Source organism: Pseudomonas sp. RA_15y_Pfl2_54 (assembly GCF_963971015.1).
GTDB classification, from domain to species: domain Bacteria; phylum Pseudomonadota; class Gammaproteobacteria; order Pseudomonadales; family Pseudomonadaceae; genus Aquipseudomonas; species Aquipseudomonas baetica_A.
In genome coordinates, this window is the sequence record NZ_CAXAPN010000008.1 from 55961 (window position 1) to 113631 (window position 57671).

The window sequence follows — 57671 nt, forward strand, 5'->3', positions numbered from 1 at the left end:
CCAGAATGGAATACTCATCAAGCAGCTTCCTTGTTCGCCTCGGGGATGGGCGCCTGTGTAGGGGTATACACCATTACATCGAGGACGTCGGAATGAAATTCGCGGCGGTATAACACCACCACGACCCCGGCGCTCATCATCATGAACAGCCAGGGGCTGACGAACCACGCCAGCATGCTCATGCCGAAGTAATAGGAGCGCAGGCCAAAGTTGAACTGGTTGGCCGCCATCGAAATCACCCGCGCCGCCCGCAAAGCGAAGGCCTTGCGCTCCTGCTCCGAGACTTGTCGCTCACCGATCATGGGCGCCGAGCCCACCAGAATCGCCGCAAAGTTGTACTGACGCATGCACCAACTGAACGTGAAGAACGCATAGACGAACACCAGGGCCAGACACAGCAACTTGATCTCTGACATGCCTTGCGACGCCTGCTGCACCATCGGAATATCCGCCAGCAACGACACCGCACGCTCGGAAGCACCAAGCACGGTGAGAATACCGGCGAGAATAATCAGGGTACTGGAGGCGAAGAACGAGGCGTTGCGCTCCAGATTGCCGATCACGCTAGCGTCCGCGATGCGGTTGTCGCGCAGCAACATGCGGCGCATCCAGTCTTCACGATACAGGTGCAGCACGCTGGCCAGGCAAGCGGTGTCGCGAGCCTTCCAACTGGCGTATCGGGTGTAACCGCCCCAGCAGATGACAAACCAGAGTGCAGCGAGCAAATGGATCAGGTTAGCTTGGATGAACGACATGCAATTCCTTGTCAAATATGAGCACTTTATCGGGGGGAGCGGGTTTGCTCGCTCCCACCAGAATCGATGTAATCGTTCGACGTTAGCTCAGGAAAAAAGACACTGCCTGATGTTCATAAAAAATGCCCCGTATCGATTGATACGGGGCATTTCTGTTTAATCGCCCAAGACCCGCTTGTGGCGGGTCAGGAAACGTCAGGCAATGGCTTCACTACGCTTGCCCAGCACGCGATCGCAGATCACTGCAACCACCAGGGTCATCACACACGGCACCAGCCACGCCAGGCCCTGTTCACTCAGTGGCAGATGCGACAGTTGCGATGGCAGCCAGTCGGCCAGACCGGCGCCTTTCAGAGCGTCGATGCAGCCAAACACGAAGGACACCAGCATCACTGGGCCGATGATACGGCCGTGCTCATGCCAGAAATCTTTGCAGAAGCTCAGCGCTACCAAAACGATGCATGGCGGGTAGATCGCGGTCAGCACCGGAATGGAGAAGGCGATCAATTTGGTCAGGCCCAGGTTGGACACCAGCAGCGAGAACGCCGCCAGAATGATCACCAGCGTCTTGTAGGACAGTGGCAGCACTCGGCTGAAGTATTCGGCACACGCGCAGGTCAGGCCCACGGCCGTCACCAGACACGCCAACGAGATCAGCACCGCAAGGAAACCGCTGCCCAGGGAGCCAAAGGTGTGTTGCACATAAGCGTGCAGTACCGCAGCGCCATTGGTGGCACCAACGGCTACTTCGTGGCTGCCGGAACCAAGACGGAACAGGCTGATATACACCAGCGCCAGACCGACACCGGCAATGAGTCCGGCGATGATCGCATAACGGGTGATCAGCGCAGGCGACTCGACACCACGGGAGCGGATCGCGTTAACGATGACGATGCCGAACACCAGCGCACCGAGGGTATCCATGGTCAGGTAACCATTGATGAAACCCTGGGAGAACGGTGCAGCCACATATTCCGGAGTACCGCTACCGATATCTCCCGCGGGCAAGGCGAATGCAGCGATGCCCAGTACCGCCAGTGCAATGATCTTCAACGGCGCGAGGAAGCGACCTACGGTGTCGAGCAGACGGCCCGGATACAGCGAGATGAAGAACACCAGCAGGAAGTACACGGAACTGTAGAGGAACAGCGCCAGCGGGCTCTCGCCAGTCAGTGGCGCCAGACCCACTTCGAACGACACGGTCGCGGTCCGCGGTGTGGCGAACAATGGACCGACCGCCAGGTAGCAAGCGGCCGCCAGCACACCGCCGGCAATCTTGCCGATCGGGCTGCTCAACGTGTCCATTGCGCCGCCGACCTTGGCCAGCGCAATGACGGTGACCACCGGCAAACCGACCGCCGTGATCAGGAAGCCCAGTGCCGCCATCCAGACGTGAGGTCCGGCCTGCAAGCCGACGATCGGCGGAAAAATGATATTGCCAGCCCCAACGAACAGGGCAAATGTCATAAAACCAAGTGCCAGGATGTCCTGACCTTTCAAAACTTTCATTAAGGAAATACCACACTACTGAATCGGAATTTAGAGGGGGATTGCCCTGTGGGATTAGGGAAATGCTGTCGATCCGTATGGGACTGACCCGTATAGCGCGTTGCATGCCTTGTGGGCGGCAGACGCAAAAATGGCGGCTAGCCTAACGAATTTGGCTTACAAACGCACTGTTTGAGGGCGAACTATCCGATACGCGACGTTTCCGCGTCGCGTTTTTGCATGTAATTGGGTGGATGCCTATAAATAGCCACCATCGACTCAAATGCCAGAAACGACAAAGGCCACCCGGAGGCGGCCTTTGTTTGGTGAAGCGTCAGCTAAGCGCGAGGCTTACTTGACAGCCCAACCAGTCAGCTCGGCCAGGGCCTTGCCGATGTCTGCCAGCGAACGCACGGTTTTAACGCCTGCGTCTTGCAGAGCAGCGAATTTCTCGTCTGCAGTGCCTTTGCCGCCAGAGATGATTGCGCCAGCATGGCCCATGCGCTTGCCCGGAGGAGCAGTCACACCAGCGATGTAGGAAACAACCGGCTTGGTCACGTGTGCCTTGATGTAGGCAGCCGCTTCTTCTTCAGCCGAACCGCCGATCTCACCGATCATCACGATCGCTTCGGTCTTCGGGTCTTCCTGGAACAGCTTCAGGATGTCGATGAAGTTCGAACCCGGGATCGGGTCACCACCGATGCCGACGCAAGTCGACTGACCGAAACCGGCGTCAGTGGTCTGCTTCACAGCTTCGTAGGTCAGGGTGCCGGAACGGGAAACGATACCGACCTTGCCTGGCAAGTGAATGTGACCTGGCATGATGCCGATCTTGCATTCGCCTGGGGTGATCACGCCTGGGCAGTTAGGGCCGATCAGGACTACGCCCAGTTCGTCGCACTTAACTTTAGCGTCCAGCATGTCCAGGGTAGGAATGCCTTCGGTGATGCAGACGATCAGCTTGATACCGCCGAAAGCAGCTTCCAGGATCGAATCTTTGCAGAAAGGAGCCGGAACGTAGATCACGCTGGCGGTAGCGCCAGTGGCAGCTACGGCGTCTTTAACGGTGTTGAACACTGGCAGACCCAGGTGCTCGGTGCCGCCTTTGCCCGGAGTTACGCCACCAACCATCTTGGTGCCGTATTCGATGGCTTGCTGGGTGTGGAAACTACCTTGCGAACCGGTAATACCCTGGCAGATAACTTTGGTGTCTTTATTGATCAGGACGCTCATTATTTGCCCTCCGCAGCTTTGACAACTTGTTGAGCAGCGTCGGTCAGGCTGGTAGCAGCGATGATGTTCAAACCGCTTTCTGCCAGTACTTTAGCGCCCAGCTCAGCGTTGTTGCCTTCAAGGCGAACAACAACCGGGATTTTCACGCCGACTTCTTTCACAGCGCCGATGATGCCTTCGGCAATCATGTCGCAGCGAACGATGCCGCCGAAGATGTTGACCAGCACTGCAGCGACGTTAGTGTCGGACAGGATGATCTTGAACGCTTCGGTCACGCGTTCTTTGGTAGCGCCACCACCTACGTCGAGGAAGTTGGCTGGCTTGCCGCCATGCAGGTTGACGATGTCCATGGTACCCATGGCCAGACCGGCACCGTTGACCATGCAGCCGATGTTGCCTTCCAGTGCTACGTAGTTCAGTTCGAACTTGGCAGCGTGCGCTTCGCGCGGATCGTCTTGCGACGGATCGTGGAAAGTCTTCAGCTTAGGCTGACGGTACATGGCGTTGGCGTCGATGTTGATCTTGGCGTCCAGGCAGTGCAGATCGCCGTCAGCCTTGATCACCAGCGGGTTCACTTCCAGCAGAGCCAGGTCGTGATCCTTGAACAGTTTGGCCAGACCTACGAAGATCTTGGCGAACTGAGCAACCTGCTTGCCTTCCAGACCCAACTGGAATGCCAGCTCGCGCCCCTGGAATGGCTGAGCGCCAACCAGTGGATCGATAGTGGCTTTCAGAATTTTTTCTGGAGTGTCGTGAGCGATTTTCTCGATGTCCACGCCACCTTCGGTGGAAGCCATGAACACGATGCGACGGCTCGAACGGTCAACGACAGCGCCCAGGTACAGCTCTTTAGCGATATCAGTGCACGATTCAACCAGGATCTTGGTGACTGGCTGGCCATTGGCGTCAGTCTGGTAAGTCACCAGACGCTTGCCCAGCCACTGCTGTGCGAAGGCTTTGGCGTCTTCTTTGCTGCGAACCAGCTTAACGCCGCCCGCTTTACCGCGACCACCGGCGTGAACCTGGGCTTTGACAACCCACTCGTTGCCGCCGATTTTGTCGCAAGCTTCTGCTGCTGCTTCCGGGGTGTCTACTGCGTAACCAGTGGAAACTGGCAGGCCGTATTCAGCGAACAGCTGCTTACCCTGATACTCGTGAAGATTCATGCTTTTTACCGTCTTCGTTAGGTACTGCGCATTCGGCGCTGCGCTCTTGATGAGTGCCGCGCCACCTGTGACTGCTGCTTGCGTAGCTGAGCTACGCAAGACTGCGTCCAGCGGACATTCCGCGGTGAGACTTGCTCGCAAGGCTCACGACGGGCCGTTACCGCCGTGGTTTCTTATTGTCTGTTAACGCTTCTTGCGGTTGGCAATGTGGATGGCGCCGCCATTCACAGCCAGAGCAGCTTCGTGCAAGGCTTCAGACAGGGTCGGATGGGAGAAAACCATCATGCCCAGGTCTTCAGCACTGGTGCCGAACTCCATACCGATCGCGCCCTGCTGAACCAGCTCTGCAGCGCTCGGGCCAATCACGTGCACGCCCAATACGCGGTCAGTCTTGGCATCGGCGATGACCTTGACGAAACCACCGGTATCGTTGGCGGCCATGGCACGGCCGGAAGCGGCGAACGGGAAGGTGCCAACGTTAACTTCAACGCCTTCAGCTTTCAATGCCTGCTCGGTTTTGCCAACCCACGCGATTTCCGGGTGAGTATAAATAACCGAAGGGATCAGGTCATAGTTGATCTGAGCCTTGTGACCTTTGATGCGCTCGACAACCATGATGCCCTCTTCCGAGGCTTTGTGAGCCAGCATCATGCCGCGAACCACGTCGCCGATGGCGAAAACGCCCGGTACGGTGGTCGCGCATTGATCATCAACGTGCACGAAACCGCGCTCGTCCAGGGTCACGCCGCTGTCGGCAGCCAGCAGATCAGTGGTCACCGGACGGCGACCAACGGCTACGATCAGCTTGTCGAAAGTGATGGTCTGTTCGCCGTTGGCATCGGTGTAGTTAACAACGACTTCGTCGCCGTTCACTTTCGAACCGGTCACGCGAGCACCCAGTTTGATGTCCAGACCCTGCTTGGTCAGGGTTTTCAGCGCTTCCTTGGAAACCGCGGTGTCCGCTGCCATCAGGAAGGTGTCCAGGGCTTCCAGGACAGTCACTTCTGCACCCAGACGCGACCATACCGAACCCAGTTCCAGACCGATCACGCCAGCGCCGATCACGCCCAGACGCTTAGGCACGGATTGGAATTCCAGCGCACCTGTCGAATCGACGATGACGTTCTGATCAACCGGAGCCGGTGGAATGTCGATCGGACGCGAACCTGGCGCCAGAATGACGTTTTCAGCTTCGATGACTTCAACCGAACCGTCCGGCTTGGTGACTTCGACTTTCTTGCCAGCCAACAGCTTGCCGTGGCCCTGGATCGAAGTAACGCCATTGGCCTTGAACAGAGTGGCAACGCCGCCGGTCAGGTTCTTGACGATGCCAGCCTTGCGGCCAACCATCGCAGCGACGTCCATTTTGACTTCGCCGGTCGAGATACCGTGAACGTTGAAGCTTTCTTTCGCTTCCTTGTATTTCCAGGAGCTGTCCAGCAGCGCCTTGGAAGGAATGCAGCCGACGTTCAGGCAGGTACCGCCCAGGGCTTGCTTGCCTTCGGCGTCGGTGTACTTCTCGATGCAGGCAGTGCTCAGACCCAGTTGTGCGGCCTTGATGGCAGCCACATAGCCACCAGGGCCAGCACCAATCACTACTACGTCAAATTTCTGCGACATTCAAAAAATCCTCTTTAGCGAAAAGCTTCAAGCCACAAGCTTCAAGCCAAGCCGCCCTTTCTTGCGGCTTGCTGCTCGAAGCTTGCAGCTGCTTCTATCAGATATCCAGCAACAGACGAGCCGGATCTTCCAGCAGGTTCTTGATGGTCACCAGGAAGGTCACAGCTTCTTTGCCATCGATCAGACGGTGATCGTAGGACAATGCCAGGTACATCATCGGACGGATAACGACCTGACCATTGATGGCCATAGGACGCTGGATGATGTTGTGCATGCCCAGAATAGCTGCCTGCGGCGGGTTGACGATCGGGGTCGACATCATCGAACCGAAGGTACCACCGTTGGTGATGGTGAAGGTACCACCGGTCATCTCGTCCATCGACAGTTTGCCGTCACGGGCCTTCTTGCCGAAAGTGGCGATACCACCTTCGATTTCAGCCAGGCTCATCAGCTCGGCGTTACGCAGGACCGGTACAACCAGGCCGCGGTCGCTGGAAACGGCAACGCCGATGTCAGCGTAGCCGTGATAAACGATGTCGCCGCCGTCGATCGACGCGTTCACAGCCGGGAAGCGCTTCAGTGCTTCGGTGGCCGCCTTCACGAAGAAAGACATGAAGCCCAGGCGTACGCCGTTGTGGGACTTCTCGAACAGATCCTTGTACTTGGAACGCAGCGCCATGACTTCGGTCATGTCGACTTCGTTGAAAGTGGTCAGCATTGCCATGTTCGATTGAGCTTCAACCAGACGCTTGGCCACAGTGGCGCGAACGCGGGTCATCGGTACGCGCTTCTCGATGCGGTCGCCAGCGGCGAACACAGGAGCGGCGGCCGAAGGAGCAGCAGCCTTGGCAGGCGCGGCAGCCGGAGCGGCTTTCTTGGCAGCAACAGCAGCAACCACGTCTTCCTTGGTCACACGACCGCCCTTGCCGGTGCCGGCAACGGAAGCGATGTTGATGCCGTTTTCTTCAGCCAGCTTGCGAGCAGCCGGAGCAGCAACAGGATCGTCTTCGCCTTCGGCGGCAGCCGGGGCAACGGCAGCAGCGGCCGGAGCAGCAGCGGCGGCTGGAGCAGCGGCCGCAGCGCCGCCCGCTTCGATGGAGCCCAGGACTTCGTCGGACAGAACGGTGTCGCCTTCGTTCTTGACGATTGCGCCCAGCACGCCATCAGCAGTAGCCAGCACTTCCAGTACGACTTTGTCGGTTTCGATGTCAACGATCAGGTCGTCGCGCTTGACAGCGTCGCCCGGTTGTTTGTGCCAGGTGGCAACGGTGCCATCGGCAACCGATTCCGGGAAAGTGGGGGCTTTGATCTCGATAGCCATTATCTGTAGTTCCTTAAATTCGGTTTCAGGTGCGCGAAGGCGTTAAACGGTAAACGCGTCTTGCAGCAGTTTTTCCTGCTGCTCGGCGTGCATCGATGCATAACCACAAGCAGGTGCAGCAGAAGCATCACGGCCCGCGTACTCAAGTACGAGAGACTTGTTGTGATTGCTAACGATGCGGCGCATGTGGTGCTGGCTGCAGTACCAGGCACCCTGGTTCATCGGCTCTTCCTGACACCAAACGATATGTTTGAGGTTGGTGTACGGAGCCAGAACTTCGTTCAAGTCGTCCTCAGGGAATGGGTACAGCTGCTCGATACGCACGACGGCGATATCGTCACGGCCTTCGGCACGGCGTTTTTCCAGCAGGTCGTAGTAGACCTTGCCGCTACACAGAACAATGCGCTCGACCTTTTTCGGATCTTGAGCATCGATTTCCGGGATCACGGTCTGGAACGAACCTTCGGCCAGGTCTTCCAGCGTCGAGATGGCCAGCTTGTGGCGCAGCAGCGACTTCGGAGTCAAAACTACCAGTGGTTTGCGCAGCGGGCGGATCACCTGACGACGCAGCAAGTGGTAGATCTGCGCCGGAGTGGTCGGTACGCACACCTGAATGTTGTGCTCGGCGCATAGCTGCAGGTAACGCTCAAGACGTGCCGAACTGTGCTCAGGGCCCTGACCTTCATAACCGTGTGGCAGCAACATGGTCAGACCGCAGAGACGGCCCCACTTGTGCTCGCCGCTGGTGATGAACTGGTCGATAACAACCTGCGCACCGTTGGCGAAGTCGCCGAACTGGGCTTCCCAGATCACCAGCGCGTTTGGCGTGGTGGTCGAGTAACCGTATTCGAAGGCCAGCACCGCTTCTTCCGACAGGAAAGAGTCGTACAGGTCAAAGCGTGGCTGACCGTCGTACAGGTTCTGCAGCGGAATGTAGGTGCCCGCGTCTTTCTGATTGTGCAGAACAGCGTGACGGTGCGAGAACGTACCGCGGCCGATGTCCTGACCGGTCATGCGAATCGGGTGACCTTCAAACGCCAGGGTCGCGTACGCCATGGTTTCGGCGTAACCCCAGTTGATTGGCAGGCCGCCGGCTTGCATCTTCTGACGGTCTTCGTAGATCTTCGCAACCTGACGCTGAACCACGAAGCCTTCCGGAATTTCCAGCAGCTTGGCGGACAGTTCCTGCAGGGTTTTCAGATCGAAACGGGTGTCGTGACGTGCAGTCCAGGCGTGGCCCAGATACGGACGCCAGTCCACGAACAACTCTTTGTTCGGCTCTTTGACCAGCGATTTCACTACGTGCAGACCGTTGTCCAGCGCGTTGCGGTATTCGTCGACCTTCGCCTGAACACGCTCTGCATCAAGAGTACCGTCCTGAGTCAGACGATCGGCGTACAGCTCACGAGTGGTACGCTGTTTGGTGATCTGCTGATACATCAGAGGCTGGGTGCCGCTTGGCTCGTCGGCCTCGTTGTGGCCGCGACGACGGTAGCAGACCAGATCGATCACTACGTCACGCTTGAACTGCATGCGGTAGTCGATGGCCAACTGGGTCACGAACAACACGGCTTCCGGATCATCACCATTCACATGGAGAATCGGCGCCTGAATCATTTTCGCAACGTCGGTGGCGTACTCGGTGGAACGCGAGTCCAGCGGGTTGCTGATGGTGAAACCCACCTGGTTGTTGATCACGATGTGAACAGTACCGCCGGTTTTGAAACCGCGGGTCTGCGACATCTGGAAGGTTTCCATGACCACACCTTGACCTGCGAATGCAGCGTCACCGTGGATGGAGATCGGCAGAACCTTCTCGCCGGTCGAATCGTTACGACGATCCTGACGGGCACGAACCGAACCTTCTACCACCGGGGAAACGATTTCCAGGTGGGACGGGTTGAACGCCATGGCCAGGTGAACTTCACCACCGGTGGTCATTACGTTGGACGAGAAGCCCTGGTGATATTTAACGTCACCGGAACCCAACTCGACCTTCTTCTTGCCTTCGAACTCGTCGAACAGCTCGCGCGGGTTCTTGCCGAAGGTGTTGACCAGTACGTTCAGACGACCACGGTGAGCCATGCCGATGACGACTTCCTTGGTGCCGTAGGAACCGGAACGCTGGATCAGTTCGTCGAGCATCGGAATCAGGCTTTCGCCGCCTTCCAGACCGAAACGCTTGGTGCCCGGGTATTTGGTGCCCAGGTATTTTTCCAGGCCTTCACCGGCTGTCACGCGCTCAAGCAGGTGGCTCTTGATGTCGGCGGAGTATGTCGGACGACCACGCACGCTTTCCAGACGCTGCTGGAACCACTGGCGCTGCTCGGAATCGGTGATATGCGTAAATTCAGCGCCGATGGTGCGGCAATATGTCTGCTGCAACGCTTCGTGAATTTCGCGTAGGCTCGCTTCCTCTTTGCCGATGAACAGGTCGCCGGCACGGAAGGTCGTATCAAGATCGGCATTGGTCAAGCCGTAATGATTGATCGACAGGTCTGCAGGTGCAGGACGCTGCCACAGTCCCAGCGGGTCAAGCTGGGCTGCCTGGTGGCCACGCATACGGTAGGCCTGGATCAATCGCAGCACTTCAACTTGCTTCTTCTCGTGCTCACTGCTCACGCTGCCGGCGGAAACCGGTTGGGCGCGGCGCTGGTTCTTTGCCAGCAGCACGAAATGATCGCGAATTGTGGAGTGCGAAACATCAGTGGCAGAGTTGCCGTCGGCAGGCAACTTCTGAAAGTAGGTGCGCCACTCTTCTGGCACAGCGTTAGGGTCGTGCAGGTAGAGCTCATAAAGCTCTTCCACATAGGCAGCGTTTCCACCTGAAAGGTAGGCGCTGTTCCACATGCGCTGCATCACGCTTTCTTGCATGCTTGGTCACCCTCGGTTAGGGGAACACCATCGGCGCCAATACCGAGCAAACTTGCAGAAGTCCGAATGCAGCGACCAAAACAAGCCACTTAGGATCACGCTGATAGTCCGGGTACCAGCCCGGATGCCCCTGCTTGTCTCATTTCTTCAAAATAAGAGCCGCAGCTTATGGCTGCTGCTCTGGTTATAGCCATGACGCGGGTTGAAGCCCGCGCCACAGCCTCTACGGTGCAGCGGTTACAGCAGCTGAATCACACGCCGCTCGAAAGCAGCATGTTACGGATGTGACCGATGGCCTTAGTCGGGTTCAGGCCTTTGGGACATACGTTGACGCAGTTCATGATGCCCCGGCAGCGGAATACGCTGAACGGGTCATCGAGCGAAGCCAGACGTTCGCTGGTCTTGGTGTCACGGCTGTCTGCCAGGAAGCGGTAGGCTTGCAGCAGAGCAGCAGGACCCAGGAACTTGTCCGGATTCCACCAGAAGGACGGGCAAGAGGTCGAGCAGCAAGCACACAGGATGCACTCGTACAGACCGTCGAGCTTTTCACGCTCTTCTGGCGACTGCAGACGCTCGATGGCCGGAGCCGGCGTGTCGTTCTGCAGGTAAGGCTTCACCTTCTCGTATTGCTTGTAGAAGATGCTCATATCGACGACCAAGTCACGGATAACCGGCAAACCTGGCAACGGACGAACAATCAACTTATTACCTTTCACAACGGCAGACAGCGGCGTGATGCACGCCAGACCGTTTTTGCCGTTGATGTTCATGCCATCGGAGCCACAGACGCCTTCACGGCAGGAGCGACGATAGGAGAAACCCTCGTCCTGCTCTTTGATCAGGGCCAGCACGTCCAGCACCATCAGGTCTTTACCACCGGTATCGACCTGGAATTCCTGCATGAACGGCGCGGCGTCCTGATCAGGGTTGTAGCGATAAACACTGACTTGCAACATGGCGGCCACCCTTAATAAGTCCGGACTTTAGGTTCGAAAGTCGGAACAGTCTTCGGCGAGAAGTTAACAGCACGCTTGGTGACGCGCTTGTCACCCGGGAAGTACAGGGTGTGGCACAGCCAGTTTTCGTCGTCACGATCTTCGAAGTCTTCACGGGCGTGCGCGCCGCGTGACTCTTTACGAACTTCGGCAGCGATGGCAGTCGCCTCAGCCACTTCCAGCAGGTTTTGCAGTTCCAGCGCTTCGATACGCGCAGTGTTGAACGCCTGCGACTTATCGTTGATCTTCACGTTAGCGATACGCTTACGCAGGTCGGCCAGTTGTGCGATGCCTTTCTGCATGTATTCGCCAGTACGGAACACACCGAAGTAGTTCTGCATGCAGCTTTGCAGCTCGCGACGCAGGGTTGCCACGTCTTCGCCATCAGTACGGTTGTTCAGTGAATTCAGGCGCGACAGGGCCGCTTCGATATCGGCTTCGGTAGCGTCGTCGTATTCGATGCCATCGGTCAGTGCCTTCTCGAGGTGCAGGCCGGCAGCGCGACCGAATACCACCAGATCGAGCAACGAGTTGCCGCCCAGACGGTTGGCACCATGAACCGATACGCAAGCCACTTCACCGACCGCGAACAGACCAGGAATGACCTGATCCACGCCTTCGTCGTTCTGGGTGATCGCCTGGCCATGAATGTTGGTGGGAACGCCGCCCATCATATAGTGGCAAGTTGGTACAACCGGAACGGGAGCAACAACCGGATCAACGTGCGCAAAAGTCTTCGACAACTCGCAAATGCCTGGCAGACGGCTGTGCAGCACTTCCTCGCCCAAGTGGTCGAGTTTGAGCATTACGTGGTCGCCATTCGGACCGCAACCGTTGCCGGCGATGATTTCTTTAACCATCGAGCGAGCAACCACGTCACGACCGGCAAGGTCTTTGGCGTTCGGAGCATAACGCTCCATGAAACGCTCGCCGTGCTTGTTGATCAGGTAACCACCTTCACCACGGCAACCTTCTGTAACCAGTACACCGGCACCGGCGATACCGGTCGGGTGGAACTGCCACATTTCGATATCTTGCACGGGTACACCAGCACGCAGAGCCATGCCGACGCCGTCACCGGTGTTGATCAGGGCGTTGGTGGTGGAAGCGTAGATACGGCCTGCACCGCCGGTCGCCAACACGGTGGCTTTGGCGCGAATGTAGGAGGTTTCGCCAGTTTCGATGCAGATTGCGATCACACCGACGAAATCGCCTTCCTGGTTTTTCACCAGATCGACAGCGTAGTACTCGTTCAGGAACGTGGTACCGGCTTTCAGGTTGCCCTGATAAAGGGTGTGCAGCAGCGCGTGGCCAGTACGGTCGGAGGCTGCGCAAGTCCGTGCAGCCTGTCCGCCCTTGCCGTAGTCCTTGGACTGACCGCCGAACGGACGCTGATAGATACGGCCTTGTTCGGTACGCGAGAACGGCAGACCCATGTGGTCCAGTTCGAAAACCGCGGCCGGGCCTTCCTGACACATGTATTCGATAGCGTCCTGGTCACCGATGTAGTCGGAGCCCTTGACGGTGTCGTACATGTGCCAGCGCCAGTCATCGTTCGGGTCGGCGGACGCGATCGCGCAGGTGATGCCGCCTTGGGCGGATACAGTGTGCGAACGGGTCGGGAACACCTTGGTGATCACGGCAGTCTTGTGACCACCTTGCGCCAGTTGCAGCGCTGCGCGCATGCCGGCACCGCCACCACCAATAATGATGGCGTCGAAAGAAATCGTTGGAATGTTAGCCATGAATCAGATACCCCAGAGAATCTGCACACCCCAGACGAAGTAGGCGAACATTGCAACGCCGCATACTGCCTGGAAAAGGAAACGTACCGCAGTCGCGGACTTGCCCAGCGCCATCGGCGTCAGGTAGTCGGTCGCGATGGTCCACATGCCGACCCAGGCGTGAGCGCCCAGAGCCACCAGTGCCAGCAGACTGAAGATACGCATCCCGTTGTGGCTGAACAGGCCGTGCCATTGGTCAAAGCCAATGCCCGGATTCACTGCGAGATAGCCGATCAGGAAAATGAAATAAGCCGCGAGAACAACCGCAGACACACGTTGCGCCATCCAGTCATAGAGGCCCGAACGCGAAAGGTTCGTAACGCTGGTTACCATATCCAAACTCCTGCCAGAACGATCAACACCACGGAAACCGCGATGATAATTTTCGAGCCCAGGCGGCCGCCTTCCAGCGTCTCACCGATGCCCATATCCATAATCAAGTGGCGCACACCGGCTACCAGGTGATACAGAAGAGCGGAGAGCAGACCCCATGCTACGAACTTGGCCAGCGGACTGGTCAAGCATGCCTTCACCTCGGCGAAACCTTCCTCGGAACCCAGGGATTTGCCCAATGCATAAAGCATGAAGCCCAGGCCCAGGAAGAGAATGATGCCGGAAACACGGTGAAGAAACGACGTAACGCCGGTGATGGGGAGTTTGATGGTCCTTAGGTCTAGGTTTACAGGTCGTTGGCTTTTCACGGCTTTTTTTTCACACTGAAGAGCCCCTAACAATCAGGGCAAAGTTGTTGGGGAGTGCACTGGTCAGGTAACCACCACCCAGGGATGCGACCCCCAATAAAGCAGGCCCAAAAGCCCTTGGCGGTCGGTGGCCGAGTATAGACAGTTAGGCTACTAATGACAACGCAATCACCTACCCCCAATAGCTGATTGCACAAGTTGCATAAAAGGCGTAAATGGCAGTCAATTTCGAGGAAAAAGTGCACTTAAAGCCTTCTGGAGCAAGACTTTAGGCAAATTGACATTCAAATTTATCTCACTATAGTGGTGCGGGCCCTGCGTGGGGGGTCTGTCTGATGGTTCAAGCATAAATAGGAGGCCACATGGCTGACAAAAAAGCGCAGTTGATCATCGAGGGCGCAGCCCCCGTCGAGCTGCCCATTTTAACCGGCACCGTTGGTCCCGATGTTATTGATGTTCGGGGCCTTACGGCCACGGGCCGCTTCACTTTCGACCCGGGTTTCATGTCGACCGCTTCGTGCGAATCGAAGATTACCTATATCGACGGCGACAACGGCATTCTGTTGCACCGCGGCTACCCGATCGAACAGCTGGCTGCAAAGTCGGACTACCTCGAAACCTGCTATCTGCTGCTCAACGGCGAACTGCCGACGACAGAACAGAAAGCCCAGTTCGTCAGCACCGTGAAAAACCACACCATGGTTCACGAGCAGCTGAAAACCTTCTTCAACGGCTTCCGTCGCGACGCCCACCCGATGGCCGTCATGTGCGGTGTAGTCGGCGCCCTCTCGGCCTTCTACCACGACTCCCTGGACATCAATAACCCGCAGCATCGCGAAATTTCCGCGATCCGTCTGGTTGCCAAGATGCCGACCCTGGCAGCGATGGTTTACAAGTACTCCATGGGCCAACCCATGATGTACCCGCGCAACGACCTGACGTACGCGGAAAACTTCCTGCACATGATGTTCAACACCCCGTGCGAGATCAAACCGATCAGCCCGGTACTCGCCAACGCCATGGACAAGATCTTCATCCTCCATGCCGACCACGAGCAGAACGCATCGACGTCCACCGTACGCCTGGCAGGCTCTTCGGGTGCCAACCCGTTCGCCTGTATCGCCGCCGGTATCGCCGCACTGTGGGGCCCTGCTCACGGCGGTGCGAACGAAGCCGTTCTGACCATGCTTGACGAGATTGGCGATGTTTCCAACATCGACAAATTCATCGCCAAGGCCAAGGACAAGAACGATCCGTTCAAACTGATGGGCTTCGGTCACCGGGTTTACAAAAACCGCGACCCACGCGCAACAGTCATGAAGCAGACCTGCGACGAAGTGCTGAAAGAACTGGGCATCACCAACGATCCGCAACTCGAACTGGCCATGCGCCTGGAAGAGATCGCCCTGACCGATCCATACTTCATCGAACGCTCTCTGTACCCGAACGTCGACTTCTACTCGGGGATCATCCTCAAGGCGATCGGCATTCCGACCAGCATGTTCACCGTGATCTTCGCTTTGGCGCGGACTGTCGGCTGGATCTCCCACTGGAAAGAAATGCTCTCCAGCCCGTACAAGATCGGCCGTCCGCGCCAGCTGTACACCGGCTACGAGTCGCGTGACATCACCAAGCTGGAAGACCGCAAATAAGACTTGTCTTGCGATAACGTCTTGAAGTTGCACCGGGAACGGCCTCTTATATAGAGGCCGTTTTTGTCTGTCTGGGGTTTGGGGGGGGCATATCCGTTGCCGCGGTAACGGCCTCCTATGGTTTCGCTCTTACAGCGAGCCACTGTTTCCAAACGTGACCCGCCGTAAGGGCGCAGCCCTGGAAGCCGTTACCGCAGCAACGGATATAAACACACCATCAACAGACAACACGCCCACAAAAAATGCCCCGATCTCTCAACCGGGGCATTCAGCACAACCTATACAACCATCAAGCGATCAGTGCGAAACCGCCCCACTCGCCCCCAACCCCGTCTGCGAACGCACAAACTGCGGGAAGAACAGCGCCCGCTCGTTATCCGCCGCCGCCGACTTGTCGGTGATCGAGAAGAACCAGATCCCGACAAAAGCAATGACCATCGAGAACAGCGCCGGGTACTCGTACGGGAAGATCGCCTTCTCGTGATGCAGGATTTGCACCCAGATGGTCGGGCCAAGCACCATCAGGCCTACCGCACTCAACAGCCCCAGCCAGCCGCCGATCATCGCGCCGCGAGTGGTCAGCTTCTTCCAGTACATCGAAAGCAGTAGGACCGGGAAGTTACAGCTCGCCGCGATGGAGAACGCCAGGCCAACCATGAACGCGATGTTCTGGCTTTCGAACAGGATGCCCAGGCCGATGGCCAGAACACCCAGTGCGATGGTGGTGATCTTCGAAACGCGGATCTCGTCCTTATCGTTAGCCTTGCCCTTCTTGATCACGCTGGCATACAGGTCATGCGACACCGCCGAAGCACCGGCCAGGGTCAGACCCGCCACAACCGCCAGAATGGTCGCAAACGCCACGGCCGAGATGAAGCCAAGGAAAACACTGCCACCCACCGCGTTAGCCAGGTGCACCGCCGCCATGTTGTTGCCGCCGAGCAAAGCGCCCGCCGCATCTTTGAACGCAGGGTTGGTGCTGACCAGCAGAATCGCGCCGAAGCCGATGATGAAGGTCAGGATGTAGAAGTAACCAATGAAACCGGTCGCATACAGCACGCTCTTACGCGCTTCCTTGGCGTCACTCACGGTGAAGAAACGCATCAGGATATGCGGCAGGCCTGCGGTACCGAACATCAGCGCCAAAGCGAGAGAAAACGCCGAGACCGGATCTTTCACCAGGCCGCCAGGGCTCATGATCGCTTCACCTTTGGGGTGAACCTTGATTGCCTCGGAGAACAGCATGTTGAAGTCGAAGTTGACGTGCTTCATGACCATCAACGCCATGAAAGTAGCACCGGACAGCAACAGCACAGCCTTGATGATCTGCACCCAAGTGGTCGCCAGCATGCCGCCGAACAGCACATACATGCACATCAGGATACCGACCAGAATCACCGCAACGTAGTAATCGAGACCGAACAGCAACTGGATCAGCTTGCCGGCACCGACCATTTGCGCGATCAGGTAGAACGCCACCACCACCAGCGAACCGCAGGCAGACAGGGTGCGGATCTGGGTTTGCCCGAGGCGATAGGACGCCACATCGGCAAAGGTGTACTTACCCAGGTTACGCAGACGCTCGGCGATCAGGAACAGAATGATCGGCCAGCCCACCAGGAAGCCGATCGAGTAGATCAACCCATCGTAGCCGGAGGCAAACACCAGCGCGGAAATCCCCAGGAAAGACGCGGCCGACATGTAGTCACCAGCAATCGCCAGACCGTTCTGGAAACCGGTGATCTTGCCACCCGCCGCGTAGTAGTCGGCCGCCGAATTGTTGCGCTTGGACGCCCAGTAGGTGATGCACAGGGTCGCGCCGACGAACACCACGAACATGGCGATCGCGGAAACGTTGAGCGGTTGTTTGTGGACTTCGCCGGTCAAGGCTTCTGCGGCCCAGACTGCCGGAGCGAACGCTGCGATGCTCAAAAGAGCCAGTAGACGCCGGATCATTGCTGAGCCTCCTTGAGAATCGCATTGTTCAGGTCGTCAAACTCGCCATTGGCGCGGCGCACGTAGATAGCGGTCAGGACGAAAGCCGAGACAATCAGCCCGACACCGATCGGGATGCCCCAGGTGATCGAAGATTCAGGACTGAGCTTCGCCCCGAGCTCTTGCGGCGCATAGGCGATCAGAAGAATGAATCCCGAGTAGAGCCCGAGCATGATCGCCGAGAGTATCCAGGCGAACTTTTCCCTTTTCTGCACCAGCTCCTTGAAGCGCGGGCTGTTTTGAATCGAGAGGTAAATGCTGTCGTTCATTGTTTTTATCCTCGCAGCACAGATTATTGTTGGAACAATACTCACTGTATGCGGCTGCGAGCCAGGTTCCAGACGACCTTAGTAGTATAACGCCATGACGTACTTGCCAATTTCAGGTACACACAAAACAACTGTGGGAGCGGACTTGCTCGCGAAAGCGTCGTGTCAATCAACACATCAGTCGACTGACAGACCGTTTTCGCAAGCAAGCCCGCTCCCACAGGGTTAGACGGTGAAGTGTTTATTTAGTCCATTCAGCTACACGATCCGGGTGCTTGGCGACCCAATCTTTCGCCGCAGCTTCAGGTTTGGCACCATCCTGAATCGCCAGCATGACCTCGCCGATTTCGTCTTTCGACGCCCACTGGAAGTTCTTCAGGAACTTGACCACTTCCGGTGCCTTGGCATCCAGCTCTTTGCTGCCGATGCTGTTCACGGTTTCAGCCGCGCCATAAACGCCTTTCGGGTCGTCGAGGAAGCGCAGTTTCCACTTGGCGAACATCCAGTGCGGGACCCAACCGGTGACGGCGATGGATTCTTTTTTCTTCTCGGCACGGGTCAGCTCGGCGATCATGCCGGCGCCGGAACTGGCCTTGAGACTGTATTTGTCCAGACCGTAATCCTTGATGGCCTGATCGGTCTTGAGCATCACGCCTGAACCGGCGTCGATGCCGACGATGCGATTTCTGAAGCTGTCATCGGTTTTCAGATCTTCGATCGACTTGGCCTTCACATACTCCGGCACGATCAGGCCGATTTTCGCATCCTTGAAGTTCGGGCCGTAATCGACGACCAGATCCTTGTTTTTTGCCCAGTATTCGCCGTGGGTGACCGGCAGCCAGGCCGAGAGCATGGCGTCGAGTTTGCCGGTGGCAACGCCCTGCCACATGATCCCGGTGGCGACGGCTTGCAGTTTTACGTCGTAGCCGAGCTTCTGCTTGATCACTTCGGCGGCCACATGAGTGGTCGCGACGCTGTCGGACCAGCCGTCAACGTATCCGATGTTCAGGGTCTGTTTTTCAGCACTGGCAAATGTGGAACTCATCGCAAGCACCAGAGCGGCACCTGCGCCTAAAAGTCGTCGCATCTTCATCGTTACTTCCCCGAAATGCTGAGCCCGACGGATGCCGGGCATCGTCAACGTATTGTTATGGTGCACAGCGCCCCCATCACGCCTGACCGCAAACTCGTTCGAACATCAGCGGAGCACTGACGCTTTTGATCATCAACCCCACGCCTTCGACGACCTGCTCTGTCAGCGACCTCAAGGCAACGAGAAACGACATCAGAAGGCCATTAACCTTCTCTATATATAGATGACACCAGACAATCCGCCCGAACTTTGCATGTCAAAACCAAGGGCGCCCCTAACCCTATATAAATGCAGGTAACATGCGTCGCTTTGCAGCCACACGGCCTGACCATGTTCGCGACTTCGCGCTTTGCTTTTCTCCCCTATCTTTTCGCCTGCCTGCTGGGGCTGTTTGCACTGTGCGGCTTCTGGTACGGACTCGGTAAACCGGTGATCCTGCCGGATGCCGCCACCGCGACGCACAAACTGCAATGCGCGTCCTACACCCCGTTCGACAAAGACCAGTCGCCGTTCGACGTGCCGCTGAAACTGCGCCCGGAGCGCATGGACGCCGACCTTGCGCTGCTGGCGACGCGGTTTCAATGCCTGCGCACCTATTCCATGGCAGGGCTCGAGGCACTCCCCGACCTGGCGCGCAAACATGGCCTGAAATTGATGATCGGCGCCTGGGTCAACAGCAATCCGGTGGACACCGAGAAGGAAGTCGACCTGCTGATTGCTTGCGCCAACGCCAACCCGGACGTGGTCAGCGCGGTGATCGTCGGCAACGAAGCGTTGCTGCGTAAAGAAGTGACCGGCGGGCAACTGGTGAAGCTGATCAACAAGGTCAAAGGCCAGATCAAACAACCGGTGACTTACGCTGATGTCTGGGAGTTCTGGCAAAGGCATCCAGACATCGCCCCTGCCGTGGACTTCATAACGATCCACTTGCTGCCGTACTGGGAAGACCATCCATGGAACGTCGACGTGGCCTTGTCGCAAGTAGCCGCGATACGTCGCAGTTTCGGCAGCATGTTTGCACCAAAAGAAATAATGATCGGCGAAACGGGTTGGCCAAGCGAAGGCCGTCAACGCAAGACTGCCGTGCCGAGCCGGGAAAACGAAGCCAAATATATCCGCGGGTTTGTCGCGATGGCCGAGAAGGAAGGCTGGCATTACAACCTGATCGAAGCGTTTGACCAGCCATGGAAGCGCGGCAGCGAAGGTGCGGTGGGCGGGTATTGGGGGCTGTTCGATGCCGATCGTCAGGACAAGGGCATGCTCGCCGGGCCGGTGACGAATGTACCGTACTGGAAAGAATGGCTGGCCGTTGGCGGTTTGATTTTCCTCGGTACGCTGATCCTTGGCGGCCGCGTTCGCAATACTCGCTCAGCACTGGTATTGCCACTGCTGGGCGCCCTCGCCGCGTGCTCAATCGGTGCCTGGGGTGATATGGCCCGGGTCACCACGCGATTTGCCAGCGAATGGCTGTGGGTCGGACTGTTGACAGCGCTGAATCTGAAAGTACTGGCGCATGCCGCGCTGACATTGAGCGCGCGTACCGGCTGGCGTGAACGTGCTTTCAATCTGCTGGAGCGTCGCGCCGGCTGGCTGGTGGCCACAGCAGGTTTTGCAGCCGCGGTGATGATGCTGGAGATGGTGTTCGATGCGCGTTACCGCAGCTTTGCGAGCATGGCATTCATCCTGCCCGCGCTGGTGTACCTGTGCCGCCCGGTCAGCGTGCCGCGTCGGGAGATTGCTTTGCTGGCCCTTATCATCGGGGCCGGTATCGCACCGCAGTTGTTCGAGGAGGGGTTGCAGAACCAGCAGGCCTTGGGCTGGGCACTGGTCAGCGGCTTGATGGTGGCGGCATTGTGGCGATGCTTGCGGGTTCGCACTCGCTGATCTTCAGCGTCTGCGCCGGCCCCTTGGCGAGCAAGCCCGCCCCCACATTTGGACCTGACTGCACACAAATCCCTGTGGGAACGGGCTTGCCCGCGATGACTGATTGTCAGACGCCGCGAGATTGCCGGACCAGGCGCAACCCGGCAATCACCAGCGCAAACACCGCCAACGTGGTGTTGTACAGCGCCAGCGCCGGCAGCCCGAACACCAGCGCCAGCACCGCCAGCCACCACCCGGCCCTGCCCGGCAACACGAATCCGATCAATGCCGCACCCAACGCCGCCCAGCCCAACACCTTGAAGTGAGTCATCAGCCCCAGGCTGGAACGCATCTGGCACTCCCAGCGACTGGCCTCATCTACGCAGATGCCCACCCATTTGCCATCCTCCATGAAGCCGTATCGCGCGCCATAACTGGCGGCGAGCCATAACGGCAGCAGAACGAGCAACAGCATCACGGGCACGCGGCGGGACATGAATGACTCCAATCAACAAAAATCGGCGGCCAGCTTAATCTGCCGCCCGGCATACGCAAGCGCTAACAACAGTTAACTATTCATCCGCGCGATGCAAAGTGTATCGTCCGGCTACTATTACTCCGAATTCTGCCTGTTTGGTGCCGCGCCATGGCACTTTGGCACAACCCCGGTGGTCATAGCCTGCGAACCTCATTCGGCACCTTCCTCTAAGGGATCCAGTCATGCTCCGTTCCTTGCGCTTCGCCGCGCTGTTCAGCGGCCTTATCTTGAGTGCGTCCGCACTGGCGGCGGATATCGACGCCGCCAGTTATGGCTACCCCCTGACCAACCCGTTCGAGGCGACCATCGCCACGACTCCGCCGGACCTGCGCCCGGAACTGCCACTGGACGACGACATCAATCAGTCCGACCGCAGCGTCACCTTGCGCCCGGAGCGGGCATTCATCCTGCCGGACAATTTCTGGGCGGTAAAAAAACTCACTTACCGCATCGCCACCCAGGACAAACCAGCACCGCTGATCTTCCTGATTGCCGGCACTGGTGCGCGTTATGACAGCACGCTCAACGAATACCTGAAAAAACTCTATTACAAGGCCGGCTATCACGTCGTGCAGTTGTCCTCACCGACCAGCTTCGACTTCATCAGCGCCGCGTCGCGCTTCGCCACACCGGGCGTGACCAAGGAAGACGCCGAGGACATGTACCGTGTGATGCAGGCTGTGCGGGCGCAAAATCCGAAACTGCCGGTCACTGACTACTACCTCACCGGCTACAGCCTCGGTGCGCTTGATGCGGCGTTCGTCGCGCATCTGGACGAAACCCGCCGCAGCTTCAATTTCAAAAAAGTCCTGCTGCTCAATCCGCCGGTCAACCTTTACACCTCGATCACCAACCTCGACAGGCTGGTACAGACCGAAGTCAAAGGCATCAACAACAGCACAACGTTCTATGAGTTGGTGCTGGGCAAATTGACCCGTTACTTCCAGCAGAAAGGTTACATCGACCTCAACGACGCCCTGCTCTACGACTTCCAGCAATCCAAACAGCACCTGACCAACGAACAGATGGCGATGCTGATTGGCACCTCGTTCCGTTTCTCGGCCGCCGATATTGCCTTCACCTCGGACCTGATCAACCGTCGCGGCCTGATCACCCCGCCGAAATTCCCGATCACCGAAGGCACCAGCCTCACGCCGTTCCTCAAGCGTGCACTGCAATGTGACTTCGATTGCTACCTGACCGAACAGGTGATCCCGATGTGGCGCGCGCGCACCGATGGCGGCAGCCTGTTGCAATTGATCGATCAGGTCAGTCTGTATGCGCTCAAGGATTACCTGCACGACAGCCCTAAAATCGCCGTGATGCACAACGCCGACGACGTGATCCTCGGCCCGGGCGACCTGGGCTTCCTGCGCAAAACCTTTGGCGATCGCCTGACCGTTTATCCACTGGGCGGCCATTGCGGCAACATTAACTACCGCGTCAACAGCGACGCCATGCTGGAGTTCTTCCGTGGCTAAATATCTCCTGCTGATAGCAGCACTCCTCTGTGCAGGCATGGCCCAGGCCGATAACAGCAAAGCCAATGCACCGGTGGTGGTCGACAGTGACGGTTTCAAGGAGCCGCTGTCCAAACTCAAATTCAACCCGGGGCTGGACCAACGCGAATTCGAGCGTTCCACGCTCAACGCGCTGAACGTGTATGACCCGCTGGAAGAGTGGAACCGTCGCGTTTACCACTTCAACTACCGTTTCGATCAATGGGTATTTTTGCCGGTGGTCGACGGTTATCGCTACGTCACGCCGAGCTTCGTGCGCACCGGCGTGAGCAACTTTTTCAACAACCTGGGCGACGTACCCAACCTGATCAACAGCCTGTTGCAGTTCAAGGGCGAGCGCTCCATGAAAACGACTGCACGCCTGTTGTTCAACACCACCATCGGCGTCGCCGGTCTGTGGGACCCGGCGACCGCCATGGGCCTGCCACGCCAGAGCGAAGACTTCGGCCAGACGCTGGGTTTCTATGGTGTGCCGGGAGGCGCCTATTTTGTGCTGCCGGTCCTCGGCCCATCGAACCTGCGTGACACTGCAGGTCTGGCCGTGGACTACAGCGCCGAATCGGCGGTCAACTTCTTGAACGTGTCAGAAGTCAGCTCCAACCATCCGGAGATCTGGGCCCTGCGCGCAGTAGACAAGCGCTATCAGACCAGTTTCCGCTACGGTCAACTGAACTCGCCGTTCGAGTACGAAAAGGTGCGTTACGTGTACACCGAGTCGCGCAAGTTGCAGATTGCCGAGTAACGTTTTTACGGGAGCCACATCCGGCAAATGTGGGAACAAGCTTACTCGCGAAAAGGGAGTGTCAGTCACCTGTCCATTGACTCAGACGCCGCCTTCGCGAGCAAGCCCGCTCCCACAGGGGTAACGTGCTCAGCCTTTAAAGGCTTTCCAGAGCTTGTTGACGAACGAAGCTTTAGCCACCTTTCCCGCTCGGCATGTACGCCGCAGACTTGCTGGGCATTGAGCGCCAGGTCATCACCGAGCACACGGGGCATTCTTGAGCGCTGCGCGAGGCCGGTGCTACCATGCGCCACCGCCAGAACAGGCAAGGAACCACCGGGTTTATGAGCACAATCCGCGAGCGCAACAAAGAACTGATCCTGCGTGCCGCCAGCGAGGAGTTTGCCGACAAAGGCTTCGCAGCGACCAAAACCAGCGACATCGCCGCCAAGGCGGGATTGCCCAAGCCCAACGTCTACTACTACTTCAAATCCAAGGAAAACCTCTACCGCGAGGTACTGGAAAGCATCATCGTGCCGATCCTGCAGGCGTCGACGCCGTTCAACGCGGACGGCGTACCGAGCGAAGTACTGAGCGGCTACATCCGCTCCAAGATCCGCATCTCCCGCGACCTGCCCTTCGCGTCCAAAGTATTTGCCAGCGAAATCATGCACGGCGCACCGCATTTGAGCGCCGACCTGGTCGAGCAACTCAACGGCCAGGCCAAGCACAACATCAACTGCATCCAGACCTGGATCGACCGCGGCCAGATCGCGCCGATCGACCCCAACCATCTGATGTTCAGTATCTGGGCTGCCACCCAGACCTACGCCGACTTCGACTGGCAGATTTCTGCGGTCACCGGCAAGGACAAGCTGGACGAAGCGGATTATGAGGCGGCGGCGCAGACGATTATTCGGTTGGTGCTCAAAGGGTGTGAACCGGACTGAGACACCGCGATGACGCGATCGCGAGCAGGCTCACTCCTATAAGGGCTCGGAGGCATTCAGACATTTTGTGCCTGACCACGATCCTGTAGGAGTGAGCCTGCTCGCGATAGCGGTTAATCAGACGCTAAAGATCAAGAAACCACCCCCGCATCCGCCCGCAAGTCCAGCACCTCCACCGCTTTGATCGCCACCTGCTCATCAATATCCGACAGATCGCCGCTGATCCCGATCGCGCCGAGCACGTTCCCCGCCTGATCCCGAATCAACACACCACCCGGTGCCGGCACCACGCTGCCCTGGCCCATGCTGTTCAGTGCGGCAATGAAGGCCGGCCGTTGTTGCGCGTCCAGCGCCAGCAGGCGCGAGCCTTTACCTAGCGCGATGGCGCCCCAGGCTTTGCCGATGGCGATTTGCGGGCGAAGCAGGCTGGCGCCGTCTTCGCGTTGCAGGGCGACCAGATGACCGCCGGCATCAAGTACCGCGATGGTCAGCGGCGCGGCATTGATGCCTCGCCCTGCGCTGATGGCTTCACTGACCAGGTTGACTGCGACTTTCAAGGTTAAAGCGCTCATGGTGCCGTCCTCATTTTGTTATAGGGAAAGTCGTGGGACTGCGGTTTTGTGCCGCAGGCCAATGCGACAAATAGAACACAATGAGTTATTTTTTTGTATACAATAATTATCGAAAATCGCTACATGCGACGAAAAGCCACAGCAGAATCGGCTTCCGACGAATGAAACGAACGCTTGATAAAATGGATTGACCTGCGCCGTCCGCCGTGAATACACTCTGCGCAAAGCCACTTGTATACAATTACAAAACGTAAAGAGGCACAAAACCATGAGCAAAATGAGAGCAATCGAAGCCGCCGTTCTGGTGATGCGCCGTGAAGGGGTTGATACCGCTTTTGGCATCCCGGGCGCTGCAATCAACCCGCTGTACTCCGCCTTGCAGAAAGTCGGTGGCATCGATCACGTCCTCGCTCGCCACGTTGAAGGCGCCTCGCACATGGCCGAGGGTTACACCCGCACCAAGGCCGGCAACATCGGCGTGTGCATCGGCACCTCCGGCCCGGCCGGTACCGACATGGTCACCGGGCTCTACAGCGCCTCGGCCGACTCGATTCCCATCCTCTGCATTACCGGCCAGGCACCCCGCGCCCGTATGCACAAGGAAGACTTCCAGGCGGTCGACATCACCAGCATCGTCAAGCCCGTCACCAAGTGGGCGACCACGGTTCTGGAACCGGGCCAGGTGCCTTACGCGTTCCAGAAAGCTTTCTTTGAGATGCGCTCCGGCCGTCCAGGCCCGGTGCTGATCGACCTGCCGTTCGACGTGCAGATGGCTGAAATCGAATTCGACATCGACGCCTACCAGCCGCTGCCGCTGGCCAAGCCGACCGCAACCCGCGTGCAGGTGGAAAAGGCTCTGGCCCTGCTCGATCAGGCCGAGCGTCCATTGCTGGTCGCCGGTGGCGGCATTATCAACGCCGACGCCAGCGATCTGCTGGTGGAGTTCGCCGAGCTGACCGGTATTCCGGTGATCCCGACCCTGATGGGTTGGGGCACCATCCCGGACGATCACCCGCTGATGGTCGGCATGGTCGGCCTGCAGACTTCGCACCGTTACGGCAACGCGACGATGCTCAAATCCGACGTGGTACTGGGCATCGGTAACCGCTGGGCCAACCGCCACACCGGTTCGGTTGATGTCTACACCGAAGGTCGCAAGTTCATTCACGTCGACATCGAAGGTACGCAGATCGGTCGTGTGTTCACACCGGACCTGGGCATCGTGTCCGACGCCGCTGCCGCATTGACCGTGTTCATCGAAGTGGCGCGTGAATGGCAAGCCGCCGGCAAGCTGAAAAACCGCAGTGCCTGGCTGCAGGATTGCCAGCAGCGCAAAGCCAGCCTGCATCGCAAAACCCACTTCGACAACGTGCCGGTCAAGCCACAGCGCGTTTACGAAGAAATGAACCAGGTGTTCGGCAAGGACACCTGCTACGTCAGCACCATTGGTCTGTCGCAAATTGCCGGCGCGCAGTTCCTGCACGTCTACAAGCCGCGTCACTGGATCAACTGCGGCCAGGCAGGCCCGTTGGGCTGGACCATTCCGGCAGCGCTGGGCGTGGTGAAGGCCGATCCGAACCGTAAAGTCGTGGCCCTGTCGGGGGACTATGACTTCCAGTTCATGATCGAAGAACTGGCGGTCGGCGCTCAGTTCAAACTGCCGTACATCCACGTCGTGGTGAACAACTCGTACCTGGGTCTGATCCGTCAGGCACAGCGCGGGTTCGAAATGGACTACTGCGTGCAGCTGTCCTTCGATAACCTCAACGCGCCGGAACTCAACGGTTACGGGGTTGACCACATCGCAGTGGCTGAAGGCCTGGGCTGCAAGGCACTGCGTGTGTTCGAACCGTCGGAAATCGCCCCTGCCCTGCGCAAGGCCGAACAGATGATCGAAGAGTTCAAGGTGCCGGTGATCGTCGAGATCATTCTGGAGCGTGTGACCAACATCTCCATGGGTACCGAGATCAACGCCGTCAACGAATTCGAAGACCTGGCACTCGTCGGCAACGACGCACCGACGGCGATTTCGCTGCTTGATTAACTGTTGACCGCTCTCCCTGTGGGAGCGGGCTTGCCCGCGAAAGCAATTGCACATCCGACAATGATGTTGGCTGATCCACCGCTTTGGCGAGCAAGCCCGCTGCCACAAGGGGAACTTCACAAGATTTACGGGAGACCACCATGCCGCGTTTCGCAGCCAACCTGTCCATGCTGTTCACCGAACAGGATTTCCTTGCCCGTTTCGACGCCGCCGCCAAGGCCGGTTTCAGTGGTGTGGAATATCTGTTTCCGTACGACTTCAGCTCCGCCGAAATCAAGGCAAAACTGGAGGCCAACGGTCTGACCCAAGTGCTGTTCAACCTGCCGGCCGGTGACTGGGCCAAAGGTGAGCGCGGTATCGCGTGCCTGCCGGATCGGGTCGAAGAATTCCGCGCCGGTGTCGATCTGGCCATTGCCTACGCGCAAGTGCTGGGCAACACCCAGGTCAACTGCCTGGCCGGTATCCGTGCGCAAGGCGTGGACGATGCCACCGTGGAAAAGACCTTCGTCGCCAACCTCAAGTACGCGGCCGACAAGCTGCAAGCGGCGGGCATCAAACTGGTGATGGAAGCGATCAACACCCGTGACATCCCAGGCTTCTACTTGAACAACACCGCGCAAGCCCTGTCGATTCGCGAACAGGTCGGCAGCGCCAATCTGTTCCTGCAATACGACATCTATCACATGCAAATCATGGAAGGCGATCTGGCCCGCACCCTGCAATCGCACCTGGGCGAGATCAACCATGTGCAGCTCGCAGACAACCCCGGGCGCAACGAGCCAGGTACCGGTGAAATCAACTACCGCTTCCTGTTCGAACACCTGGACCGCATCGGTTATCAGGGTTGGGTCGGTTGCGAATACAAGCCGCTTACCACCACTGAAGCAGGGCTCGGCTGGTTGAAAACCCACAACGCAATTTAAGAACAACGCAAAACCTGTAGGAACGGGCTTGCTCGCTCCCACCCAAAGCAACACCCCCAATTTGCTTGAGCAAGACAAAAACAAGAGGATTTTCTCATGGCTAAAATCGGATTTATCGGCACCGGCATCATGGGCCACCCAATGGCGGCGAACCTGCAGAAAGCCGGTCACAGCCTGTTCCTGTCGGCGCACCACGACCCCGCGCCTGCCGACCTGGTTGCCGCGGGTGCCGTCGCGCTGGCCAACCCGCGCGAAGTGGCTCAGGAAGCCGAGTTCATCATCGTCATGGTCCCGGATACCCCGCAGGTCGATGACGTGCTGTTCCGCGCCGACGGCGTCGCTGCCGGTATCGGCAAAGGCAAAGTCGTGATCGACATGAGCTCGATCTCGCCGACCGCCACCAAAGCCTTCGCGGCGAAGATCAACGAAAAAGGTGCGCAATACCTCGACGCACCTGTGTCCGGTGGTGAAGTCGGTGCCAAAGCCGCGACCCTGAGCATCATGATCGGTGGCGACGCCGATGCCTTCGAACGCGCACTGCCGCTGTTCCAGGCCATGGGCAAGAACATCACGCTGGTCGGTGGCAATGGCGACGGTCAAACCGCAAAAGTGGCGAACCAGATCATCGTGGCCCTGAACATTCAGGCCGTGGCTGAAGCCTTGCTGTTCGCTTCGAAAAACGGTGCCGATCCAGCCAAGGTGCGTGAAGCGCTGATGGGCGGCTTCGCATCCTCCAAGATCCTCGAAGTGCACGGCGAACGCATGATCAAAGGTACCTTCGATCCAGGCTTCCGCATCAGCCTGCACCAGAAGGACCTGAACCTGGCTCTGCAAGGCGCCAAGGAACTGAACATCAACCTGCCGAACACCGCCAACGCCCAGCAAGTGTTCAGCACCTGCGCGGCCATCGGTGGCAGCAACTGGGATCACTCGGCGCTGATCAAGGGCCTGGAACACATGGCCAACTTCTCGATCCGCGACAAGCAGTAAGCCTTTGCCCCGCTTTCCATGTGGGAGCGGGTTTGCTCGCGAAGAGGCAATGTCAGTCGACACCAAGGTTGACTGACCCCGCGCATTCGCGAACAAGCCCGCTCCCACACTGGATCTGAGTTGCCCTTTCGAATAACAAGAATTCCGGGAGCCCGCCATGTCGGTCGATCCGCAACAACTGCTGCGCGAGCTGTTTGCCACAGCCATCGACGCGGCCCACCCGCAGCAAGTCCTCGAAGCCCACCTGCCAGACGATCGCACCGGTCGGGTCATCGTCATCGGCGCCGGTAAAGCCGCGGCCGCGATGGCGCAAGTGGTCGAACGCTGCTGGCAGGGGGAAGTCTCTGGCCTGGTAGTGACTCGTTACGGTCACGGCGCCCCATGCGAAAAAATCGAAGTGGTCGAAGCTGCGCATCCGGTGCCGGACGCTGCCGGCCTGGCCGTGGCCAAGCGTGTGCTGGACCTGGTCAGTAACCTGAGCGAAGACGACCGCGTGATCTTCCTGCTCTCAGGTGGCGGCTCTGCCCTGCTCGCCTTGCCGGCCGAAGGCATCACCCTCGCTGACAAGCAATCCATCAACAAAGCCCTGCTCAAATCCGGCGCGACCATCGGCGAGATGAACTGCGTGCGCAAGCACCTCTCGGCGATCAAGGGCGGACGCCTGGGTAAAGCCTGCTGGCCTGCCACGGTCTATACCTACGCGATCTCCGATGTACCAGGCGACCTCGCCACGGTCATCGCCTCTGGCCCGACCGTGGCCGACCCCAGCACCTCGGTTGAAGCACTGGCGATCATCAAGCGCTACGGCATCGAGATCCCGGCGTCGGTACGCACCTGGTTGCAAAGCCCTGAATCGGAGACCGTCAAACCCGGTGATCCGAGCCTGGCCCGCAGTCATTTCCAGTTGATCGCCCGTCCTCAGCAATCGCTGGACGCCGCGGCGGTGAAGTGCCGTCAGGCCGGTTTCAGCACGCTGATCCTCGGCGATCTGGAAGGTGAATCGCGCGAAGTGGCGAAAGTCCACGCCGGCATCGCTCGCCAGATCATCAACCACGGCCAGCCACTGGCGGCGCCGTGCGTGATCCTCTCCGGCGGTGAAACCACCGTGACCGTGCGCGGCAATGGCCGTGGCGGGCGCAACGCCGAATTCCTCCTTAGCCTGACCGATAGCCTCAAAGGCCTGCCCGGCGTCTACGCCCTGGCCGGTGACACCGACGGCATCGACGGCTCGGAAGACAACGCCGGTGCCATCATGACCCCGGACAGCTACAAGCGCGCCGCGGCACTGGGCTTGAGCGCCAGTGACGAGCTGGATAACAACAATGGCTACGGCTATTTCGAGGCGCTCGATGCGCTGATCGTCACCGAGCCGACCCGCACCAACGTCAACGACTTCCGCGCCATTCTGATTCTCGAGAGCTCTAAATCATGACGCCTGATAAAAAGGTCAAAATCCTCGCCACCCTCGGGCCTGCTGTCGATGGCATCCAAGACATCCGCGAACTGGTCGAGGCCGGAGTGAATATCTTCCGCCTGAACTTCAGCCACGGCGACCACGCCGACCACGCCAAGCGCTATCAGTGGATCCGCGAAGTCGAGAGTCAGCTCAACTATCCGCTGGGCATTCTGATGGACCTGCAAGGGCCAAAACTGCGTGTCGGCAAATTCGCCGAGGGCAAGGTGCAGTTGCATCGCGGTCAGGCGTTCCGTCTGGATCTGGATGCGACTCCCGGCGATGAGCGCCGGGTCAACCTGCCGCATCCGGAAATCATCGAGGCGCTGGAAGCCGGCATGGATCTGCTGCTCGACGACGGCAAACTGCGTCTGCGCGTGGTGACTAAGTACGACGATGCGATCGACACCACCGTGCTCAATGGCGGCGAGCTGTCAGACCGCAAAGGCGTGAACGTGCCGCAAGCGGTGCTCGACCTCAGCCCGTTGACGGCCAAGGATCGCCGCGATTTGAGTTTTGGTCTGGAGTTGGGTGTGGATTGGGTGGCGCTGTCGTTTGTCCAGCGCCCGCAAGACATGCTCGAAGCCCGCGCACTGATCGGCGACAAAGCCTTCCTGATGGCCAAAATCGAAAAGCCTTCGGCCGTCGAGCAACTGCGCGAAATCGCCGAGCTGAGCGACGCGATCATGGTGGCTCGCGGTGACCTGGGCGTGGAAGTCCCTGCCGAGAGCGTGCCGCAGATCCAGAAAAACATCATCAGCACCTGCCGTGAATTGGGAAAACCGGTGGTGGTGGCAACGCAGATGCTCGAGTCGATGCGCTTCTCTGCGACGCCGACCCGCGCTGAAGTCACCGACGTGGCCAACGCCGTGGCCGAGGGTGCCGATGCGGTGATGCTGTCGGCGGAAACCGCGTCGGGGGAATACCCGCTGGAAGCCGTGCAGATGATGAGCAAGATCATCCGTCAGGTGGAAAACGGCCCGGATTATCAGACGCAACTCGACGTCAGCCGCCCCAAGGCTGAGGCGACTGTTTCCGATGCCATCAGTTGCGCGATCCGACGCATCAGCAACGTGCTGCCAGTGGCCGTGCTGGTCAATTACAGCGAGTCCGGAGCCTCGACGTTGCGTGCGGCGCGGGAACGGCCCAAAGCACCGATCCTCAATCTGACGCCGAACCTGCAAACCGCTCGCCGTTTGAGCGTGGCGTGGGGCATTCACTCGGTGGTCAACGATCGTCTGCGTCAGGTCGATGAGGTGTGTTCTACCGCGCTGGAAATCGCCCAGGCGCAAGGCATGGCCGAGCGCGGTGACACGCTGTTGATCACTGCCGGTGTGCCGTTCGGGCAGCCGGGCTCGACCAACTCGCTGCGCATTGAGACGTTGATTTAACTCCAACATGATCGTTCCCACGCGCAGCAAAGGAACGATCAGTACTGACTTTCAGAACTGCCATGCCTGCCAACTCTTTCAACACCCACTGCCCCGACTGGGCCGAGGCTTTGCTCAACGGTTTCAGTCAAATCTTCTTCCAGCGTCATCCGCTGTGCGGCCTGCTGTGCCTGCTGGCGATCCTGCTCACCGCTCCGGTGCTGTTTGCCGGCGCGCTGCTGGGTGCCATGGCCGGATTGCTCACCGCGCAACGACGCAACTATGCCAAGGCTGATCGCCAGGCCGGATTGTTCAGCTACAACGGTGTCTTGCTCGGCCTGCTGCTGAGCCTGTACTTCCCGTGGTCGCCGATGCTGCCGCCGTTGATTCTTGCTGCCGGTGGCCTGAGCGCAATGCTCACACAGCAATGGCTCAAACATGTGTACCACCGCCGATCCATACCGGCCTATACCTCGCCTTTCGTGGGCATAAGCTGGGGGCTGCTTCTCTTCGCGGCGCCGCCCATGCCCATGCCTTCTGTCGAACTCAATAACGTGAGCCTGCTTGCCGCCGAGTTCAGAGGGTTGGGTCAGGTGATGTTTCTCGGTCATCCGCTGGCCGGCACCTTGATCGCCATCGGTTTGCTGATAGCTGATCGCCGGGCCTTTGCCTGGGCGCTGTTGGCAAGTGCAATCGGCCTCGGTTCAAGCCTGCTGCACCACGAAACCAATACCGCCCTGCTCGGCCTGGGCAGCTACAACGCCGTACTCGCCGCACTCGCCTTCAGTGCACAACGTCAACAACCGTGGCTGCCGTTGCTCGGCATCGTCCTCGCGCTGCTGGTGACACCCCTGTTTGCCGCCGTCGGTCTGGCCACGCTGACCGCGCCATTCATTCTCGCCTGCTGGCTGATCCGCGCTGGCATCCAGATGCTCGGCAACGCAACGGTTAACAGCACGCCTTGCGCTCATGGGGAGAATCAACCTAGGCTGCGCTGATCTTCGATTCAGGCGTTACATATGGACAGCAGCAAGCGTTGGCGTGATCAGCTTTACGTAGTGATTTTCCAGACCGACACCACGGCTGGGCGGCGTTTCGACGGCATTTTGCTGTTGATCATCCTCGCCAGCCTGGTGGTCGTGATGCTCGACAGCATCGACAGCGTTCACCGCAACTATGCCGATGCACTGGCGTACATCGAGTGGGGCTTCACCATTATCTTTCTCGGTGAGTACATCCTTCGCCTGTATTGCTCACCGAAGCCGTTGCGTTATGCCTTCAGTTTTTATGGGCTGGTGGACTTGCTGGCAATCGTGCCCGGCATCCTCGCCCTGTATTACAGCGATGCGCAGTATCTGCTGATCATCCGCATCATCCGGATGCTGCGGATTTTTCGCGTGCTCAAACTCAGCCCGTACCTCAAGCAAGCCAACTATCTGATGTCGGCGCTGCGCGGCAGCAAGCAGAAGATCGTGGTGTTTCTGGTCAGCGTCTGCACGCTGGTGACGGTGTTCGGCACGCTGATGTATGTGATCGAAGGCCCGGAACACGGCTTCACCAGTATTCCCAAAGGCATCTATTGGGCAATCGTGACGCTGACCACCGTGGGCTTCGGCGATATCGTGCCGACAACCCCGCTGGGCCAGGTGATTTCGTCGCTGGTAATGATCACCGGTTACTCGATCATCGCCGTGCCCACCGGGATTTTCACCGCCGAACTGGCCAACGCCATGCGCGGCGAACATCTGCAACACGATTGCCCGGTGTGCAAGAAAAACAGCCACGAACACGACGCAGCTTTCTGCTCCCGATGCGGCAATGCACTGTTCAAGAAAATGGAATAAGCAAAGTGCTTTTTAATCTTTAAGCGACTATGCGTGCCCCGTTATAGTCAGTGGCAAGTGGCCTCACCTTTGGCACAACACCCCCACAGAACAAGGAATGCGCAGTGAAAAAACTCTTTGGCGCCTCACTTCTCGCCGCCGGTCTTGCGTTCGGTAGCGTGGCTCAAGCCGCACCGACCCTGCTGAACGTTTCCTACGACGTGATGCGCGATTTCTACAAGGACTACAACACTGCGTTCCAGAAACACTGGCAAGCCGAGCACAACGAAAACATCACCGTGCAGATGTCCTTCGGCGGTTCGAGCAAGCAAGCGCGCTCGGTGATCGATGGCCTGCCGGCCGACGTCATCACCATGAACATGGCCACCGACATCAACGCCCTGGCCGATCACGGCAAACTGGTGCCGGAGAACTGGGTTACCCGACTGCCGGACAACAGCGCACCGTTCACCTCGGCGACCGTGTTCATTGTGCGCAAGGGCAACCCGAAAGCCCTGAAAGACTGGCCGGACCTGCTTAAAGACGGCGTGCAGGTGATCGTGCCAAACCCGAAAACCTCGGGTAACGGCCGCTACACCTACCTCTCGGCCTGGGGCTACGTGCTGAAGAACGGCGGTGACGAGAACAAAGCCAAAGACTTCGTCGGCAAACTGTTCAAGCAAGCGCCGGTGCTGGATACCGGTGGCCGCGCCGCGACCACCACATTCATGACCAACCAGATTGGCGACGTGCTGGTGACTTTCGAGAACGAAGCGGAAATGATCGCCCGCGAATTTGGCCGTGATCAGTTTGAAGTCATCTACCCAAGCGTCTCCGCCGAAGCCGAGCCACCGGTGTCGGTGGTCGATAAAGTCGTCGACAAGAAAGGTTCGCGCGCAGCCGCTGATGAGTACCTGAAATACCTGTGGTCGCCTGAAGGTCAGGAAATCGCTGCGGCCAACTACCTGCGTCCGCGTGACCCGGCGGTGCTGGCCAAATACACCGACCGTTTCCCGAAAGTCGACTTCCTGTCGGTGGAGAAAACCTTTGGTGACTGGCGCACCGTGCAGAAGACCCACTTCAATGACGGTGGGGTGTTTGACCAGATTTACAGCCAGTAATAGTCAAGCGGCTCTATGAAAAGGCGATCTCAACGGGTCGCCTTTTTTGTGGGAATTTGAAATCACCACCATGTCCCCTATGACGAACAGTAAAGCGCAGCAGTAAACATACGCACGCTACCGAAGAAGATGTAGCTGAATGTATCATCGACGCTCAATGGTCGAACGCAAGGTTCACCGAGGTGGCAACCACCTGACTGCAGCCATTCATTGCTCAAAGAAATAATCGATATCAACCGAAGGCCTCTTCTGCCAATACGATTTGTCCCATAGCCTCTGCGCATTCCCTTTCGCTGGATCGAGAAACCTTATGACCACCGCCACTCACGCAATGACCCGAGGCATGGTGCTGCTGTTCGCCTTCTGCTGCGGCGCCATCGTTGCCAACATCTACTACGCCCAGCCGATCATCGGCCTGATTGCGCCGGACCTTGGCCTCTCCGACACCATGGCCAGCTTCATCGTCTCGCTGACGCAAATCGGTTATGCGCTGGGCCTGTTCTTTCTGGTGCCGCTGGGCGATCTGCTGGAAAACCGTCGGTTGATGATCATCACCACGGTGGTGGCAATTGCCAGCCTGCTCGGCGCCGCATTTACCGATCAGCCCAACGTGTTTTTGCTGATCTCGCTGCTCGTGGGTTTCAGTTCCGTGTCGGTACAGATCCTGATTCCGCTGGCCGCGCATCTGGCGCCGGAGGAATCTCGCGGGCGCGTCGTCGGCGCAATCATGGGTGGTCTGCTGCTGGGTATCCTGCTGGCGCGGCCGGTGTCGAGCGTGGTTGCCGATCATTTCGGCTGGCGGGCGATGTTCATGATTGCGGCAGCATTGATGGCGGCGATCAGCGTGGTGCTGGCACTGACCGTGCCCAAGCGCCAACCGGATCACAGCGCCTCTTACGGGCAACTGCTCGGTTCGCTGTGGACGCTGCTGCGCCAACAACCGGTGCTGCGTCAGCGCGCGTTTTATCAGGGGTGCATGTTTGCCACGTTCAGCCTGTTCTGGACAGCGGTACCACTTGAGTTGGCGCGCAACCACGGCCTGTCACAAAGCGAGATCGCGATCTTCGCCCTGGTCGGCGCCATCGGTGCCATCGCCGCCCCCATCAGCGGACGCCTGGCCGACGCTGGCCACACTCGCATCGCTTCGCTGCTGGCGATGCTGTTCGCCAGCCTGAGCTTCCTGCCCGCCTTCATCCACCCGGCCTACAGCGTGATCGGCCTGGCCGTGACCGGCGTGGTATTGGACTTCTGCGTACAGATGAACATGGTGCTTGGCCAGCGTGCGGTGTACTCGCTGGACGCGAAAAGCCGTGGTCGCTTGAACGCGCTGTACATGACCAGCATCTTCATCGGCGGCGCCTTCGGCTCGTCGGTCGCCAGCGCGGTGTTCGAGCATGGCGGCTGGTTGTGGATCGTGATTGTTGGCAGTGCGTTTCCATTGTTGGCGTTGTTGCGTTTTTTGGGTGCATCGCAACGGCGATCGCTGGCGACTGCGTAACACGTAAAAAGCATCGCAGGCCAACTGGCCCGCGATGCTTTTCAATACCTGACCAGCTTCTCCATCGCCGCATCCGCCAGAAAGGAGGAGCGGCTTTTGACGTTGTGTTCGCGCACATAGCGGTCGATTCGCTGAATCACATAACCGGGCAGGGTCACGTTGACCTTCTCGGTCTTGCCCAGGTATGGCGAGATATCCAGCTCCAGCATGCCCCAGCCCATCCCGGCGAACTCCGGATTGTTGCGATGCGCCGCAGCAGAGGTCGGCATCGGAATCGCCTCTCCGTCCGCCGCAATCTCCTGCAACATGATGTGGGCGATTTCAACGGCTGCATTGTAGGCATCTTCAAAGCTATCCCCTGCCGTCACGGCGCCGGGAATATCGGGGATCTGAATACCGATGGCGGTGTTCTCATCGCCCCACTCGATGCAGATTGGATATTGCATTATGGATCTCCTTCGAAACTGGCTGGCGGGTTGTACAACCCGGCACGCCTCCTGATGCTTTTGACCGTCCCCAACGGCAAATCCTTTTTCGGGTGAGGAACGGGAATCGTGTATGGGTTGTAGCGGTGCCTGAAGAGGTGATGACTGCCGGTAATCCTGTCCAGCGTCCAACCCGCCTCCTCCAGCTCCTTGATCAATAACCTGCTCTGCACCAACCGCCTCCTTGCCCTGGCCCATTAAAAGTAACCCTAGAGTTATCTTTACTCAAGCACAGAAATCCAAAGAGCGACGTCCGGTTGTTTTACAGAGTGTGATTGATTGCAGCCACAGACAGCAAAACGGCGATCCAGGGATCGCCGTTTTTCATCACTGCCCGAACTGCTTGCCCAGCCCCGGTGGCACGCCGTGGATGTCGGTGTCTTCCCATGGGCCATTGGGGCTGACCGAGCGGCTCCAGCCGTTGTTCCAGCGATAGTAGGTGCGCTGGCGGTAGAACGTGTCGGACTGGTCGTCAAGCACATAAACGCCGAGTTTTTGATCCCAATGGCTGTTGCCGCCCGGTGGCGGGGCGAAGCTGGCCGAGGTGCGCGGGACAGGTTTGGCCGGTTTGGCCGGAATGCTTTTGCCCGGTATCGGCGAGGTCGAAGGGGTCGGGCTGGGTTGTGACGGCGGAATCGGCGGCAGGTGGGTGGTCCGTTCCGGTCGTTGCACCGCACATGCACTCAAGCCCAGGGCCAATGTGAGAACCGTGATTCGGGCGATGGTGTGCATAGCGGTGTTTTCCTGTGTTGCCCGGTTACTTGTCCGGGCTGTCGATGGTCAGTTTTTGCAGCGCGGTGATGCTGCTGGCCAGCGGGCCGCTGCGGCCAACCCACTCACCGGCGGTCGGCTGACCGGCACGGGAGATGCGCGCAACCAGTTGGACTTCAGGGAAGTTCGACAGTTTCAACTGCGGCATCATGGCGTCGGCATCGCCCAGTTCGACCGTGACCGGCAGATCGGCCACGGTCAGGCGCTTGGCCGCCAGCGGTGCCGGTGGCCCGGACGTGGCGCGGGCGAAAATGAACACGCTGTCGCCCGGTTGCACCTTGTCTTTGAGTTCATTAGCCACATCGACGCGTACCTTAAGCCGTGCGGCAGGCTTGGCAGCCGGTGCCTGGGCGACCTTGCCGCCGCTGGCTTGCAGGCGCTCGGCGGCACGTTCGATCCCACCTTGCAGCGCTTCGCGGGATTTGTCGCTCGCAGGCAATTGCGCCAGCAAACGGTTCCAGTAGTCGATGGCCTCCTGATAACGCTCGCCTTCGAACGCGGCGATGCCGAGCAGACCAAGGCTGGTGACTTCCTTTGGATCGGCCTTCAGCGCTTCATCGGTCAGGGCCTGGATCTTGCGCGACCATTTTTTGCCATCGGCGAAATACTGCGCCTGCGCCCACTGGCCGAGCAGTTCCGGTTGGCGACCAGCGAGATTGGCGGCACGTTCAAACATCTTCGCCGCGTCCGCCGGACGCTCCTGAGCCATGTAGGTACGACCCAAGAAATACAGACCTTCAGCAGAATCCGGTTGTGCCGCAACGGCACGTTCCAGACGCAGGGTCATTTCTTCCATCGACTGCGGTGCCTGGGCGAATTCGCGGGTCAATTCGACCTTGTCGGCGGCGCCGAAGTGCAGGTACAGGGCCAAACCCAACACTGGCACCAACACCGCGGCCAGCAGCGGCAGCGGTTTACCCAGTTTCGAGACACGCGGCGCGGTAACGCCTTCGGTGTCGGCGAGCAATTCACGCGCGGCTTCGGCGCGGCCGCTGTCCATTTGCGCGGCATCCAGCACACCTTCGGCCTGCTGCGATTGCAACTCGGCGACACGTTCCTGATACAACGCAACGTTGAGGGCAGTACGATCCTCTTCACGCTGGGCGCGGCGTTCACGCAATACAGGGATCAGCAGAAAACTCAGGGCGACCAGAAGCAACAGCCCTGCGGCAAGCCAGAAATCAATCATTCTTGGTTTTTATCCAACAGTTGGTCGAGGCGCTGACGCTCTTCGGTAGACAGCGATTGCGGGGTGTCGGCGCGTTGTGCGCGACGGCGGCGGACGATCACCGCGATCACCACGAAACCACCGAGCAGCAGGCCGGCCGGGCCGAACCACAGCAGCGCGGTCTTGGCGTTGAGTGCGGGCTTGTAGCGGACGAAATCGCCGTAGCGATCCACCATGAAATCGATGATCTGCTGGTTGTCCTTGCCCTCGCCGAGCATGCGGAAAATCTCTTTGCGCAGGTCAGCGGCAATCGGTGCATTGGAATCGGCGATGTCCTGGTTCTGGCATTTGGGGCAACGCAGTTCTTTGGTCAGTTCGCGGAAACGTTCGCGATCACCTTCCTTGGCGAACTCGTAGGTGTCGATCGCGGCATGGGCCACACCGACCAGGCTCAAGCCCAACACAATAGCCGCTAAAAAACGCTTCATGGCTTGGCCTCATCGACCAGCGCCTGATACTTGGCCGCGAGTTTTTCGCGCCAGACCTGTTCGTCGATCACACCGACGTACTTGTCGCGGATGATGCCCTTGGCGTCGATGAAGAAGGTTTCCGGCGCGCCGTAGACACCGAGGTTCAGCCCCAGCGAGCCTTCGTCGTCACGGATGTCCAGTTGATACGGATTGTGGAATTCGGCCAGCCACTTCAAGGCATCGGCGTTGACGTCCTTGTAGTTGATCCCGTAGATCAACACGCCACGCTCGGCGAGTTTGTTCAGCACCGGATGCTCGACCCGGCAGGAAATGCACCAGGTGCCCCAGACGTTAACCAACGCCGGTTTGCCGAGGATGTCAGCCTTGGTCAGGGTCTTGTCGCCCTGAACCGCCGGCAGCGAAAACTCCGGGAACGGCTTGTTGATCATCGCCGACGGCAGCTCTGCCGGATCGAGGTACAGACCGCGATACAGAAACACTGCCACCAGCAGGAAAAGCGCCAGGGGTACCAGCATCAACCAACGTCTCATGCAGCCGCTCCCGTCATGCCCAGCGCTTCACGCACTTTGGATTTCACCTTGACCCGATAACGCCGATCCAGCGCCGCGAGCAATCCGCCCAGACCGGTCAGCAGACCGCCGAACCAGATCCAGCGCACGAACGGTTTGACGTGAACCCGTACCGCCCACGCGCCGTTTTCCAGCGGCTCACCGAGGGCGACGTAGAGGTCACGGGTGAAACCGGCGTCAATCCCGGCTTCGGTCATCATCGAACTCTGTACGGTGTACAGGCGTTTTTCCGGGTGCAATACACTGACTTCCTTGCCGTCGCGGATCACCCGAATGGTGCCTCTGTCGGAGGTGAAATTCGGCCCTTCGAAGTGTTTGGCGCCTTCGAAGACGAAGTGATAACCGGCCAGATCCATCGATTCGCCCGGCGCCAGACGCAGGTCGCGTTCGGCACTGTTCTGGCTCGACAACACCACGCCCAGCGCGCAAACGGCGATGCCGAGGTGGGCGATCTGCATGCCCCAATAACTGCGGGTCAGGGTCGGCAGACCTTTGATCAGACCTTTGTGGCGAGTCTTGTCGAAAATATCGCGCACGCCGGCAAGCAACACCCACGCGGCGAGCAGGAAGGTTGCGATAACGGCCCAGTTGAAATCGCCATAAGCGACACCGGCGACCACCGCCAGCGCGACGCTGCCCAGCAACACCGGGGTCAGCATGCTTGCCAGCCATTTCACCGGGGTGTCTTTCCAACGGACGATCACGCCAACCGCCATCACCATCATCAACAACGCCATCAATGGAATGAACAGCGCGTTGAAGTACGGCGGGCCGACCGACAGTTTGGCGCCGCTGATGGCATCAAGAATCAGCGGGTACAACGTGCCGAGCAGAATCATCGACGCTGCCACAACCAATACCAGATTGTTGCCCAGCAGCAGGGTTTCCCGCGACCACAGGTTAAAGCCGACCTGGCTCTTGACCACCGGCGCGCGCAACGCAAACAGCGTCAGCGAACCGCCGACCACGAACAGCAGGAAAATCAGGATGAACACGCCGCGCTCCGGGTCGGAGGCGAACGCATGTACCGAAGTCAGCACGCCGGAACGCACGAGGAAGGTACCGAGCAGGCTCAACGAGAACGCAGCAATCGCCAGCAACACGGTCCAGCTCTTGAACACACCACGTTTTTCCGTGACCGCCAGCGAGTGAATCAACGCGGTGCCGACCAGCCAGGGCATGAACGAGGCGTTTTCCACCGGATCCCAGAACCACCAGCCGCCCCAGCCGAGTTCGTAGTAGGCCCACCACGAACCGAGCGTGATGCCGATGCCGAGGAAGGCCCAGGCGACGATGGTCCATGGCCGCGACCAACGCGCCCACGCGGCATCGAGACGCCCCCCCAGCAGTGCGGCGATGGCGAAGGCAAAGGCTACCGAGAAACCGACATAACCCATGTACAGCATCGGCGGATGGACGATCAGGCCGATGTCTTGCAGCAATGGATTGAGGTCGCGACCGTCCGCCGGAATTTGCGGCAGGATGCGCGAGAACGGGTTCGACGTCAGGATCAGAAACAGCAGGAAACCGGTGCTGATCATGCCCATCACCGCCAATACGCGGGCGAGCATGACTTGTGGCAACTGGCGGGAAAATACCGACACGGCGAAGGTCCAGCCACCCAGGATCAGCGCCCACAACAGCAACGAACCTTCGTGGGCGCCCCACACGGCGCTGAATTTGTAGTACCACGGCAAGGCGCTGTTGGAGTTCATCGCAACGTAGGCCACGGAGAAGTCGTCGGTCATGAAGGCGTAGGTCAGGCAGCCGAAGGCAAACACCAGAAACGCGAACTGCCCCCACGCCGCCGGTTGGGCCAGGCCCATCCACAAACGGTCGCCGCGCCAGGCACCGAACAGCGGCACCACGGCCTGCACCAGCGCAAAACACAGCGCCAGAATCATCGCCAGATGACCCAACTCAGGAATAAAAATCGCCGAAGTCATCGATCAACCCTCCTTCGCTTGAGTCGGCGCGGATTGACCGCTGTCTTTCAACGCTTTGGTTACTTCCGGCGGCATGTACTTCTCGTCGTGCTTGGCCAGCACTTCATCGGCGACGACCACGCCATCGGCGTTGATCTTGCCCAGGGCCACGATGCCCTGCCCTTCGCGGAACAGATCCGGGAGGATGCCGCGATAGGTGATGGTCACGGCTTTGTTGAAGTCGGTGACGACGAATTTGACGTCCAGCGAGTCCGGCGAACGTTGCAGCGAGCCCTTCTCGACCATGCCGCCGGCACGGATGCGCGTGTCGTGCGGTGCTTCGCCGTTGGCGATCTGGGTCGGGGTGTAAAACAGATTGATGTTCTGCTGCAGGGCGCTCAAGGCCAGGCCGACGGCAGCGCCGACCCCGACCAGAATGGCCAGAATGATGATCAGACGTTTTTTGCGCAGCGGATTCACTTGCCGTTCTCCCGGCGCAGACGACGCGCCTCTTGTTGCAGATAGTGCTTGCGGGCCGCGATGGGCTTCACCACGTTGTAGATCAGCACCGCCAGACAGATGCCGTAGGCCGACCAGACATACAGGCCATGATGGCCCATGGCGAGGAAATCGCCGAATGAAGCAAAAATCATCGCGAGGCCTCCAGACTGTTCTGCACTTCTTCTTTGACCCAACTGGCGCGGGCTTCACGTTTGAGCACTTCAAGGCGCATGCGCAGCAACAGCACGGCGCCGAAGAAGCAGTAGAAACCCAGCACCGTCAGCAGCAGCGGCAGCCACATCTCGGCCGGCATCGCCGGTTTTTCGGTGAGGGTGAAGGTCGCGCCCTGGTGCAGGGTGTTCCACCACTCCACCGAGTACTTGATGATCGGGATGTTGATCACGCCGACGATGGCCAGCACCGCGCAGGCCTTGGCGGCGCTGTCGCGGTTGCTGATCGCATTGCCCAATGCGATCACGCCGAAATACAGGAACAGCAGAATCAGCATTGAAGTCAGCCGCGCATCCCAGACCCACCACGACCCCCAGGTCGGTTTACCCCAGATCGCCCCGGTCACCAGCGCCACGGCAGTCATCCACGCGCCGATCGGAGCGGCGCATTGCAGGGCGACGTCGGCCAGTTTCATCTTCCACACCAGCCCGACCACACCGCACACCGCCAGCATCACGTAGATCGACTGAGCGAGCATCGCAGCGGGCACGTGGATATAGATGATGCGAAAGCTGTTGCCTTGCTGATAGTCCGGCGGCGCGAAGGCCAAGCCCCAGACCACGCCGACGCCAATCAGCAGCAACGCTGCGATGCTCAGCCACGGCAGCAACTTGCTGCTGATGCCGTAAAACCACTTGGGCGAGCCGAGCTTGTGAAACCAGGTCCAGTTCATACTGTTTCCATCACGGGTGCCGCTCATCGTCGCGAGCTGGCAAAGGGTCATGCTTTTTCTTTAAAAAAAAGCGATCAAAAAATGATCAGACCTCATTATTATTCGCCGACGCTGATCTTCAGGCCAGCAGCTATTGCAAACGGTGTCAGGGTGATCGCCAGGGCGGTCAGGCTACCCAGCCACAGCAGATACCCGGTCGCCGGCATGCCTTGCAACGCCGCCTGCAAGGCGCCACTGCCGAGGATCAATACCGGGATGTACAACGGCAGAATCAGCAGCGCCAGCAACAGGCCGCCACGCTTCAAACCGACCGTCAGTGCCGCGCCCACCGCACCGAGCAAGCTCAGCACCGGTGTGCCCAGCAACAACGAAAGCAACAAAACCGGCAGACACGCGGCAGGTAAACCCAGCATCAACGCCAGTAAGGGCGAGAGCAGAACCAGTGCCAGACCGGAGAAAAGCCAGTGTGCCAGCACCTTGGCCAAGACCAGAAGTGGTAGCGGGTGCGACGAAAGGACCCACTGCTCAAGGGAGCCGTCTTCGAAGTCACTGCGAAACAGCCCGTCCAGCGAGAGCAGGACCGACAAAAGCGCCGCCACCCAGACTAACCCCGGGGACAGGTTTTGCAACACTTGAGTTTCCGGGCCGACGGCCAGCGGGAACAACGCGATGACGATGGCGAAGAAAATCAGCGGATTGGCCAGTTCCGCCGGGCGGCGAAACAGCAGTCGGGATTCACGGGCAACCAGCAGGCCAAACACACTCATACAGCCCAGTTCCCCAGATCGATGTCGCGATAACCGGCCGGCATCCGGCTCAGTGTGTGGTGTGTGGTCAATACAACGAGGCCTCCGCGTTCGCAGTGGCTCGCCAGATGCGCTTCGAGTTGCGCCACGCCCTGCTTGTCGAGGGCGGTGAAGGGTTCGTCGAGAATCCAAAGTGGAGGGCTGTCGAGATACAACCGCGCCAGCGCCACGCGGCGTTGTTGCCCGGCGGAAAGCGTGTGACAGGGAACATCTTCGAATCCGCGCAATCCTACGGCTGCCAGCGCTTGCCAGATCGACTCGCGTTCGGCGGGTTGATGCAGGGCGCAAAGCCAGGACAGATTTTCTTCCGGGGTCAGCAGATCCTTGATTCCGGCGGCGTGGCCGATCCACAACAGGTTGCGCGCCAGTTCGGCCGGCTGTTCGGTCAGGGGCTGACCGTTGAGCAACACCTGGCCGCTGGTCGGCTGCATCAAACCGGACAACAACCGCAAAAGACTGGTTTTACCGCTGCCGTTGGGCCCGCTGATCTGCACCATATCGCCACTGGCCAGCCTCAATTCGAGATTTTCGAAAAGCAGCCGCAGATCACGTTCACACGCGAGGGCAACAGTTTGCAGGACAGGACTGGTCAAGGGATCACGGGCCTTATACGGTTCAAGTCGGCTCTGGCACGGCCGTTAAAGAGATGCAGCATAGATGCATTGACGGCTCGATCTAGAGAGCTGCGTCAAACAATTGCTATGTTTTTTGAACGAAGCGCAAGACGGGCGGCATTATACATGCCGTGCCTTACTCTCAAGAGTGCAATTTCCTCAGGTTGTGTCCGCGTATGACAGGCGAAATGAACATCCTCCCGCTCCCGCCAACCACCCCGGCGAATGCTCGCCCGCAGGTGGGTGAGTTGCTCAAACTGCTGACCCCGGTCGAAGGCTTGATCGGTGCCGGCCAGAGCGCCAAGGCCGAGGTGTTATCGCTCAAACAGGCGGATCAGACCTTTCAACTGCTGCTCAAGGTGACCCTCGACAGCGGTCGGCAAACCACCGTGCAAGCGACCAGCAACCTGCCGTTGGCGCAAGGCACCAGTCTGGCGATCACTCAGCCGTCGGCGGGCAATCTGGCGATTACCGTGCAGCAGGCGATTGCCAGCAGCGTCGCCACCCTCACTCGCATCGATACCGCGCAATTGCCGGTCGGCACATTGCTACAGGGCAAAGTGGTGACTTCGCAGGCGTTGCCGCAGCCACCGGGGCAAGCGACGGTTTTTCGTTCGATGGTCAGCCTGCTCAATACCGCGCTAAGCGGCAGCACGTTGACCGTCGACAGCCCACAGCCGCTGCGCATCGGCACCTTGCTTTCGGCACGGGTACAGGATTCCCAAACCCTTACATTCGTACCGCTGAGCAGTCGTCAGGAGCAATTGGCGGTGAGCCAGCAACTGGTCGGTCAGCAAAGCCGCCAAGGTTCGCTGGATGGATTGTTGAAGGTGCTGCAAAGCCTGCCGCCAGCCACCGATCAGACGTCGGCGGATGTGCGCGCCGCCGTCAACAAACTGCTCGCCGGCCTGCCGGATGTGCAGCAAATGAGCACGGCCAAAGGCGTTGCCTTGGCGCTGGCCAACAGCGGCGCGTTCCTCGAAGCGAAACTGCTGACCGGACAAACCCCGACGCTGGCTCCGGACATGAAAGCCGATCTGCTCAAGCTGATCGCGCAACTGACGCCTGGGTTGCCGAGCAGCACCAGTTTCAACGCTATCCTCGCCGCCAACACACTGGCGCAAGCGCTGCCGAGCTTCGTGCGCAACGCCCTCGGCACCCTCGGCCAGGTCAGTGCCAAACCGGTGCCCGGCGGCTTTCCGCTGCCCGACCGCTTGCTGCAAAGCCTGGAAGGCGAAGGCGATCTGGAGCATCTGTTGCGCCTGGCGGCCGCTGCGGTTTCACGCCTGCAAAGCCATCAGTTGTCGAGCCTGGAACAGACTGGCGTCACCGATGACGGGCGCCTGCTCAGCACCTGGCAACTGGAAATCCCCATGCGCAACCTGCAGGACATCGTGCCGCTGCAGGTCAAGTTCCAGCGCGAAGAGGCGCCGGAAAAAGAGCCTCAATCCAACGAGCGCCGCGACGAACGCGAACCCAGGCAACAATTGTGGCGCGTCGATCTGGCGTTCGACATGGAACCGCTGGGGCCCATGCAGATTCAGGCGCAGTTGATCAGTGGCAGCCTGTCGAGTCAGCTCTGGGCCGAACGTCCTTACACCGCTGACCTGATCGAAAACAATCTGGCCGCGCTACGCCAGCGCCTGCTGGATCGCGGCTTGAATGTCGGCGATCTCGACTGCCACCACGGCACCCCGCCGCAAGGCAACCAAACCCGTCTCGAACACCGCTGGGTTGATGAAACTGCATGAACGACGCTACCGCTCCACGCCAGGCCATCGCCCTCAAATACGACGGCAACCACGCCCCGACCCTCACCGCCAAGGGTGACGAGGAACTGGCCGAAGAAATCCTGCGCATTGCCCGCGACTGCGAAGTGCCGATTTATGAAAACGCTGAACTGGTGCGCTTGCTGGCGCGCATGGAACTGGGCGACAGCATTCCCGAAGAGCTGTATCGCACCATTGCCGAGATCATCGCGTTTGCGTGGAACCTGAAGGGGAAATTCCCCGAGGGGCATGATCCGGATGCGCCGATGGTCGAGAAGGATGTCACCGAACGAGGGGATGATGATTAAGGCCTAAAAGCAAAAAATCGCAGCTTCGCCAGCGCCTACATTGGAATGAGTTTCCCTGTAGGCGCTGCCGAACGCTGCGATCTTTTGATATTGCTTGCCGCTCGAAACTCGAAACTTCTAGCTGCTCTTGTGCAACTTGCGCATCAACTCCGCCTCAGCCTGGGTCAAGCCACAGGACTGAGTCAGCTCATCGACGCTCGCGCCCATGCCCACCAGTTTCGCCGCCTGGGCGAACGATAGGCTGGAAGGGTCGCGCTGTTCCAACTGAACAATCTTGTCCGGCAAAGGACCGACGACCGCGCGCAACTCGTGCAGGGCTTCACCCATGCGCACGTTGCCGTTCTGGTAATCATCGACACGCTTGGCCAGCTCTTTGATGCGCTGATCACGCAGCGCATCGCCCTGAGCCTGTTGTGCCGCGATAACCTTTTGCGCCTTGATGTACGCCAGAAACATTGCCAGCGTGCCTGCCCAGAAAAGGAACAGGACAATGACCGCCACCTCGAGAATCAATCAGATGCTCTCCAGTTCCGACCATTCTTCTTCGCTCATCATCTTGTCCAGCTCGACCAGGATCAGCAACTCGTTGTTCTTGTTGCACACGCCCTGGATGAACTTGGCCGATTCTTCGTTACCGACGTTCGGTGCGGTTTCGATTTCCGACTGACGCAGGTAAACCACTTCGGCCACGCTGTCGACCATGATGCCAACCACTTGCTTGTCGGCTTCGATGATGACGATACGGGTGTTGTCGCTGATCTCGCCGGTGCTCAGGCCGAAGCGCTGGCGGGTGTCGATCACGGTGACCACGTTACCGCGCAGGTTGATGATGCCCAGCACGTAGCTGGGTGCACCCGGCACCGGAGCGATCTCGGTGTAACGCAGGACTTCCTGAACGCGCATCACGTTGATGCCGTAGGTTTCGTTGTCCAGTTTGAAGGTCACCCATTGCAGGATCGGATCTTCAGAACCTTTTGCATTCGTCGCCTGACTACTCATACCCTGACCCCTCGAAAAAACCGCACTGGGCGGTGTGTGTTCTGTGTGGTGGCATTCAACAATGCCATCGCCTACTTGTTATGTCGGCTGCTATGTCGGTTTATGTAGCGGCTTGTTGCCGCCCAATTGCTTTGCCCCGCCGCTGGCGATCAATTCGGCCAGCGCGGAAACGTCAAGCAATGCACACATGTGCTCAATCACCGTGCCGGCGAGCCATGGCCGCTGACCCCGGTGACTTCTCCATTTGATTTCATTCGGGTCCAGACGCAACGAGCGACTGACCTGATGCACCGCCAGGCCCCACTCGTAACCTTGTACCGAAATCACGTACTGCAAGCCCTGACGGAAATCATCGCGATAGCGATCCGGCATGACCCACCGCGCGGTATCGAGAACTTTCAGGTTTCCAGCCTGACTCGGCAGGATCCCGAGAAACCATTCTGGCTGACCGAACAGCGGCGTCAGCTCGTGACCGGCCAGCGAATAGATCGAACCGAGGCACACCAGCGGCACCGCCAGCGTCAATCCGGCAACGTCGAACAGCAAACATTCGAAAGCTTCCGATGCCCACGCTGGACGGCCGTCGGTTTCCACCGGTGGCGGTGTGTTGCTCGGCGGCAGATGCACTTCAACCAGTGGCGGGACCAGCGTCTGTTCGACGGGTGCAGGGACGACCGGTGCAGGCTCGATCACTGCCGGTTCTGGCGCGGTCTTGAGCAATTGGGTTTGCAGCAGCGGTGCCAACGTCGAAACCGAGGCGCGAACCGGTTCGGCTTCTTCGATCAACGCCACTGGCGCCTTGGCGACGGGTGCGACGGCAGGCACGGCCACAGGCGCAACAGCTTTTTGTGCATCACGCGCCTGCTCTTCCAGTACCGCCGCCTGAAATTCATCCAGCGCTTCAGCGCTTTCAATCACCTCAGGCTGCGCCGCCACCTGCGCCGGCAATTCGTCGGGAATTTCCTCCAACAAACTGTCCAGATAAGACTGCAAAGCCAACTGCGGCTTGGACGTCAACTTCAGCGGCCGATTCATGCTCAGGCCACCTGCGGAACAAGTTGTTGCGCCAGCAGATGCTTGAGCAACGCGCGGTAGGCCAGCACGCCACGGCTCTTGCCGTCGAATTGCGACGGCGTGACACCGGCACGGCTGGCATCGCGCAGACGCGTATCGACCGGGATGTAACCCTGCCAGATCTCGTCCGGAAATTTGTCGCGCAGTACGCGCAAGGTGCCCAGCGACGCCTGGGTGCGGCGGTCAAACAGGGTCGGCACGATGCTGAACGGCAGCGCCTGTTTGCGCGAGCGGTTGATCATTGCCAGGGTGTTGACCATGCGTTCCAGGCCTTTGACCGCCAGATGCTCGGTCTGCACCGGAATCACCAGTTGCTGGCTCGCCGCGAGGGCGTTGACCATCAGCACGCCGAGCAACGGTGGGCTGTCGATCACGGCGTAATCGAAATCCTGCCACAACTGCGCCAGACTCTTGGCGATCACCAGCCCCAGACCACTCTGCCCCGGCGACTGACGCTCAAGGGTCGCGAGTGCGGTGCTCGATGGCAGCAGGGAAATACGTTCGTCGCTGGTCGACAGCAGCAACTGCCCCGGCAGGCCTTGCGGCACGCTGCCCTTGTGCAGAAAAAGATCGTAGTTGCTGTGTTCCAGGCTGTCGGGGTCATAGCCGAAATAGCTGGTCATCGAGCCGTGCGGGTCGAGATCGACCACAACCACGCGCTTGCCCGCCTCGGCCAGCAACCCGGCTAAAGCGATGGAAGATGTGGTTTTACCAACACCACCCTTTTGATTGGCGACTGCCCAGACTCTCATTCGGTTCGTTCCTCCCGGCCGATATGCTCGACCGAGACATAGCTCAGCGTGTTAATGCGGGCGACGGAGAATTGACGGCACTCTCGCGTCCCGGCGTCTTGACCACGGTCGGTGCAGTTTGTGTGCCAGCACGCTTGAGTGCGGCATCCGGTTTGGCGTTGGCCGTTCCGGTGCCCGTAAGGCTGCGACGCACATCGAGATTTCGCGACACCACCAGCACCACACGACGGTTTTTCGCTCGGCCTTCGGCCGTGGCGTTGTTGGCTACCGGCTGGAATTGGCCGTAACCCACCGACGCCAGGCGACCGGGGTTCACGCCCTGCATCGCCAACATACGCACGATGCTCGCCGAGCGCGCCGAAGACAGCTCCCAGTTGGTTGGGTACTGCGCAGTGCGAATCGGCTGGTCGTCAGTAAAACCTTCGACGTGGATCGGGTTGTCGAACGGTTTGAGGATCGCCGCGACCTTGTCGATGATGTTGAAGGCGACGTCACTCGGCATGGCGTCACCGCTGCCGAACAACAGGCTGGAATTGAGTTCGATCTCGACCCACAACTCGTTACCGCGCACGGTCATCTGGTTGGAGGCGATCAAGTCGCCGAACGCGGCGCTGATGTCATCGGCGATGCTTTTCAGCGGATCACTGGCACCGGCGATACCGGCGTCGACCTGATCGGCATCCTTGACCAACGGCTTGGCCGGGGTCACGGTCTTGGGTCGTTCGTCGCCAATCGGAATCGGCTTGAGCGAGCGGTCGGAGTCGGTGAAGACGCCGATCAGCGCTTCGGAAATGACCTTGTACTTGCCTTCATTGATCGACGAGATCGAGTACATCACCACGAAGAACGCGAACAGCAAGGTGATGAAGTCCGCGTAGGACACGAGCCAGCGCTCGTGGTTGACGTGTTCTTCCTGGTGGCGACGACGAGCCATGAGGTCAGTCCCTTAATCCATGAAGCCTTGCAGCTTCAACTCAATGGAGCGAGGGTTTTCACCTTCGGCGATCGACAGGATCCCTTCCAACAACATTTCGCGATAACGCGACTGCCGCAACGCGATTGACTTCAGTTTGGCCGCCACCGGCAGCAGGATCAGGTTGGCGCTGGCCACACCATAAATGGTGGCGACAAAAGCCACGGCGATGCCGCTACCCAATTGCGTCGGATCGGCAAGGTTGCCCATGACATGAATCAGGCCCATTACCGCACCGATGATGCCGATGGTCGGCGCGTAGCCGCCCATGCTTTCAAAGACTTTGGCCGCTTCGACGTCGCGCGCTTCCTGGGTGTAGAAATCCACTTCAAGAATGCTGCGGATCGCTTCCGGCTCGGCACCGTCGACCAGCAGTTGCAGGCCTTTGCGCGAGTAGCTGTCGGGTTCGGCGTCGGCCACGCCTTCCAGCCCCAGCAAACCTTCCTTGCGCGCAGTGAGGCTCCAGTTGACCACCCGATCAATGCCGCCCGCCAGGTCGACTCGCGGCGGAAAGAAGATCCAGGCGAGGATCTGCATCGCGCGTTTGAACGCGCTCATCGGTGATTGCAGCAGCGCAGCACCGATGGTGCCGCCCAGTACGATCAGTGCCGCCGGGCCGTTGGCCAGCGCACCGAGGTGACCACCTTCAAGGTAGTTACCGCCGATGATGGCGACGAACGCCATGATGATCCCGATAAGGCTTAGAACATCCATCAGATACACGCCTCGACGATGTGCTTGCCGATATCGTCCAGACCGTACACCGCGTCAGCGAGATCGGCTTTGACGATGGCCATCGGCATGCCGTAGATCACGCAACTGGCTTCGTCTTGCGCCCACACCGAGCTACCGCCCTGCTTGAGCAGACGCGCGCCCTCACGGCCGTCGGCGCCCATGCCGGTCAGTACCACCGCCAGAACTTTGTCACCGTAGGATTTCGCGGCAGAACCGAAAGTAATGTCCACGCACGGCTTGTAATTCAGGCGCTCGTCGCCCGGGAGGATTTTCACCGCACCACGGCCGTCGATCATCATTTGCTTGCCACCCGGCGCCAGCAACGCGAGGCCCGGACGCAGGATGTCGCCATCCTCGGCTTCCTTGACGCTGATGCGGCAAAGCTTGTCGAGTCGCTCGGCGAACGCCTTGGTGAACGCCGCCGGCATGTGCTGGATCAAGACAATCGGTGCCGGGAAGTTGGCCGGCAATTGCGTCAAGACGCGTTGCAGGGCAACCGGGCCGCCAGTCGACGTACCGATGGCAACCAGTTTGTAGGCCTTGCGTTTCGGCGCGGGCGACGATGCGCTGGCGGCCGAAGTGCGGGTGGGCGCCGGAGCAGGTGCCGGACGAGCCGCAGCGCTGCTGTGGCTGCTGAAGCTCGACGCCGCTGGCGTGGGTGTCGGCGCAGGCGCAGCCACCGGAGCCGGTGCGCTATAGCCACTGAAACGACGATTACTGCGCGAGATGCTGTGCACCTTCTCGCACAGCAGTTGCTTGACCTTCTCCGGATTGCGGGAGATGTCTTCGAAATTCTTCGGCAGGAAATCCACCGCGCCGGCATCCAGCGCATCCAGGGTGACCCGGGCGCCTTCGTGTGTCAGCGAGGAGAACATCAAGACCGGGGTCGGACAGCGCTGCATGATATGCCGCACAGCCGTGATGCCATCCATCATCGGCATCTCGTAGTCCATGGTGATCACGTCTGGCTTGAGGGCCAGGGCCTGATCGATCGCCTCTTTACCGTTGGTTGCCGTGCCGACAACCTGGATGCTCGGATCCGCAGAAAGAATTTCCGAGACGCGGCGGCGGAAAAAACCCGAATCGTCCACCACCAGGACTTTGACTGCCATAAACACTCCATTAGGTGCAGCGGGACGTTATCGCCCCGCTGCCCCGGATTCAAATACGCCGTGCGGCGTAACGCTTGAGCATGCTTGGAACATCGAGAATCAGTGCAATGCGGCCGTCACCGGTGATGGTGGCGCCGGACATGCCCGGAGTGCCCTGCAGCATTTTGCCCAATGGCTTGATGACCACTTCTTCCTGGCCGACCAGTTGATCGACGACGAAGCCGATCCGCTGAGTGCCCACCGAAAGGATCACCACATGGCCTTCGCGCTGCTCTTCGTGAGCGGCGGAGCTGACCAGCCAGCGCTTGAGGTAGAACAATGGCAGCGCCTTGTCCCGCACGATCACCACTTCCTGGCCGTCCACGACGTTGGTCGTCGACAGGTCGAGGTGGAAGATTTCGTTGACGTTGACCAACGGGAACGCGAACGCCTGATTGCCGAGCATCACCATCAGGGTCGGCATGATCGCAAGCGTCAGCGGTACCTTGATGACAATCTTCGAGCCCTGGCCCTTGGTCGAGTAGATGTTGATCGAACCGTTGAGCTGGGAAATCTTGGTCTTCACCACGTCCATGCCGACACCGCGGCCGGACACGTCGGAGATCTCGGTCTTGGTCGAGAAGCCCGGGGCGAAGATCAGGTTGTAGCACTCGCTATCGCTCAGGCGATCGGCCGCGTCCTTGTCCATCACACCGCGTTTTACCGCGATGGCACGCAGAACGTTCGGGTCCATGCCTTTGCCGTCATCGGAGATCGACAGAAGAATGTGATCGCCTTCCTGCTCGGCCGCCAGAACGACTTTGCCGCCCCGCGCCTTGCCTGAATCTTCACGTTCTTCCGGCGATTCGATACCGTGGTCGACCGCGTTGCGCACCAAGTGGACCAGCGGGTCGGCCAGAGCCTCGACAAGGTTTTTGTCCAGGTCGGTTTCTTCGCCGACCAGTTCCAGGTTGATCTCTTTCTTGAGCTGACGCGCCAGGTCTCGAACCAGGCGTGGGAAGCGCCCGAAGACCTTCTTGATCGGCTGCATCCGGGTTTTCATTACCGCGGTCTGCAAGTCAGCCGTCACCACGTCCAGGTTCGACACGGCTTTGGACATGGCTTCGTCACCACTGTTCAGACCCAGGCGCACCAGACGGTTACGCACCAGCACCAGTTCGCCGACCATGTTCATGATTTCGTCGAGACGCGCGGTGTCGACCCGCACAGTCGTCTCGGCTTCGCTCGCCGGTTTTTCCGGTGGCGGTGCTGCTGGAGCGCGGGCAGGCGCCGGTGCGGCAGCGGCAGCCGGTTTTGGCGTTTCGGCTTTTGGTTCAGGCTTGGCCGCAGGTTTGGGCGCAGCAGCGGCCGGGGCCTTGGCGGCTGGCGTGGCAACAGTCGAAGCGGAACCCGTAGCAGCGGTGCCAACTTCAGAGAACTTGCCTTTGCCATGCAATTCGTCGAGCAGCGATTCGAACTCGTGATCGCTGATCAGATCGCTGCCGGCAGCGGCGGCCGCCGGTGCGGCTGGCGCAGCAGGTGCCGAGGCAATCGCCGACTCCAGCGCATCAACGGCGAAATTGCCTTTGCCGTGCAACTGATCGAGCAACGCTTCGAATTCGTCATCGGTGATGTCCGAGCTGTCGCCCGCCGCCGGTGCTGCCGGAGCCGCCGGAGCCGCCGGTGCTACAGCGTCAGCCGCGAACTGGCCTTTACCGTGCAACTGATCGAGCAATGACTCGAACTCGGCATCGGTAATTTCATCGCTGGCGGCCGCATCGGCAGCTGGCGCAGGCGCAGCAGCCGCCGGGGCTTGGGCTTCAGCCTTGACGGCGTTCAGCGAGTCCAGCAGTTGTTCAAATTCGTTATCGGTGACGTCGCCCGAATCGCCTTCGACGACCAGGTCTTCGATCATCTCGGCCACGGGAGATGCCGGGGCTTCGTCCGCCGTTTGCGGCTCGGCCAGACGCGCCAGGGCGGCCAGCAGCTGCGGGGTGGCCGCCGTGATCGGTGCACGTTCGCGGACTTCGCTGAACATGCTGTTCACCGCGTCCAGTGCTTCGAGGACAACGTCCATCAGTTCTGCATCAACGCGCCGCTCACCCTTACGCAGGATGTCGAACACGTTTTCGGCGATGTGACAGCACTCCACCAGCTCGTTGAGCTGAAGGAAGCCGGCGCCCCCTTTTACAGTGTGGAAACCGCGAAAAATTGCATTGAGCAGATCTGCATCATCCGGACGGCTTTCCAGCTCGACCAGTTGTTCGGACAGTTGCTCAAGAATCTCGCCGGCCTCAACCAGGAAATCCTGAAGGATCTCTTCATCGGCGCCGAAGCTCATTAATGGGGTGCTCCTACAGGTCTAAAAACCCAAAAAACCTAAAATTCCAAAACTCTAGAACCCAAGGCTGGATAACAAATCGTCCACATCGTCCTGACCGGACACAACGTCTTCTCGTTTATCGGCATGAATCTGCGGACCTTCACCCTGCGAGAGATGTTTTTGTGGATCTTTTTCTGCAAGCATCGCCTCACGGTCATGTTCGATGCCCGCAAAGCGGTCCACCTGACTGGCCATGAGCACGAGTTTGAGCAAATTGCTTTCGACTTCGGTGACCAGTTGCGTCACACGCTTGATCACCTGACCGGTGAGGTCCTGGTAATCCTGGGCGAGGAGGATGTCGTTCAGATTGCCCGACACCGCACGGTTGTCCGTGCTGCTGCGCGACAGAAAACCGTCGACCCGGCGCGCCAGTTCACGGAACTCTTCAGCCCCGACCTCGCGACGCATGAAGCGGCCCCAATCGGTGCTCAGCGCCTGGGCTTCTTCAGCCAGGCCATTGACCAGCGGCGTGGCGCTTTCCACCAGATCCATGGTGCGGTTGGCCGCGGCTTCTGTCAGCTTGACCACATAGCCCAGACGCTCGGTGGCGTCGGTGATTTGCGACACTTCCTCAGCCTGCGGCATGTGCGGATCGATCTGAAAGTTGACAATCGCACTGTGCAGTTCGCGCGTGAGCTTGCCCACTTCCTGATACAGGCCGCGGTCACGGGTCTGATTGAGCTCATGGATCAGTTGCACAGCGTCGCCGAACCTGCCTTTTTCAAGGCTTTCGACCAGTTCGACCGCGTGTTTTTTCAGGGTCGACTCGAAATCGCCCTGTGAAGATTCGTTATGCTCCATAGCTCCCCCGCGCGTTCATCAGCCGATGCGTTCGAAAATCTTCTCGATTTTTTCTTTCAACGCCTGGGCCGTGAAAGGTTTGACCACGTAGCCGTTAACACCGGCCTGGGCCGCTTCGATGATCTGTTCGCGCTTGGCTTCAGCGGTCACCATCAGCACGGGCAGGTGCTTGAGTTTTTCATCGGCACGCACGTGGCGCAGCAGGTCGATACCGGTCATGCCCGGCATGTTCCAGTCCGTTACCAGAAAGTCGATGTTTCCGCTGTTGAGTACCGGAATGGCGGTAATGCCATCGTCGGCCTCGACGGTGTTGGTGAACCCCAGATCACGCAGCAGGTTCTTGATGATCCGCCGCATCGTTGAGAAGTCATCAACGATGAGGATTTTCATGTTTTTGTCCAATTCGACCTCCAAGCAGTCTTAAACGCGCCCAGCACCTGGACGCGCCATTTCAATCATTCCGGCGTAGCACTCGAAGACTGTCTGGAACACAACGGAGCAAGACCGGTGCCGCTCATCACCGCACCGGCCTCGTTCGCAGTGTCCCCACACTGCCTTCAGCGCGCTCGCCACTCCCCCAAACGCCCCCGCAAACGGGCCGCGCACTGGCTGTGTAACTGGCTGACCCGCGATTCACTGACGCCAAGGACTTCACCGATCTCCTTGAGGTTCAGCTCTTCGTCGTAGTACAGCGCCAACACCAGTCGCTCACGCTCCGGCAAATTGGCAATCGCGTCCGCCAGCGCTGCCTGGAAGCGTTCATCTTCCAGATCGCGTGACGGCTCAAGATGAGCACTGGCGCCATCCTCGTGCAGCCCTTCGTGTTCGCCGTCCTGCAACAGGTCGTCGAAACTGAACAAGCGACTGCCCAGGGTGTCATTCAAAATCCCGTAGTAATCGTCGAGACTCAATTGGAGTTCGGCCGCAACCTCGTGATCTTTAGCATCACGGCCGGTTTTAGCTTCAATTGCGCGAATTGCGTCGCTGACCATACGGGTGTTGCGGTGAACCGAGCGTGGCGCCCAGTCCCCTTTGCGCACTTCGTCGAGCATCGCGCCGCGGATTCGAATGCCCGCGTACGTTTCGAAACTGGCACCTTTGCTGGCGTCGTATTTGGTCGAGACTTCAAGCAGACCGATCATGCCGGCCTGGATCAGATCCTCGACCTGCACGCTGGCCGGCAGGCGTGCCAGCAAGTGGTAGGCAATGCGCTTGACCAGTGGCGCGTAACGCTCGATCAGTTCGTACTGCGCGTCACGCGCCGACTTCTTGTAGTAATTCATACCGCTGGCTGTCATAGCACGGGCCCTGCCGTTTGCTGCACGAGGCGCTCGACGAAAAACTCAAGGTGGCCACGCGGGTTGGCCGGCAGTGGCCAGGTGTCGACCTTCTGCGCGATGGCCTTGAACGCCAGTGCGCACTTGGAACGCGGAAAGGCTTCATAGACTGCACGCTGCTTCTGCACGGCCTTGCGCACGCTTTCGTCGTAGGGCACGGCGCCGACGTATTGTAGGGCCACATCAAGGAAGCGATCCGTGACCTTGGTCAACTTGGCGAACAGGTTACGGCCCTCCTGCGGGCTCTGCGCCATGTTGGCCAGGACGCGGAAGCGGTTCATGCCGTAATCACGGTTCAACAGTTTGATCAGTGCGTAGGCGTCGGTGATCGAAGTCGGCTCGTCGCAAACCACCAGCAACACTTCCTGCGCCGCGCGCACGAAACTGACTACCGAGTCACCAATGCCCGCAGCGGTGTCGATCACCAGCACGTCGAGATTGTCGCCGATGTCGCTGAAGGCCTGAATCAGGCCGGCATGTTGCGCCGGGCTCAGGTGAACCATGCTCTGGGTGCCGGACGCCGCCGGCACGATGCGAATTCCGCCCGGGCCTTGCAACAGCACGTCGCGCAGTTCGCAGCGGCCTTCGATCACATCGGCCAGCGTGCGTTTGGGGGTCAGCCCCAGCAGAACGTCGACGTTCGCCAGTCCCAGATCGGCGTCCAGCAGCATGACCCGACGGCCAAGCTCTGCCAGCGCCAGCGACAAGTTCACTGACACGTTAGTTTTCCCGACGCCACCTTTGCCGCCGGTCACCGCGATCACCTGTACGGGATGCATGCTGCCCATGTTATTTCTTTACCTTGTCTTGCATAGACGGAGGCCACATTACTGGCTGCGCGTTCACAACCTGAACAATGCATGGCAGACCATCGATGTAGGTA

General features: G+C 59.2%; 57 protein-coding genes (1 of these 57 cut by a window edge). 16 read left to right on the plus strand and 41 right to left on the minus strand.

Annotation, left to right across the window (positions count from 1 at the left end; genetic code table 11):
* The 12 genes from AACY50_RS08065 to sdhC form a co-directional block, all read right to left on the minus strand.
* Positions 1-18: the beginning of an MAPEG family protein gene (locus AACY50_RS08065; RefSeq protein ID WP_339433719.1), read on the minus strand. 384 nt of this gene lie to the left of the window's left edge; only the first 18 of its 402 coding nucleotides appear in the window; the start codon lies at positions 16-18; its stop codon lies off the left edge, out of view.
* Positions 18-755 carry a DUF599 domain-containing protein gene (locus tag AACY50_RS08070; RefSeq protein WP_339433720.1) on the minus strand — a complete coding sequence of 246 codons (738 nt, stop codon included), beginning with the start codon at positions 753-755 and terminating at the stop codon, positions 18-20. Before AACY50_RS08070 ends, AACY50_RS08065 begins: the two co-directional genes overlap by 1 nt.
* A gap of 195 nt (positions 756-950) precedes the next feature.
* Positions 951-2264, minus strand: a complete 1314-nt coding sequence (gene brnQ, locus AACY50_RS08075; protein WP_339433721.1) for a branched-chain amino acid transport system II carrier protein — start codon at positions 2262-2264, stop codon at positions 951-953.
* 330 nt (positions 2265-2594) lie between these two features.
* On the minus strand, positions 2595-3476 hold the full coding sequence (sucD, locus tag AACY50_RS08080) for a succinate--CoA ligase subunit alpha (protein WP_007919877.1): 882 nt from the start codon (positions 3474-3476) through the stop codon (positions 2595-2597).
* On the minus strand, positions 3476-4642 hold the full coding sequence (gene sucC / locus AACY50_RS08085; RefSeq protein WP_085732277.1) for an ADP-forming succinate--CoA ligase subunit beta: 1167 nt from the start codon (positions 4640-4642) through the stop codon (positions 3476-3478). The genes sucD and sucC overlap by 1 nt, the downstream gene beginning before the upstream one ends.
* Before the next feature lie 183 nt (positions 4643-4825).
* Positions 4826-6262 carry a dihydrolipoyl dehydrogenase gene (lpdA, locus tag AACY50_RS08090; protein ID WP_339433637.1) on the minus strand — a complete coding sequence of 479 codons (1437 nt, stop codon included), beginning with the start codon at positions 6260-6262 and terminating at the stop codon, positions 4826-4828.
* Positions 6263-6359: 97 nt separating this feature from the next.
* Positions 6360-7583: a 2-oxoglutarate dehydrogenase complex dihydrolipoyllysine-residue succinyltransferase gene (gene odhB, locus AACY50_RS08095; protein WP_339433636.1), complete on the minus strand. Its 1224-nt coding sequence runs from the start codon at positions 7581-7583 to the stop codon at positions 6360-6362.
* Between the two features lie 42 nt (positions 7584-7625).
* Positions 7626-10457 carry a 2-oxoglutarate dehydrogenase E1 component gene (locus AACY50_RS08100; protein ID WP_339433635.1) on the minus strand — a complete coding sequence of 944 codons (2832 nt, stop codon included), beginning with the start codon at positions 10455-10457 and terminating at the stop codon, positions 7626-7628.
* 251 nt (positions 10458-10708) lie between these two features.
* Complete coding sequence (locus AACY50_RS08105) at positions 10709-11413, minus strand: succinate dehydrogenase iron-sulfur subunit (protein WP_003223007.1); 705 nt, start codon at positions 11411-11413, stop codon at positions 10709-10711.
* An 11-nt stretch (positions 11414-11424) separates the two neighbouring features.
* Positions 11425-13197, minus strand: a complete 1773-nt coding sequence (gene sdhA / locus AACY50_RS08110; RefSeq protein ID WP_339433634.1) for a succinate dehydrogenase flavoprotein subunit — start codon at positions 13195-13197, stop codon at positions 11425-11427.
* 3 nt (positions 13198-13200) lie between these two features.
* Entirely contained in the window at positions 13201-13569 is a 369-nt protein-coding gene (gene sdhD / locus AACY50_RS08115; RefSeq protein ID WP_221732169.1) for a succinate dehydrogenase, hydrophobic membrane anchor protein, read from the minus strand.
* The gene (gene sdhC / locus AACY50_RS08120) at positions 13563-13937 is read right to left on the minus strand and encodes a succinate dehydrogenase, cytochrome b556 subunit (protein ID WP_015096190.1); all 375 of its coding nucleotides are present in this window, start codon (positions 13935-13937) and stop codon (positions 13563-13565) included. The genes sdhD and sdhC overlap by 7 nt, the downstream gene beginning before the upstream one ends.
* A 362-nt stretch (positions 13938-14299) precedes the next feature.
* Here sdhC and gltA point away from each other — a divergent pair, with 362 nt between their 5' ends.
* Positions 14300-15589, plus strand: coding sequence for a citrate synthase (gene gltA, locus AACY50_RS08125; RefSeq protein WP_221732168.1), 1290 nt, complete (start codon positions 14300-14302; stop codon positions 15587-15589).
* Between the two features lie 297 nt (positions 15590-15886).
* Here the strand turns inward: gltA and AACY50_RS08130 are convergent, their stop codons facing one another.
* The 3 genes from AACY50_RS08130 to AACY50_RS08140 form a co-directional block, all read right to left on the minus strand.
* Complete coding sequence (locus tag AACY50_RS08130) at positions 15887-17545, minus strand: cation acetate symporter (protein ID WP_339433633.1); 1659 nt, start codon at positions 17543-17545, stop codon at positions 15887-15889.
* Positions 17542-17853: a DUF485 domain-containing protein gene (locus AACY50_RS08135; RefSeq protein WP_339433632.1), complete on the minus strand. Its 312-nt coding sequence runs from the start codon at positions 17851-17853 to the stop codon at positions 17542-17544. Before AACY50_RS08135 ends, AACY50_RS08130 begins: the two co-directional genes overlap by 4 nt.
* A gap of 241 nt (positions 17854-18094) precedes the next feature.
* Positions 18095-18946 carry a glycine betaine ABC transporter substrate-binding protein gene (locus AACY50_RS08140; RefSeq protein ID WP_339465221.1) on the minus strand — a complete coding sequence of 284 codons (852 nt, stop codon included), beginning with the start codon at positions 18944-18946 and terminating at the stop codon, positions 18095-18097.
* A 288-nt stretch (positions 18947-19234) separates the two neighbouring features.
* Here AACY50_RS08140 and AACY50_RS08145 point away from each other — a divergent pair, with 288 nt between their 5' ends.
* A complete protein-coding gene (locus AACY50_RS08145; protein WP_339433630.1) occupies positions 19235-20830 on the plus strand; it encodes a glycoside hydrolase family 17 protein in 1596 nt (531 codons plus the stop codon).
* 106 nt (positions 20831-20936) lie between these two features.
* Here the strand turns inward: AACY50_RS08145 and AACY50_RS08150 are convergent, their stop codons facing one another.
* On the minus strand, positions 20937-21305 hold the full coding sequence (locus AACY50_RS08150; RefSeq protein WP_339433629.1) for a hypothetical protein: 369 nt from the start codon (positions 21303-21305) through the stop codon (positions 20937-20939).
* 224 nt (positions 21306-21529) lie between these two features.
* On the opposite strand from AACY50_RS08150, the gene AACY50_RS08155 reads away from it, so the two are divergent.
* The 3 genes from AACY50_RS08155 to AACY50_RS08165 all read left to right on the plus strand — a co-directional run bounded on the left by AACY50_RS08155 (position 21530) and on the right by AACY50_RS08165 (position 24538).
* On the plus strand, positions 21530-22828 hold the full coding sequence (locus AACY50_RS08155; protein WP_339433628.1) for a serine/threonine protein kinase: 1299 nt from the start codon (positions 21530-21532) through the stop codon (positions 22826-22828).
* Positions 22821-23609: an MlaA family lipoprotein gene (locus tag AACY50_RS08160; RefSeq protein ID WP_339433627.1), complete on the plus strand. Its 789-nt coding sequence runs from the start codon at positions 22821-22823 to the stop codon at positions 23607-23609. The genes AACY50_RS08155 and AACY50_RS08160 overlap by 8 nt, the downstream gene beginning before the upstream one ends.
* A 323-nt stretch (positions 23610-23932) precedes the next feature.
* Entirely contained in the window at positions 23933-24538 is a 606-nt protein-coding gene (locus tag AACY50_RS08165) for a TetR/AcrR family transcriptional regulator (protein WP_221731929.1), read from the plus strand.
* 131 nt (positions 24539-24669) lie between these two features.
* Here the strand turns inward: AACY50_RS08165 and AACY50_RS08170 are convergent, their stop codons facing one another.
* A complete protein-coding gene (locus AACY50_RS08170; protein ID WP_339433626.1) occupies positions 24670-25110 on the minus strand; it encodes a GlcG/HbpS family heme-binding protein in 441 nt (146 codons plus the stop codon).
* Positions 25111-25378: 268 nt separating this feature from the next.
* Here AACY50_RS08170 and gcl point away from each other — a divergent pair, with 268 nt between their 5' ends.
* The 9 genes from gcl (at position 25379) to AACY50_RS08215 (ending at position 36332) form a co-directional block, all read left to right on the plus strand.
* Positions 25379-27154, plus strand: a complete 1776-nt coding sequence (gene gcl / locus AACY50_RS08175; RefSeq protein WP_250603832.1) for a glyoxylate carboligase — start codon at positions 25379-25381, stop codon at positions 27152-27154.
* A gap of 140 nt (positions 27155-27294) precedes the next feature.
* Positions 27295-28077 carry a hydroxypyruvate isomerase gene (gene hyi / locus AACY50_RS08180; protein ID WP_339433624.1) on the plus strand — a complete coding sequence of 261 codons (783 nt, stop codon included), beginning with the start codon at positions 27295-27297 and terminating at the stop codon, positions 28075-28077.
* A 96-nt stretch (positions 28078-28173) separates the two neighbouring features.
* Positions 28174-29067 carry a 2-hydroxy-3-oxopropionate reductase gene (locus AACY50_RS08185; protein WP_339433623.1) on the plus strand — a complete coding sequence of 298 codons (894 nt, stop codon included), beginning with the start codon at positions 28174-28176 and terminating at the stop codon, positions 29065-29067.
* 157 nt (positions 29068-29224) lie between these two features.
* Entirely contained in the window at positions 29225-30499 is a 1275-nt protein-coding gene (locus AACY50_RS08190; RefSeq protein ID WP_339538435.1) for a glycerate kinase type-2 family protein, read from the plus strand.
* On the plus strand, positions 30496-31911 hold the full coding sequence (pyk, locus tag AACY50_RS08195; protein ID WP_339494943.1) for a pyruvate kinase: 1416 nt from the start codon (positions 30496-30498) through the stop codon (positions 31909-31911). Before AACY50_RS08190 ends, pyk begins: the two co-directional genes overlap by 4 nt.
* Positions 31912-31973: 62 nt before the next feature.
* The gene (locus tag AACY50_RS08200) at positions 31974-32888 is read left to right on the plus strand and encodes an urea transporter (protein WP_339433620.1); all 915 of its coding nucleotides are present in this window, start codon (positions 31974-31976) and stop codon (positions 32886-32888) included.
* Positions 32889-32909: 21 nt separating this feature from the next.
* Positions 32910-33734 (plus strand): ion transporter, encoded by an 825-nt coding sequence (locus tag AACY50_RS08205; RefSeq protein ID WP_339433619.1) that lies wholly within the window; start codon positions 32910-32912, stop codon positions 33732-33734.
* Positions 33735-33838: 104 nt separating this feature from the next.
* Entirely contained in the window at positions 33839-34834 is a 996-nt protein-coding gene (locus AACY50_RS08210) for a sulfate ABC transporter substrate-binding protein (RefSeq protein WP_339433618.1), read from the plus strand.
* Between the two features lie 310 nt (positions 34835-35144).
* Entirely contained in the window at positions 35145-36332 is a 1188-nt protein-coding gene (locus AACY50_RS08215) for an MFS transporter (protein WP_339433617.1), read from the plus strand.
* Between the two features lie 41 nt (positions 36333-36373).
* Here the strand turns inward: AACY50_RS08215 and AACY50_RS08220 are convergent, their stop codons facing one another.
* From AACY50_RS08220 to ccmA, 12 genes are all read right to left on the minus strand, one after another.
* A complete protein-coding gene (locus AACY50_RS08220; RefSeq protein ID WP_221731941.1) occupies positions 36374-36778 on the minus strand; it encodes a type II toxin-antitoxin system HicB family antitoxin in 405 nt (134 codons plus the stop codon).
* Positions 36778-36990, minus strand: a complete 213-nt coding sequence (locus AACY50_RS08225) for a type II toxin-antitoxin system HicA family toxin (RefSeq protein WP_221731942.1) — start codon at positions 36988-36990, stop codon at positions 36778-36780. Before AACY50_RS08225 ends, AACY50_RS08220 begins: the two co-directional genes overlap by 1 nt.
* Before the next feature lie 154 nt (positions 36991-37144).
* A complete protein-coding gene (locus AACY50_RS08230; RefSeq protein WP_339494941.1) occupies positions 37145-37549 on the minus strand; it encodes a hypothetical protein in 405 nt (134 codons plus the stop codon).
* A 25-nt stretch (positions 37550-37574) separates the two neighbouring features.
* A complete protein-coding gene (gene ccmI, locus AACY50_RS08235; protein ID WP_339538436.1) occupies positions 37575-38777 on the minus strand; it encodes a c-type cytochrome biogenesis protein CcmI in 1203 nt (400 codons plus the stop codon).
* Positions 38774-39244 (minus strand): cytochrome c-type biogenesis protein, encoded by a 471-nt coding sequence (locus tag AACY50_RS08240; RefSeq protein ID WP_221731945.1) that lies wholly within the window; start codon positions 39242-39244, stop codon positions 38774-38776. The genes ccmI and AACY50_RS08240 overlap by 4 nt, the downstream gene beginning before the upstream one ends.
* On the minus strand, positions 39241-39777 hold the full coding sequence (locus tag AACY50_RS08245; RefSeq protein ID WP_339433614.1) for a DsbE family thiol:disulfide interchange protein: 537 nt from the start codon (positions 39775-39777) through the stop codon (positions 39241-39243). Before AACY50_RS08245 ends, AACY50_RS08240 begins: the two co-directional genes overlap by 4 nt.
* A complete protein-coding gene (locus tag AACY50_RS08250; RefSeq protein WP_339433613.1) occupies positions 39774-41762 on the minus strand; it encodes a heme lyase CcmF/NrfE family subunit in 1989 nt (662 codons plus the stop codon). Before AACY50_RS08250 ends, AACY50_RS08245 begins: the two co-directional genes overlap by 4 nt.
* Before the next feature lie 3 nt (positions 41763-41765).
* Positions 41766-42221, minus strand: a complete 456-nt coding sequence (gene ccmE, locus AACY50_RS08255; RefSeq protein ID WP_339433612.1) for a cytochrome c maturation protein CcmE — start codon at positions 42219-42221, stop codon at positions 41766-41768.
* Positions 42218-42394: a heme exporter protein CcmD gene (ccmD, locus tag AACY50_RS08260; RefSeq protein ID WP_339465215.1), complete on the minus strand. Its 177-nt coding sequence runs from the start codon at positions 42392-42394 to the stop codon at positions 42218-42220. The genes ccmE and ccmD overlap by 4 nt, the downstream gene beginning before the upstream one ends.
* Entirely contained in the window at positions 42391-43146 is a 756-nt protein-coding gene (locus AACY50_RS08265; RefSeq protein ID WP_221731949.1) for a heme ABC transporter permease, read from the minus strand. Before AACY50_RS08265 ends, ccmD begins: the two co-directional genes overlap by 4 nt.
* A gap of 98 nt (positions 43147-43244) precedes the next feature.
* A complete protein-coding gene (gene ccmB / locus AACY50_RS08270; RefSeq protein ID WP_007919970.1) occupies positions 43245-43913 on the minus strand; it encodes a heme exporter protein CcmB in 669 nt (222 codons plus the stop codon).
* A complete protein-coding gene (ccmA, locus tag AACY50_RS08275) occupies positions 43910-44545 on the minus strand; it encodes a cytochrome c biogenesis heme-transporting ATPase CcmA (RefSeq protein WP_339433611.1) in 636 nt (211 codons plus the stop codon). Before ccmA ends, ccmB begins: the two co-directional genes overlap by 4 nt.
* Positions 44546-44742: 197 nt before the next feature.
* Between ccmA and fliK the strand changes: the two genes are divergently transcribed.
* Both fliK and AACY50_RS08285 read left to right on the plus strand, forming a co-directional pair.
* Complete coding sequence (fliK, locus tag AACY50_RS08280; protein ID WP_339465213.1) at positions 44743-46317, plus strand: flagellar hook-length control protein FliK; 1575 nt, start codon at positions 44743-44745, stop codon at positions 46315-46317.
* Positions 46314-46643 carry an EscU/YscU/HrcU family type III secretion system export apparatus switch protein gene (locus tag AACY50_RS08285; RefSeq protein WP_339465212.1) on the plus strand — a complete coding sequence of 110 codons (330 nt, stop codon included), beginning with the start codon at positions 46314-46316 and terminating at the stop codon, positions 46641-46643. Before fliK ends, AACY50_RS08285 begins: the two co-directional genes overlap by 4 nt.
* A 117-nt stretch (positions 46644-46760) precedes the next feature.
* On the opposite strand, the gene AACY50_RS08290 is transcribed toward AACY50_RS08285, so the two are convergent.
* From AACY50_RS08290 to fleN, 12 genes are all read right to left on the minus strand, one after another.
* Positions 46761-47156: a DUF2802 domain-containing protein gene (locus AACY50_RS08290; RefSeq protein ID WP_339433597.1), complete on the minus strand. Its 396-nt coding sequence runs from the start codon at positions 47154-47156 to the stop codon at positions 46761-46763.
* Positions 47157-47642, minus strand: a complete 486-nt coding sequence (locus AACY50_RS08295) for a chemotaxis protein CheW (RefSeq protein WP_095050193.1) — start codon at positions 47640-47642, stop codon at positions 47157-47159.
* Positions 47643-47732: 90 nt separating this feature from the next.
* On the minus strand, positions 47733-48677 hold the full coding sequence (locus AACY50_RS08300) for a CheW domain-containing protein (RefSeq protein ID WP_339433596.1): 945 nt from the start codon (positions 48675-48677) through the stop codon (positions 47733-47735).
* Positions 48678-48679: 2 nt separating this feature from the next.
* Entirely contained in the window at positions 48680-49468 is a 789-nt protein-coding gene (locus tag AACY50_RS08305; RefSeq protein WP_339433595.1) for a ParA family protein, read from the minus strand.
* Positions 49469-49511: 43 nt separating this feature from the next.
* Entirely contained in the window at positions 49512-50402 is an 891-nt protein-coding gene (motD, locus tag AACY50_RS08310) for a flagellar motor protein MotD (RefSeq protein ID WP_339433594.1), read from the minus strand.
* Positions 50403-50414: 12 nt separating this feature from the next.
* Positions 50415-51155 (minus strand): flagellar motor protein, encoded by a 741-nt coding sequence (locus tag AACY50_RS08315; RefSeq protein ID WP_339433593.1) that lies wholly within the window; start codon positions 51153-51155, stop codon positions 50415-50417.
* Entirely contained in the window at positions 51155-52288 is a 1134-nt protein-coding gene (locus tag AACY50_RS08320; RefSeq protein ID WP_339433592.1) for a protein-glutamate methylesterase/protein-glutamine glutaminase, read from the minus strand. The genes AACY50_RS08315 and AACY50_RS08320 overlap by 1 nt, the downstream gene beginning before the upstream one ends.
* A 49-nt stretch (positions 52289-52337) precedes the next feature.
* Complete coding sequence (locus tag AACY50_RS08325) at positions 52338-54608, minus strand: chemotaxis protein CheA (protein WP_339494933.1); 2271 nt, start codon at positions 54606-54608, stop codon at positions 52338-52340.
* Positions 54609-54662: 54 nt separating this feature from the next.
* Positions 54663-55451, minus strand: coding sequence for a protein phosphatase CheZ (locus AACY50_RS08330; protein ID WP_339465209.1), 789 nt, complete (start codon positions 55449-55451; stop codon positions 54663-54665).
* An 18-nt stretch (positions 55452-55469) separates the two neighbouring features.
* Positions 55470-55841 carry a chemotaxis response regulator CheY gene (locus AACY50_RS08335; RefSeq protein ID WP_221731959.1) on the minus strand — a complete coding sequence of 124 codons (372 nt, stop codon included), beginning with the start codon at positions 55839-55841 and terminating at the stop codon, positions 55470-55472.
* A 167-nt stretch (positions 55842-56008) separates the two neighbouring features.
* The gene (fliA, locus tag AACY50_RS08340) at positions 56009-56749 is read right to left on the minus strand and encodes an RNA polymerase sigma factor FliA (RefSeq protein WP_003222919.1); all 741 of its coding nucleotides are present in this window, start codon (positions 56747-56749) and stop codon (positions 56009-56011) included.
* Entirely contained in the window at positions 56746-57576 is an 831-nt protein-coding gene (fleN, locus tag AACY50_RS08345) for a flagellar synthesis regulator FleN (RefSeq protein WP_003222917.1), read from the minus strand. The genes fliA and fleN overlap by 4 nt, the downstream gene beginning before the upstream one ends.
* Positions 57577-57671: the final 95 nt, after the last annotated feature.

Coding starts and splice junctions, on each gene's coding strand:
- AACY50_RS08070 (WP_339433720.1), bottom strand. CDS start 755: ATGTCGTTCATCCAAGCTAACCTGATCCATTTGCTCGCTGCACTCTGG.
- brnQ (WP_339433721.1), bottom strand. CDS start 2,264: ATGAAAGTTTTGAAAGGTCAGGACATCCTGGCACTTGGTTTTATGACA.
- sucD (WP_007919877.1), bottom strand. CDS start 3,476: ATGAGCGTCCTGATCAATAAAGACACCAAAGTTATCTGCCAGGGTATT.
- sucC (WP_085732277.1), bottom strand. CDS start 4,642: ATGAATCTTCACGAGTATCAGGGTAAGCAGCTGTTCGCTGAATACGGC.
- lpdA (WP_339433637.1), bottom strand. CDS start 6,262: ATGTCGCAGAAATTTGACGTAGTAGTGATTGGTGCTGGCCCTGGTGGC.
- odhB (WP_339433636.1), bottom strand. CDS start 7,583: ATGGCTATCGAGATCAAAGCCCCCACTTTCCCGGAATCGGTTGCCGAT.
- AACY50_RS08100 (WP_339433635.1), bottom strand. CDS start 10,457: ATGCAAGAAAGCGTGATGCAGCGCATGTGGAACAGCGCCTACCTTTCA.
- AACY50_RS08105 (WP_003223007.1), bottom strand. CDS start 11,413: ATGTTGCAAGTCAGTGTTTATCGCTACAACCCTGATCAGGACGCCGCG.
- sdhA (WP_339433634.1), bottom strand. CDS start 13,197: ATGGCTAACATTCCAACGATTTCTTTCGACGCCATCATTATTGGTGGT.
- sdhD (WP_221732169.1), bottom strand. CDS start 13,569: ATGGTAACCAGCGTTACGAACCTTTCGCGTTCGGGCCTCTATGACTGG.
- gltA (WP_221732168.1), top strand. CDS start 14,300: ATGGCTGACAAAAAAGCGCAGTTGATCATCGAGGGCGCAGCCCCCGTC.
- AACY50_RS08130 (WP_339433633.1), bottom strand. CDS start 17,545: ATGATCCGGCGTCTACTGGCTCTTTTGAGCATCGCAGCGTTCGCTCCG.
- AACY50_RS08135 (WP_339433632.1), bottom strand. CDS start 17,853: ATGAACGACAGCATTTACCTCTCGATTCAAAACAGCCCGCGCTTCAAG.
- AACY50_RS08140 (WP_339465221.1), bottom strand. CDS start 18,946: ATGAAGATGCGACGACTTTTAGGCGCAGGTGCCGCTCTGGTGCTTGCG.
- AACY50_RS08145 (WP_339433630.1), top strand. CDS start 19,235: ATGCAGGTAACATGCGTCGCTTTGCAGCCACACGGCCTGACCATGTTC.
- AACY50_RS08150 (WP_339433629.1), bottom strand. CDS start 21,305: ATGTCCCGCCGCGTGCCCGTGATGCTGTTGCTCGTTCTGCTGCCGTTA.
- AACY50_RS08155 (WP_339433628.1), top strand. CDS start 21,530: ATGCTCCGTTCCTTGCGCTTCGCCGCGCTGTTCAGCGGCCTTATCTTG.
- AACY50_RS08165 (WP_221731929.1), top strand. CDS start 23,933: ATGAGCACAATCCGCGAGCGCAACAAAGAACTGATCCTGCGTGCCGCC.
- AACY50_RS08170 (WP_339433626.1), bottom strand. CDS start 25,110: ATGAGCGCTTTAACCTTGAAAGTCGCAGTCAACCTGGTCAGTGAAGCC.
- gcl (WP_250603832.1), top strand. CDS start 25,379: ATGAGCAAAATGAGAGCAATCGAAGCCGCCGTTCTGGTGATGCGCCGT.
- hyi (WP_339433624.1), top strand. CDS start 27,295: ATGCCGCGTTTCGCAGCCAACCTGTCCATGCTGTTCACCGAACAGGAT.
- AACY50_RS08185 (WP_339433623.1), top strand. CDS start 28,174: ATGGCTAAAATCGGATTTATCGGCACCGGCATCATGGGCCACCCAATG.
- AACY50_RS08190 (WP_339538435.1), top strand. CDS start 29,225: ATGTCGGTCGATCCGCAACAACTGCTGCGCGAGCTGTTTGCCACAGCC.
- pyk (WP_339494943.1), top strand. CDS start 30,496: ATGACGCCTGATAAAAAGGTCAAAATCCTCGCCACCCTCGGGCCTGCT.
- AACY50_RS08200 (WP_339433620.1), top strand. CDS start 31,974: ATGCCTGCCAACTCTTTCAACACCCACTGCCCCGACTGGGCCGAGGCT.
- AACY50_RS08205 (WP_339433619.1), top strand. CDS start 32,910: ATGGACAGCAGCAAGCGTTGGCGTGATCAGCTTTACGTAGTGATTTTC.
- AACY50_RS08215 (WP_339433617.1), top strand. CDS start 35,145: ATGACCACCGCCACTCACGCAATGACCCGAGGCATGGTGCTGCTGTTC.
- AACY50_RS08220 (WP_221731941.1), bottom strand. CDS start 36,778: ATGCAATATCCAATCTGCATCGAGTGGGGCGATGAGAACACCGCCATC.
- AACY50_RS08230 (WP_339494941.1), bottom strand. CDS start 37,549: ATGCACACCATCGCCCGAATCACGGTTCTCACATTGGCCCTGGGCTTG.
- ccmI (WP_339538436.1), bottom strand. CDS start 38,777: ATGATTGATTTCTGGCTTGCCGCAGGGCTGTTGCTTCTGGTCGCCCTG.
- AACY50_RS08240 (WP_221731945.1), bottom strand. CDS start 39,244: ATGAAGCGTTTTTTAGCGGCTATTGTGTTGGGCTTGAGCCTGGTCGGT.
- AACY50_RS08245 (WP_339433614.1), bottom strand. CDS start 39,777: ATGAGACGTTGGTTGATGCTGGTACCCCTGGCGCTTTTCCTGCTGGTG.
- AACY50_RS08250 (WP_339433613.1), bottom strand. CDS start 41,762: ATGACTTCGGCGATTTTTATTCCTGAGTTGGGTCATCTGGCGATGATT.
- ccmD (WP_339465215.1), bottom strand. CDS start 42,394: ATGATTTTTGCTTCATTCGGCGATTTCCTCGCCATGGGCCATCATGGC.
- AACY50_RS08265 (WP_221731949.1), bottom strand. CDS start 43,146: ATGAACTGGACCTGGTTTCACAAGCTCGGCTCGCCCAAGTGGTTTTAC.
- ccmB (WP_007919970.1), bottom strand. CDS start 43,913: ATGAGTGTGTTTGGCCTGCTGGTTGCCCGTGAATCCCGACTGCTGTTT.
- fliK (WP_339465213.1), top strand. CDS start 44,743: ATGACAGGCGAAATGAACATCCTCCCGCTCCCGCCAACCACCCCGGCG.
- AACY50_RS08285 (WP_339465212.1), top strand. CDS start 46,314: ATGAACGACGCTACCGCTCCACGCCAGGCCATCGCCCTCAAATACGAC.
- AACY50_RS08295 (WP_095050193.1), bottom strand. CDS start 47,642: ATGAGTAGTCAGGCGACGAATGCAAAAGGTTCTGAAGATCCGATCCTG.
- AACY50_RS08300 (WP_339433596.1), bottom strand. CDS start 48,677: ATGAATCGGCCGCTGAAGTTGACGTCCAAGCCGCAGTTGGCTTTGCAG.
- AACY50_RS08305 (WP_339433595.1), bottom strand. CDS start 49,468: ATGAGAGTCTGGGCAGTCGCCAATCAAAAGGGTGGTGTTGGTAAAACC.
- motD (WP_339433594.1), bottom strand. CDS start 50,402: ATGGCTCGTCGTCGCCACCAGGAAGAACACGTCAACCACGAGCGCTGG.
- AACY50_RS08315 (WP_339433593.1), bottom strand. CDS start 51,155: ATGGATGTTCTAAGCCTTATCGGGATCATCATGGCGTTCGTCGCCATC.
- AACY50_RS08320 (WP_339433592.1), bottom strand. CDS start 52,288: ATGGCAGTCAAAGTCCTGGTGGTGGACGATTCGGGTTTTTTCCGCCGC.
- AACY50_RS08325 (WP_339494933.1), bottom strand. CDS start 54,608: ATGAGCTTCGGCGCCGATGAAGAGATCCTTCAGGATTTCCTGGTTGAG.
- AACY50_RS08330 (WP_339465209.1), bottom strand. CDS start 55,451: ATGGAGCATAACGAATCTTCACAGGGCGATTTCGAGTCGACCCTGAAA.
- AACY50_RS08335 (WP_221731959.1), bottom strand. CDS start 55,841: ATGAAAATCCTCATCGTTGATGACTTCTCAACGATGCGGCGGATCATC.
- fliA (WP_003222919.1), bottom strand. CDS start 56,749: ATGACAGCCAGCGGTATGAATTACTACAAGAAGTCGGCGCGTGACGCG.
- fleN (WP_003222917.1), bottom strand. CDS start 57,576: ATGGGCAGCATGCATCCCGTACAGGTGATCGCGGTGACCGGCGGCAAA.